At 72.2% G+C, this 57,671-nt stretch carries 50 protein-coding genes and 2 pseudogenes (1 of these 52 running past the window's edge); 29 read left to right on the forward strand and 23 right to left on the reverse strand.

Translation table 11 applies throughout. The features are described from left to right. The 8 genes and pseudogenes from ACFT41_RS12055 to ACFT41_RS12090 all read left to right on the forward strand — a co-directional run. A pseudogene (locus ACFT41_RS12055) lies at positions 1-268 on the forward strand (UDP-glucose 4-epimerase); the annotation flags it as partial. A gap of 120 nt (positions 269-388) precedes the next feature. Then, on the forward strand, positions 389-1,579 hold the full coding sequence (locus ACFT41_RS12060; protein WP_377583521.1) for a glycosyltransferase family 4 protein: 1,191 nt from the start codon (positions 389-391) through the stop codon (positions 1,577-1,579). After that, positions 1,576-2,208, forward strand: coding sequence for an acyltransferase (locus ACFT41_RS12065; protein WP_377583519.1), 633 nt, complete (start codon positions 1,576-1,578; stop codon positions 2,206-2,208). Before ACFT41_RS12060 ends, ACFT41_RS12065 begins: the two co-directional genes overlap by 4 nt. A 34-nt stretch (positions 2,209-2,242) precedes the next feature. After that, positions 2,243-2,482, forward strand: a complete 240-nt coding sequence (locus ACFT41_RS12070) for an acyl carrier protein (protein WP_377583517.1) — start codon at positions 2,243-2,245, stop codon at positions 2,480-2,482. Continuing rightward, positions 2,475-3,230, forward strand: coding sequence for an SDR family NAD(P)-dependent oxidoreductase (locus ACFT41_RS12075; protein WP_377583515.1), 756 nt, complete (start codon positions 2,475-2,477; stop codon positions 3,228-3,230). The genes ACFT41_RS12070 and ACFT41_RS12075 overlap by 8 nt, the downstream gene beginning before the upstream one ends. Beyond that, positions 3,227-4,648, forward strand: coding sequence for an AMP-binding protein (locus ACFT41_RS12080; protein WP_377583513.1), 1,422 nt, complete (start codon positions 3,227-3,229; stop codon positions 4,646-4,648). Before ACFT41_RS12075 ends, ACFT41_RS12080 begins: the two co-directional genes overlap by 4 nt. Next, positions 4,645-5,694, forward strand: coding sequence for an acyl-protein synthetase (locus ACFT41_RS12085; RefSeq protein WP_377583511.1), 1,050 nt, complete (start codon positions 4,645-4,647; stop codon positions 5,692-5,694). Before ACFT41_RS12080 ends, ACFT41_RS12085 begins: the two co-directional genes overlap by 4 nt. Then, positions 5,691-6,929, forward strand: a complete 1,239-nt coding sequence (locus ACFT41_RS12090) for an acyl-CoA reductase (RefSeq protein WP_377583509.1) — start codon at positions 5,691-5,693, stop codon at positions 6,927-6,929. Before ACFT41_RS12085 ends, ACFT41_RS12090 begins: the two co-directional genes overlap by 4 nt. A 32-nt stretch (positions 6,930-6,961) precedes the next feature. Here ACFT41_RS12090 and ACFT41_RS12095 read toward each other — a convergent pair whose 3' ends face one another. Next, complete coding sequence (locus ACFT41_RS12095; RefSeq protein WP_377583507.1) at positions 6,962-8,032, reverse strand: lysylphosphatidylglycerol synthase domain-containing protein; 1,071 nt, start codon at positions 8,030-8,032, stop codon at positions 6,962-6,964. 206 nt (positions 8,033-8,238) lie between these two features. On the opposite strand from ACFT41_RS12095, the gene ACFT41_RS12100 reads away from it, so the two are divergent. From ACFT41_RS12100 to ACFT41_RS12115, 4 genes are all read left to right on the forward strand, one after another. Beyond that, on the forward strand, positions 8,239-9,339 hold the full coding sequence (locus ACFT41_RS12100; protein ID WP_377583505.1) for a DegT/DnrJ/EryC1/StrS family aminotransferase: 1,101 nt from the start codon (positions 8,239-8,241) through the stop codon (positions 9,337-9,339). Further along, positions 9,336-10,298, forward strand: coding sequence for a Gfo/Idh/MocA family protein (locus tag ACFT41_RS12105; RefSeq protein ID WP_377583503.1), 963 nt, complete (start codon positions 9,336-9,338; stop codon positions 10,296-10,298). The genes ACFT41_RS12100 and ACFT41_RS12105 overlap by 4 nt, the downstream gene beginning before the upstream one ends. A 171-nt stretch (positions 10,299-10,469) precedes the next feature. Further along, positions 10,470-12,746 carry a DUF6077 domain-containing protein gene (locus tag ACFT41_RS12110; RefSeq protein WP_377583501.1) on the forward strand — a complete coding sequence of 759 codons (2,277 nt, stop codon included), beginning with the start codon at positions 10,470-10,472 and terminating at the stop codon, positions 12,744-12,746. Positions 12,747-12,978: 232 nt separating this feature from the next. Then, on the forward strand, positions 12,979-14,736 hold the full coding sequence (locus tag ACFT41_RS12115; protein ID WP_377583499.1) for a CDP-glycerol glycerophosphotransferase family protein: 1,758 nt from the start codon (positions 12,979-12,981) through the stop codon (positions 14,734-14,736). Between the two features lie 61 nt (positions 14,737-14,797). Here ACFT41_RS12115 and ACFT41_RS12120 read toward each other — a convergent pair whose 3' ends face one another. Both ACFT41_RS12120 and ACFT41_RS12125 read right to left on the reverse strand, forming a co-directional pair. Continuing rightward, entirely contained in the window at positions 14,798-15,340 is a 543-nt protein-coding gene (locus tag ACFT41_RS12120; protein WP_377583497.1) for an acyltransferase, read from the reverse strand. Between the two features lie 166 nt (positions 15,341-15,506). Further along, entirely contained in the window at positions 15,507-15,845 is a 339-nt protein-coding gene (locus ACFT41_RS12125) for a DUF952 domain-containing protein (RefSeq protein WP_377583495.1), read from the reverse strand. A gap of 161 nt (positions 15,846-16,006) precedes the next feature. On the opposite strand from ACFT41_RS12125, the gene ACFT41_RS12130 reads away from it, so the two are divergent. Together ACFT41_RS12130 and ACFT41_RS12135 are read left to right on the forward strand one after the other, a co-directional pair. Continuing rightward, positions 16,007-16,663: a response regulator transcription factor gene (locus tag ACFT41_RS12130; RefSeq protein WP_377583493.1), complete on the forward strand. Its 657-nt coding sequence runs from the start codon at positions 16,007-16,009 to the stop codon at positions 16,661-16,663. Between the two features lie 10 nt (positions 16,664-16,673). Further along, a complete protein-coding gene (locus tag ACFT41_RS12135) occupies positions 16,674-18,140 on the forward strand; it encodes a sensor histidine kinase (RefSeq protein WP_377583491.1) in 1,467 nt (488 codons plus the stop codon). A gap of 4 nt (positions 18,141-18,144) precedes the next feature. On the opposite strand, the gene ACFT41_RS12140 is transcribed toward ACFT41_RS12135, so the two are convergent. From ACFT41_RS12140 to ACFT41_RS12155, 4 genes are all read right to left on the reverse strand, one after another. After that, a complete protein-coding gene (locus ACFT41_RS12140) occupies positions 18,145-19,062 on the reverse strand; it encodes a TAXI family TRAP transporter solute-binding subunit (RefSeq protein ID WP_377583533.1) in 918 nt (305 codons plus the stop codon). A gap of 150 nt (positions 19,063-19,212) precedes the next feature. Beyond that, positions 19,213-19,905, reverse strand: coding sequence for a hypothetical protein (locus ACFT41_RS12145; protein WP_377583489.1), 693 nt, complete (start codon positions 19,903-19,905; stop codon positions 19,213-19,215). Between the two features lie 106 nt (positions 19,906-20,011). After that, positions 20,012-20,851 (reverse strand): peroxide stress protein YaaA, encoded by an 840-nt coding sequence (yaaA, locus tag ACFT41_RS12150; RefSeq protein WP_377583487.1) that lies wholly within the window; start codon positions 20,849-20,851, stop codon positions 20,012-20,014. Between the two features lie 63 nt (positions 20,852-20,914). Continuing rightward, a complete protein-coding gene (locus ACFT41_RS12155) occupies positions 20,915-22,531 on the reverse strand; it encodes an ArnT family glycosyltransferase (protein WP_377583485.1) in 1,617 nt (538 codons plus the stop codon). 164 nt (positions 22,532-22,695) lie between these two features. Between ACFT41_RS12155 and ACFT41_RS12160 the strand changes: the two genes are divergently transcribed. Beyond that, complete coding sequence (locus ACFT41_RS12160; RefSeq protein ID WP_377583531.1) at positions 22,696-23,736, forward strand: App1 family protein; 1,041 nt, start codon at positions 22,696-22,698, stop codon at positions 23,734-23,736. A gap of 62 nt (positions 23,737-23,798) precedes the next feature. On the opposite strand, the gene ACFT41_RS12165 is transcribed toward ACFT41_RS12160, so the two are convergent. From ACFT41_RS12165 to ACFT41_RS12185, 5 genes are all read right to left on the reverse strand, one after another. Then, on the reverse strand, positions 23,799-25,148 hold the full coding sequence (locus ACFT41_RS12165; protein ID WP_377583483.1) for a hypothetical protein: 1,350 nt from the start codon (positions 25,146-25,148) through the stop codon (positions 23,799-23,801). Positions 25,149-25,252: 104 nt separating this feature from the next. After that, positions 25,253-27,355: a 1,4-alpha-glucan branching protein GlgB gene (gene glgB, locus ACFT41_RS12170; RefSeq protein WP_377583481.1), complete on the reverse strand. Its 2,103-nt coding sequence runs from the start codon at positions 27,353-27,355 to the stop codon at positions 25,253-25,255. Further along, positions 27,343-29,382, reverse strand: coding sequence for a maltotransferase domain-containing protein (locus tag ACFT41_RS12175; RefSeq protein WP_377583479.1), 2,040 nt, complete (start codon positions 29,380-29,382; stop codon positions 27,343-27,345). The genes glgB and ACFT41_RS12175 overlap by 13 nt, the downstream gene beginning before the upstream one ends. 76 nt (positions 29,383-29,458) lie before the next feature. Beyond that, positions 29,459-30,607, reverse strand: coding sequence for a sulfotransferase (locus ACFT41_RS12180; protein WP_377583477.1), 1,149 nt, complete (start codon positions 30,605-30,607; stop codon positions 29,459-29,461). Between the two features lie 445 nt (positions 30,608-31,052). Beyond that, positions 31,053-31,289, reverse strand: a complete 237-nt coding sequence (locus ACFT41_RS12185) for a winged helix-turn-helix domain-containing protein (RefSeq protein WP_377583475.1) — start codon at positions 31,287-31,289, stop codon at positions 31,053-31,055. Between the two features lie 198 nt (positions 31,290-31,487). Between ACFT41_RS12185 and ACFT41_RS12190 the strand changes: the two genes are divergently transcribed. From ACFT41_RS12190 to ACFT41_RS12205, 4 genes are all read left to right on the forward strand, one after another. Further along, positions 31,488-31,688 (forward strand): hypothetical protein, encoded by a 201-nt coding sequence (locus ACFT41_RS12190; protein WP_377583473.1) that lies wholly within the window; start codon positions 31,488-31,490, stop codon positions 31,686-31,688. Between the two features lie 16 nt (positions 31,689-31,704). Beyond that, positions 31,705-32,898 carry a helix-turn-helix domain-containing protein gene (locus ACFT41_RS12195; protein ID WP_377583471.1) on the forward strand — a complete coding sequence of 398 codons (1,194 nt, stop codon included), beginning with the start codon at positions 31,705-31,707 and terminating at the stop codon, positions 32,896-32,898. 82 nt (positions 32,899-32,980) lie between these two features. Beyond that, positions 32,981-33,220 (forward strand): AbrB/MazE/SpoVT family DNA-binding domain-containing protein, encoded by a 240-nt coding sequence (locus ACFT41_RS12200; protein WP_377613812.1) that lies wholly within the window; start codon positions 32,981-32,983, stop codon positions 33,218-33,220. After that, positions 33,210-33,665, forward strand: coding sequence for a type II toxin-antitoxin system VapC family toxin (locus ACFT41_RS12205; RefSeq protein ID WP_377583467.1), 456 nt, complete (start codon positions 33,210-33,212; stop codon positions 33,663-33,665). The genes ACFT41_RS12200 and ACFT41_RS12205 overlap by 11 nt, the downstream gene beginning before the upstream one ends. A 13-nt stretch (positions 33,666-33,678) precedes the next feature. Here ACFT41_RS12205 and glgA read toward each other — a convergent pair whose 3' ends face one another. After that, a complete protein-coding gene (gene glgA, locus ACFT41_RS12210) occupies positions 33,679-34,893 on the reverse strand; it encodes a glycogen synthase (protein WP_377583465.1) in 1,215 nt (404 codons plus the stop codon). A 70-nt stretch (positions 34,894-34,963) separates the two neighbouring features. Here glgA and glgC point away from each other — a divergent pair, with 70 nt between their 5' ends. Then, on the forward strand, positions 34,964-36,196 hold the full coding sequence (glgC, locus tag ACFT41_RS12215) for a glucose-1-phosphate adenylyltransferase (protein WP_377583463.1): 1,233 nt from the start codon (positions 34,964-34,966) through the stop codon (positions 36,194-36,196). An 84-nt stretch (positions 36,197-36,280) separates the two neighbouring features. After that, entirely contained in the window at positions 36,281-37,924 is a 1,644-nt protein-coding gene (gene pgm / locus ACFT41_RS12220) for a phosphoglucomutase (alpha-D-glucose-1,6-bisphosphate-dependent) (protein ID WP_377583461.1), read from the forward strand. On the opposite strand, the gene ACFT41_RS12225 is transcribed toward pgm, so the two are convergent. Next, complete coding sequence (locus ACFT41_RS12225) at positions 37,915-39,270, reverse strand: O-antigen ligase family protein (RefSeq protein ID WP_377583459.1); 1,356 nt, start codon at positions 39,268-39,270, stop codon at positions 37,915-37,917. The genes pgm and ACFT41_RS12225 overlap by 10 nt on opposite strands. 225 nt (positions 39,271-39,495) lie before the next feature. Here ACFT41_RS12225 and ACFT41_RS12230 point away from each other — a divergent pair, with 225 nt between their 5' ends. The 8 genes and pseudogenes from ACFT41_RS12230 (at position 39,496) to ACFT41_RS12265 (ending at position 49,282) form a co-directional block, all read left to right on the forward strand. Continuing rightward, positions 39,496-40,725, forward strand: a complete 1,230-nt coding sequence (locus ACFT41_RS12230; protein ID WP_377583457.1) for a glycosyltransferase family 4 protein — start codon at positions 39,496-39,498, stop codon at positions 40,723-40,725. A 139-nt stretch (positions 40,726-40,864) separates the two neighbouring features. Beyond that, positions 40,865-41,824: an NAD-dependent epimerase/dehydratase family protein gene (locus tag ACFT41_RS12235; RefSeq protein ID WP_377583455.1), complete on the forward strand. Its 960-nt coding sequence runs from the start codon at positions 40,865-40,867 to the stop codon at positions 41,822-41,824. A 125-nt stretch (positions 41,825-41,949) separates the two neighbouring features. Further along, a complete protein-coding gene (locus ACFT41_RS12240) occupies positions 41,950-43,317 on the forward strand; it encodes a lipopolysaccharide biosynthesis protein (protein ID WP_377583453.1) in 1,368 nt (455 codons plus the stop codon). Positions 43,318-43,419: 102 nt separating this feature from the next. Beyond that, positions 43,420-44,457 (forward strand): SDR family NAD(P)-dependent oxidoreductase, encoded by a 1,038-nt coding sequence (locus ACFT41_RS12245; RefSeq protein WP_377583451.1) that lies wholly within the window; start codon positions 43,420-43,422, stop codon positions 44,455-44,457. After that, entirely contained in the window at positions 44,457-45,572 is a 1,116-nt protein-coding gene (locus ACFT41_RS12250) for an NAD-dependent epimerase/dehydratase family protein (protein ID WP_377583449.1), read from the forward strand. The genes ACFT41_RS12245 and ACFT41_RS12250 overlap by 1 nt, the downstream gene beginning before the upstream one ends. Positions 45,573-45,617: 45 nt before the next feature. Next, positions 45,618-46,769: a non-hydrolyzing UDP-N-acetylglucosamine 2-epimerase gene (gene wecB, locus ACFT41_RS12255; protein ID WP_377583447.1), complete on the forward strand. Its 1,152-nt coding sequence runs from the start codon at positions 45,618-45,620 to the stop codon at positions 46,767-46,769. Positions 46,770-46,944: 175 nt separating this feature from the next. Further along, positions 46,945-47,428: pseudogene (locus tag ACFT41_RS12260) on the forward strand (transposase family protein); the annotation flags it as partial. An 843-nt stretch (positions 47,429-48,271) separates the two neighbouring features. Then, positions 48,272-49,282: a polysaccharide biosynthesis protein gene (locus ACFT41_RS12265; protein ID WP_377583445.1), complete on the forward strand. Its 1,011-nt coding sequence runs from the start codon at positions 48,272-48,274 to the stop codon at positions 49,280-49,282. A gap of 75 nt (positions 49,283-49,357) precedes the next feature. Here the strand turns inward: ACFT41_RS12265 and ACFT41_RS12270 are convergent, their stop codons facing one another. The 9 genes from ACFT41_RS12270 to ACFT41_RS12310 form a co-directional block, all read right to left on the reverse strand. Continuing rightward, positions 49,358-50,554 carry a glycosyltransferase gene (locus tag ACFT41_RS12270; RefSeq protein ID WP_377583443.1) on the reverse strand — a complete coding sequence of 399 codons (1,197 nt, stop codon included), beginning with the start codon at positions 50,552-50,554 and terminating at the stop codon, positions 49,358-49,360. Next, entirely contained in the window at positions 50,551-51,213 is a 663-nt protein-coding gene (locus ACFT41_RS12275; protein WP_377583441.1) for a sugar transferase, read from the reverse strand. The genes ACFT41_RS12270 and ACFT41_RS12275 overlap by 4 nt, the downstream gene beginning before the upstream one ends. Next, entirely contained in the window at positions 51,213-52,262 is a 1,050-nt protein-coding gene (locus ACFT41_RS12280; RefSeq protein ID WP_377583439.1) for a GNAT family N-acetyltransferase, read from the reverse strand. Before ACFT41_RS12280 ends, ACFT41_RS12275 begins: the two co-directional genes overlap by 1 nt. After that, entirely contained in the window at positions 52,259-53,449 is a 1,191-nt protein-coding gene (locus ACFT41_RS12285; RefSeq protein WP_377583437.1) for a DegT/DnrJ/EryC1/StrS family aminotransferase, read from the reverse strand. The genes ACFT41_RS12280 and ACFT41_RS12285 overlap by 4 nt, the downstream gene beginning before the upstream one ends. A gap of 174 nt (positions 53,450-53,623) precedes the next feature. Further along, the gene (locus ACFT41_RS12290; RefSeq protein ID WP_377583435.1) at positions 53,624-54,277 is read right to left on the reverse strand and encodes a GNAT family N-acetyltransferase; all 654 of its coding nucleotides are present in this window, start codon (positions 54,275-54,277) and stop codon (positions 53,624-53,626) included. After that, on the reverse strand, positions 54,271-55,392 hold the full coding sequence (locus tag ACFT41_RS12295; protein WP_377583433.1) for a hypothetical protein: 1,122 nt from the start codon (positions 55,390-55,392) through the stop codon (positions 54,271-54,273). Before ACFT41_RS12295 ends, ACFT41_RS12290 begins: the two co-directional genes overlap by 7 nt. A gap of 5 nt (positions 55,393-55,397) precedes the next feature. Then, positions 55,398-56,636, reverse strand: a complete 1,239-nt coding sequence (locus ACFT41_RS12300; RefSeq protein ID WP_377583431.1) for a glycosyltransferase family 4 protein — start codon at positions 56,634-56,636, stop codon at positions 55,398-55,400. Continuing rightward, complete coding sequence (locus ACFT41_RS12305; RefSeq protein ID WP_377613810.1) at positions 56,633-57,307, reverse strand: NeuD/PglB/VioB family sugar acetyltransferase; 675 nt, start codon at positions 57,305-57,307, stop codon at positions 56,633-56,635. Before ACFT41_RS12305 ends, ACFT41_RS12300 begins: the two co-directional genes overlap by 4 nt. Next, positions 57,304-57,671, reverse strand: partial view of a DegT/DnrJ/EryC1/StrS family aminotransferase gene (locus tag ACFT41_RS12310; protein ID WP_377583429.1) — the 3' portion only. It continues 799 nt past the right edge of the window; the window shows 368 of its 1,167 coding nt (coding positions 800-1,167); its start codon lies off the right edge, out of view; it ends in the stop codon at positions 57,304-57,306. The genes ACFT41_RS12305 and ACFT41_RS12310 overlap by 4 nt, the downstream gene beginning before the upstream one ends.

Raw genomic sequence — 57,671 nt, forward strand, 5'->3', positions numbered from 1 at the left:
CGCCCGCTCGGTGGTCGCCGCGCTGGAGGCCGAGCGGGGCAACGTGCCGGTCAACATCGGCACCGGCATCGACACCTCGGTGGCCACGCTCGCCGAGATCCTCATCAAGGCCGTCGGGGTGGACGTGGCGCCGCAGTTCAACCCGCGTGAGGTGCTGGTCAGCCGCCGGGCGGCGGACATCACCCGGGCCCGCGAGGTGCTGGGCTGGGAGCCGACCATCGCGGTCGAGGACGGGATGACCGATCTGATCAAGGTCGAGGTGGCCTGACGCGGCCGGGGCGGGCGTCGCCTCCCGGCGTCCGTCCCCGACCGCCCGTACGCTCCATCGGTGAGCCATCCGGCTCTCACCCCCCCCGCCCCCACACCGACCTCGACAGGAGCCCCCGCTGTGCGGATCGCGGTCGTCAACAACTTCTTCCCGCCCCGTCCCGGCGGAAGCTCCCACCTCTCTGCGGCGCTGGCGGAACGTTACGCCGCCGCCGGTCACGAGGTGCTGGTGTTGACGGCCGCCTACCGGGGCGCGCCGGCCGAGGAGGAGCGGGACGGTTACCGGGTGGTCCGACTGCCCGCGATGCCGATGCCGAAGCTCGGCCTCTCCATCGACTTCGACATGGCCTTCGCCCTGGCCCGGCCCGGCAACCTGCGCCGGGTGTCCCGGCTGCTGACCGAGTTCGCCCCCGACGTCATCCACCAGCACGGCCAGTTCTTCGACCTCAGCTGGATCTCCGGCCAGTACGCGCGCCGCCACCGGACCCCGGTGCTGCTGTCCATCCACACCCGCCTGGAGAGCCCGGACCCGAAGTACGCGGCCCTGTTCCGGCTGCTGGACCGGTTCCTCGTCAGGCCGCTCATCCGCCGGTTCCACCCCCGCTACGTCATCATGGACGAGTTGGCCGCCCGCTACTGCGCGCAGCGTTACGGCGCGACCACGGCCGAGTTCGAGTACATTCCGGTCGCGGTCGAGCCCAGCCGCTTCGACGGCACCCCGGAGCTGGACGTGCGCGCCCGGCACGGCATCGGTGACGCGCCGCTGATCGTCTCGCTGGGGCACGTGATTCCGCTGCGTGACCGGATCGCCCTGGTCGAGGCGCTGCCGACCATCCTGGACAAGCACCCCGGCACCCGGGTGCTGGTCATCGGCCGGGTCTACTACGACGCGTACGCCAAGCGGGCCGCGGAGCTCGGCGTCGCCGACGCCGTGATCAGCACCGGAGTCGTCCCGTCGGCCGAGGTGCCAGCCTACTTCGCCGCCGCCGACGTGGTGGCCCACGACCTGCAGGGCGGCGGGTTCGGCACCGCCAGCCTCGAGGCGATGGCCGCCGGCCGGGCGACGATCGGCACGGTGACCGAGACGAACTTCCCGGCCGTGTACCTGCGTAACTGGGAGAACTTCGTGCTGGCCCGGCCGGACGACCCGGCCGACCTCGCGGATGCCGTGATCCGGCTGATCGACGACCCGGAGGAGCGGGAGTGGATCGCCAAGCGCCAGCGCGAGCTGGTCTACTCCCACTTCACGCTGGACGTGGTCACCCGCCAGCACCTGGCGGCGTTCGACCGGATGGTGAAGGAACGAGCATGAGTGTCTTCTCCGACGACGAGCGCAGCAGCCGGTTGCGCACCGGTATCCTCGACGACTTCGTCGGCGGGCTGCTCAACGACGTCGAGCGGGCCCGCTACCTCGGCCTGCCCGAGACCACCCGGATCCGGGAGCGGACGAAGATCGTCAGCCCGGAGAACCTGGTCATGGGCGAGCACTGCTGGATCGGGGAGAACACCGTCCTGGACGCCAGCGGCGGCCTGGAGATCGGCGACCACACCAGCATCGGGCTGAACTGCCTGGTGTTCACCCACTCCAGCTGGCTGGCGAACATGATGCTGGAGAACCACCCTGGCAGCGACCTGATCGAGCGCAAGCCCGTGAAGATCGGCAAGGGCTGCTTCATCGGCGGCAACAGCGTGATCATGATGGGCGTCGCCATCGGTGATTGTGCCACCGTTAACCCGCTGTCTGTCGTGACGAAAGATGTCCCGGCCTACAGTCTGGTGTCGGGCAACCCCGCGCGGGTCTTCCAGCGCTACGACGAGGAGTACCTCAGGGCCGAGGCCGAGCGGGTTCGCGCCGAAAACGCCGCCCTGCGGGCCGAGGCGCAGGCGCGTGGGGAGGCCCCCGTCTGGGGCTCGCCCGCGCGGCGCCGCGACGGGCAGTGACCACCCCTCAGCAAGCTACGGAGAAAGCACGATCATGAGCCTCACCGACCGCCTGTGCGGCGTCTTCGTCGACGCCCTGGAACTGCCCGAGGGCACCGACGTGGAGAACGTCACCTACCGGGGCATCGAGCAGTGGGACTCCCTCGGCCACATGACCCTCGTCGCCGCGATCGAGGACGAGTTCGACGTCCAGCTCGACACCGAACAGGTCATCGACATGAGCAGCTTCAAGGTCGCCCTCGACATGCTGCGGGGCCTCGGCGTCGATGAGTGAGCTGACCGGCCGGGTCGCCCTGGTCACCGGCGGCACCCGCGGCATCGGCCTCGCCACCGCCCGCGCCCTCGTCGAGGCGGGGGCCACGGTCGTCGTCACCGGCCGCGACGCCGGCCGGGCCGAGGCGGTGGCCAAGGAGTTCGGCGGGCACGGCCTGGGCCTGGACGTCGCGGACTTCGACGCGGTGGGTGCCACGGTGAGGCAGGTCGCCGCCGCGCACGGCGGGCTGGACGTGCTGATCGCCAACGCCGGGATCATGGAGAGCGGCCTGCTGGGCATGCTCCGCGCCGCCGACGTCCGCCGCACCCTGGACGTCAACGTCGCCGGGGCGGTCGCGGCCGTGCAGGCCGCCGGTCGGGCGATGGCCCGCAAGCGCCGGGGCGCCGACGGCACCGAGCGGCGGGGCGGCTCCATCGTGCTGCTGGCCTCGGTCGTCGGGACGTACGGGGCGGCCGGCCAGTCGGTGTACGCGGCGTCCAAGGCCGCCGTCGCCGCGCTGGCCCGTTCCGCCGCGCGGGAACTGGGCGGCCGGGGAATCCGGGTCAACGCCGTCGCGCCCGGGGTCATCCGCACCGATCTCACCGCGTCGCTGCCAGCCCAGGTGCTGGACCGGCAGGCGGCGGCCGCCGCGCTCGGCCGGCTCGGCGAGGCCGACGAGGTGGCCGACGTGATCCGGTTCCTCGCCGGCGACGCGGCCCGTTACGTGACGGGTCAGGTCCTCGGCGTCGACGGAGGGCTCGTCCCGTGAACCTGGTCGCCCCGAGCGCCCGGCTGATCGACGCCGCCACCGGCACCGTCCTCGGCGGCGCGGGCCTCGCCGCCGAGGTGGGCCGGCACGCCGCCGCGTACGCCGGGTTCCCGCCCGGGGCGGTCTTCGCCCGCAGCGGCACCTCGGTGCCGGCGGTGCTGCGTTATGCGGGCGCGCTGCGCGCGCAGCGCCCGGTGGCGCTGCTCGACCCGGCGCTGGACCCGGCGGTGCTGGCGGACTTCGTCCGGCGCTTCGAGCCCGCCGCGGTGGTGGGCCTCGCCGAGGGCGGCGCGGGCGCCGATCCCGGCGAGCGGCCCAAGGACTACCGCGCGATCGACGACGAGGTCATCGGCCCGGTGTGGGTGCGCGAGCGGGCCTGCGCCGACCAGCCGCACCCCGACCTGGCGGTGCTGCTGGCCACCTCCGGCTCGACGGGCGACCCGAAGTTCGTCCGGCTTTCCCGCGCCGCCGTGGAGTCCAATGCGACGGCGATCGCGCGGGCGCTGGCCATCGGCCCGGACGAGGTCGCCCCGACCAGCCTGCCGCTCTACTACAGCTTCGGCATGTCCGTGCTCAACAGCCACCTCGCGGCCGGCGCGACGGTCCTCGTGGTCGACGGCGGCGTGCTGGCCCGCGAGTTCTGGCAGGCCGTGTCGGCGCACGGCGCGACGTCGCTGGCCGGGGTGCCGTACAACTACGAGATGCTGCACCGGATCCGGTGGAGCCCCGCGAAGTATCCGTCGCTGCGCACCCTCACCCAGGCCGGCGGCAAGCTGCGCGACGAGACGATCCTCGCCTTCCACTCCAAGATCGCCGCCGTGGGCGGCCGGTTTTACGTCATGTGGGGCTGCACCGAGGCGGCGCCCCGGATGAGCACCCTGCCGGCCGACGCGCTGCCCGACCGGGTCGGCTCGGTCGGCCCGGCCCTGCCCGGCGGATCGTTCACGGTGCTCGGCCCCGACGGCGCGGAGACCGACCGTCCCGGCGTGGTCGGCGAGCTGGTCTACCGCGGCCCCAACGTGATGATGGGGTACGCGGAGAGCTCCGCCGACCTGGCCCGCGGCGACGAGCAGGGCGGGGTGCTGCGCACCGGTGACCTCGGCCACCTCGACGCCGACGGGTTCGTGTGGCTGCGCGGCCGGCTCAAGCGGTTCGGCAAGATATTCGGCGTCCGGGTCAACCTGCACGACATCGAGGAACTGGTCCGCGACCAGGGGCCGGTCGTCGCCGTCTCCGGGCCGGACCGGGTCGTCGTCTTCGTCGAGGGCATCACCGACGACGGCGCGCGGGCCCTGGCGGGGCGGCTGGCGGAGCGGCTGCGGCTGCACCGGTCCGGCTTCGACGTGCGTACCGTCGAGCGCTTACCGCAGCTGCCCAACGGCAAGATCGATTACCGCTCCCTGGAGGCGCTGGTATGACCCTGTTCGCCCTCGACCAGGCGGCCCGCGAGGCCCGGCTCCTGCCGGAGTTGGTCGAGCTGACCGAGCACCACCGGGCCCGCAGCCCCGAGTACGCCCGCCTGCTCGCCTCCCTCGGCCACCTGCCCGGCCGCCGGTACGACCGCGTCGCCGACCTGCCCTGGCTGCCGGTGCGGCTGTTCAAGCACCACGTCCTCAAGAGCATCGGCGACGACGAGGTCTTCAAGGTCCTCACCTCCTCCGGCACCACCGGCGACGTGAGCCGCATCTTTCTGGACAAGGAGGCGGCGGGCGTGCAGCAGAAGATGCTGTCGGCCACGCTGAGCGCGGTGATCGGCACGAAGCGGCTGCCGATGCTGCTGGTCGACACGAAGGCCCTGTTCAAGAACCGGACGTCGTTCTCCGCCCGGGGCGCCGGGGTGCTCGGCCTGATGAACTTCGGCCGCGACCACACTTTCGTCCTCGACGAGCAGGAGCGGCCCGACCCCGACGCGGTGCGCGCCTTCCTGGAGCGCCACGGCGACCAGCCGTTCCTCATCTTCGGCTTCACGTTCATGACCTGGCTCTACCTCTACGAGCTGGCCCGCGAGCACCGGTTCGACCTGAGCAACGGCATCCTGATCCACAGCGGCGGCTGGAAGAAGCTGGTCGACCGCGCGGTCGACAACGCGGAGTTCCGCCGCCGCTTCACCGCCGACACGGGCCTGCGGCGCATCCACAACTTCTACGGCATGGTCGAGCAGATCGGCACGACGTTCCTGGAGGGGCCGGACGGCGGCGGGCTCTACTGCCCCGAGTTCGCCGACGTCATCGTCCGCGACCCGCACACCTGGGCGGAGGTGCCCGTGGGCACCCCGGGCGTGGTGCAGGTGGTCAGCACGATGCCCCGGTCGTACCCGGGGCACCTGCTGCTCACCGAGGACCGGGGCGTCGTGCACGGCGTCGACGACGGGGCCTGGCCCGGCAAGCGGTTCTCCATCCTGGGCCGGCTGCCCCGCGCCGAGGCGCGCGGGTGCAGCGACACGTTCGCGGAGGCGGCGGCATGAGCGGCAAGGTCGTCGAGCGGTTCCCGGCTGGCGGCGCGACCGCCGTCGACGATCTGGTCGCCGCGCTGCGCGCGGTGCCTGCCGGTGGCCCGCTGACCGTCGGCGACGAGCGGATCGTCGAGTTCCTGGTGGCGTTCGCCCGGCGGCTGCTGCGCCCGGCGGTCGCCCGGCGGCACCCGGAGCTGGCCTCCCTCGGCTTCTTCCTGCGCCGGGGCGAGATCGCCAAGTCCCTCGTCCGGGTCGCGGACGAGCCCGGCCAGCTCCGCTTCCCCCGGGGGCTGGTCTTCCACGTGCCGCCGGCCAACGTGGACACCATCTTCGTCTACTCGTGGGCGCTGTCCGCGCTGGCCGGCAACGCCAACGTGGTGCGGATCTCGTCCCGGTCGGCGGGTGCCGCCGACGCGGTGCTCGACGCGCTCGACGAGACGCTCGCCGACGCCGACGAGGTGGTCCGGCAGACCCAGCGGATGGTCACGTACGGGCGCGACGACGCGGTGACCGCCGCGCTGTCGGCCGCCGCGGACCTGCGGGTGATCTGGGGCGGCGACCGGTCGGTCGGCGAGATCCGCCGGCACCCGCTCGCCCCGCACGCCCGGGACCTGACCTTCCCGGACCGGTCGTCGTTCACGGTGATCGGGGCGGCCGGCTGGCTCGCCGCCGCCGAGGCCGACCGCGACGCCGCCGCCCTCGGCCTCTACAACGACTCGTACTGGTTCGACCAGGCGGCCTGCGCCTCGCCCCGCACCGTCTACTGGGTCGGCGACCCGGCCAGCACGGAGAAAGCCCGCGCGGACCTGCTGGCCCGGCTGCGTACGGTGCTCGACGGCAAGCGGCCCGAGGTGGACGCCGCGATGGCGGTGGAGAAGCGGGTGGCCACCTACGGCCTGGCCATCGAGGGGGCGGCCACGGCCATCCACTTCGACGGCAACGACCTGGCGACGGTGGAGCTGGCCGGGCCGGGCGACATCCCGCGCCGCTGGCTCGGCGTCGGCACGTTCCCGCAGGCCCGCCTCGACAGCCTCGCCGACCTCGCGCCGGTGGTGGTGCGCCGCGACCAGACGGTCACCCACTTCGGCTTCGCCGAAGACGAGCTGGTCGCCTTCGCCCGCGCGCTCGCCGGGCGCGGGGTGGACCGGATCGTCCCGGTCGGCGACGCGCTGAGCTTCGCCGCCACCTGGGACGGCTACGACCTGATGCGCGAGTTCACCCGGATCACCAGCGTCGTCACCCGCTGACCGGCCCGCCCGGGGGCGGCGGAACGCGGGCGCTACTCGGCGGCGGTGGCCGCCTCCGGCGGAGCGCCCCGCCGGAGCTGGCGTACCCCGGACAGGCCGGCGAGGCCGGCGGCGAGCACGTCGGCGATGGTGAAGATGAGCCGGGACGCCAGCGCGATGCCCATCGCCGCGCCGACGCCGCCGTTGCCGGCCAGGAACGGGGCCAGCGCGGCGACCAGCACCGCCTCCCGCACGCCCAGCCCGGAGGGGGAGAGGAAGGCGAACATGCCGACGGTCATCGCGATGGCGAACGAGCCGACACTGCGCAGCAGACCCTCCACCCCGGGGGTGGCCTGGGCGTTGGCCAGCAGCCACAGGTGCACGCCGAACAGGGCGTAGCCCAGCGCGCTCCAGCCCATCACCCGCGACACGCCCGGCCAGGTGAGCCGGTGCTCCAGCGGCGGGCGGCGCAGCACCCGCAGGGCGAGCTGCACCAGCGCGGTGAGCACCCGCGGCACCGCGCAGACCAGCGCGACCGGGAACAGCGCCGCCACGATCCACAGCGCGACCCGCACCGAGTCGGCGTACGTGGAGTCGCCGCCGCCGGCCGCATCGCGCAGCGCCGGTAGGCTCAGCAGGCCGAGGCCGAGCGCGGCCGTCACGCCGAGGCCCACGGAGACCAGGGTGGCCAGGAAGGCGCGGGCCCGGGGCAGGCCGGCCCGCCGGCTCAGTTCCACCTGGAGCACGTACGCCCACACGCTGCCGGGGATGTACTTGCCGAGCTGACCCACCAGGCAGATGCGGAGCGCGGCGGGCACGGACACCCGGTGCTCCAGGTCGAGCACGGCGGCCCGCCAGGCCATCGTGTTGGCCACCATCCCGGCGAGCGCCGCGAGGACGGACAACAGCACCGATTGCCAGGCCAGGCCCAGCCACGTCGACCGGACCTGCGGCCACTGGTCGACGAGGCTCCAGATCATCCCGGCGGCGATGGCGACGGCGACGGCGACGCGGACGCCCAGCGACAACCATCGCTTCAGGGCTCCCGCCGGGGCCCCGGAATCATCGGTCGGAGCCGGTGCACCGGCGGTGACGACGTCCGTCCTGGTGGCGGTCTGAATCATGCGCTACGTGCCTCCGCGTCGCGTTTCGTCCGTAGCGGAAAGTGAGGACGGGCCGAGCAGGGCACTACACTAACCCAGGCCGCGCGCCCCCACTCGCCCGGCGCGCCCGCGCGGAAATCCGGACCGCGACCCCGTCCACCGCCCGTCGTTTCGGCGTCCGCCGCTGTTACCGTGCTCGCTTCCGCCGACCCCCGAGGAGAAACGCTGTGATCCCCATTTCCGTCGTGAAACTCGACGAGAAGGCCGAACAGTTGGCGGTGGAGGTGCTCCGCTCCGGCGTGCTGGCGCAGGGTCCGATGGTGGCCCGGCTGGAACGCGAGTTCGCCGACCTGGTCGGGGCGGAGCACGCGGTCGCGGTCAACAACGGCACGACGGCGCTGGTCGCCGCCCTGGAGGTGCTCGATCTGCGGCCCGGCGACGAGGTCGTCACGAGCCCGTTCACGTTCGTCGCCACCCTCAACGCGATTCTCGAGGCCGGTGCCACCGCGCGGTTCGCCGACATCCGCGAGGACGACTTCTGCCTGGACCCGGCGGCCCTCGCCGCCGCGATCGGCCCGCGCACCAGGGTCGTCATGCCGGTGCACCTGTATGGCCAGCCGGCCGACATGGGTGCGATCGTGCCCCTGGTCGAGCGGCATGGCCTGGGCCTGGTCGAGGACACCGCGCAGTCGCTCGGCGCGACGGTCGACGGGCGGGGGGCCGGCAGCTTCGGCCTCGGCACCTTCTCCCTGTACGCCACCAAGAACCTCACCACCGGCGAGGGCGGCATGATCACCACCGACGACGCCGTCCTCGCCGACCGGCTTCGGGTGCTGCGCAACCAGGGCATGCGCCAGCGCTACCAGTACGAGGTCGCCGGCCACAACTACCGGCTCACCGATCTGCAGGCCGCCCTCGGCATCCCGCAGCTGGCCGGCTACGCCGGCACCGTCGCGCGCCGCAGGGACAACGCGGCCCGGCTGCACGCCGGCCTGGCGGACGTGCCGGGGCTGCGCCTGCCGGCGGAGCTGCCGGGCCGAACCCATGTCTGGCACCAGTACACGGTCCTGGTCACCGACGCCGCGCCGGCCAGCCGGGACGAGGTGGCCGCCCGCCTGGGCGAGCAGGGCGTGGGCTGCGGCATCTACTACCCGAAGGCGGTCTACGACTACGACTGCTATCGGGAGCACCCCCGGGTGGTCGCCGACCCGGCCCCGGTCACCGACCGGGTGACCCGGCAGTGCCTCTCCCTGCCGGTGCACCACCACCTCGCCGACGGCGACGTCGACCGGATCGTCGAGGCCGTACGCAAGGCGGTGGGCGCGTGACCGCCCCGGTGCGCTTCGCCCTCGTCGGCACGGGCGTGATGGGTTCCCTGCACGCCCGGGTCATCGCCCAGTCCGACCGGGCCCGGCTGGTGCGGGTCGTCGAGCCCCGCGAGGCCGCCGGCCGCAAGGTCGCCGACCGGTACGGCGCGCAGTGGGTGCCCGACGGGTCGGACCTGTCCGGCATCGACGCGGTGGTGATCGCCGCACCCACCGAGTTCCACCACGAGCTCGCCGGTGCGGTGCTCGCCGCCGACAAACCGCTGCTGGTCGAGAAGCCGGTCTGTGGCAGCCTCGACGAGACCGAGGACGTCGTGGCCACCGCCGAGAAACGCGGGGTCCCGCTGCTGTGCGGGCTGCTGGAGCGGTTCAACCCGGCGGTGCTCACCGCGCTCGCCCTGGTCGACAACCCGGTGCACCTCACCGTCACCCGGCACTCCCCGTACGCGCCGCGGATCCGCACCGGTGTGGCCTGGGACCTGCTGATCCACGACGTCGACCTGGCGATCGGGGCGTTCGGCGGCCAGGAGCCGACCGACGTACGCGGGGTGCTGGGCCATTTCCACCCGGGCTCGCTGCCCGGCGCGGAGGACGTCGCCGAGGCCCTGCTGACCTTCGGCGACGCGGCGCTGGCCAACGTCTCGGCGAGCCGGATCGGCCAGCGGAAGGTGCGGACGCTGGTCGTCAGCGAGGTGGACCGCCTGATCGAGGCGGACCTGATCCGCCGGGACGTCACCATCTACCGGCACGTGTCGCTGGACGCGGCGACGCCCGACGGCCGCGGCTACCGGCAGCAGAGCATCATGGAGGTGCCGGAGCTGGTCTCCAACCGGGAGCCGTTGGCCGCCCAGCTCGACCACTTCCTGGACATCCTCGCCGGCACCGCCGACGCCGACGCCGAGCGGCGGCGGATCCTTCCGGCGCACCGGGCAGTCGGCCGGATCTTCGCCGACCACGGCTGACCGGCAGGACCCGGGCCGGCGGCGTCGTGTCGCCAGCCCGGCCGCCGGGCGCGTTCGGGTAGGCTTGCCCACCGTGCGCCCGGCCGGCCGTCGCCGCCCGCCGAGGGGCCGCCCGCCGAGGGTGAGCCCCGCAGCCCGCCTTCCGACTCGACAGAGATCAAGGAATCCCCTGTGCCGAACGTCGCAGACGACGCCCTGGCAGTGGAGGACCAGCGCGCGCCGGAGGACCTGCCCCGCGCGCCGGACGACCAGCCCGAGACGCCCCAGGACCCACCCGGCACGCCCGAGACCCAGCCGGAAACCCCCGACGACCGGCCCGTCACACCGCAGCCCGGGACACCGCAGGACGATCCGGGTGCGCGCGACGAGCCCGCCGACCCGGCCGAGGAGCGGCCCGCGTCGGAGAGCGCCACCGCCGCCCCGGCCGCGCCCGTACGGCTCCCCTTCACCCGGCGGTTCGGGGCCGCCTTCGGAGCTCTCCCGCGCCGGATCACCGACGCCGCCGTGTTGGCGTTCGCGCTGTTCACGGTGATCTACCACGCGGCGTTCCCGGCCGAGCTGCGACCGTCGGTGATCTTCCGGAGCTGGCTCTACTGCTGCGCCGCGCTCGCCGTCCTCGCCGGAGTGCTCGGGGTGGTCCGCGCCGTACGGCGTCGCCGCGCCGTGCCGGCACCGCCGGCCGCGCCGGCCGACCCCGGGCCGACCGGGAAGTGGCGCTGGTGGTGGCTCGCCGTCGGCGTGGCCACCGCCGGGCTCGGCGTCGGCGCCGCCGTCACCGCCGGGATGGCGGGGCTCGCGTCGTGGTGGGTGCCGACCGGCCTGGGGCTCGCCGCGTCCGTCGGCGCGGCGCTGCTGGCCCGCCGGGCGTGGCTGGCCCGCACCGATCCGCAGGAGCCGACCGCCACGGGCTGGCAGGCGCTCTTCGTGCTGCTCGTCTCGGCCGGGGTCGCGGTCTCCTCGCTCTACATGGCCCGCAACAGCAAGGACGACGTCTTCTACGTCGGCAAGTCGGTGTGGGTGGCCGAGCGGGACATCGTCCCGGTGCGGGACTTCCTGTTCACCGAGAACGTGGCCACCCCGCTGAGCACCCAGCCGCCGACGGCCTCGATCGAGGTCTTCGCCGGCGCGCTCGCCCGGTTCCTGGGCCTGCACGCAGCCGACGCCACCTGGTTCGTGCTGCTGCCGGCCCTGGCCGTGCTCGCGGTGCTGGCCCTGTGGCGGCTGGTGCACCGCTGGGCACCCCGCCGGCCCGTGCTGGCGTTCGTCGTGGCCCTCGCGTACCTCTACCTGGTGGTCGGCTCGGACGCCTCGCTCGGCACCTTCCACCTGCCCCGGCTCTACGAGGGCAAGGGCATGTTCGTCTCGGCGGTGGTCCCGCTCATGTGGGTCTACCTGACCGACTGGTTCGAGTCCCGGTCGAGGTGGAAACTGTTCCTGATCGCCGCGCTCTCCGTGGTGGCGACCGGGCTGTCCACGACGTCCGCGATCATCCTGCCGATCCTGGTCGGCGCGGCGTGCCTGGCGATGCTGCTGGTGGGCCGCTGGGGGGCCGCGTTGGCGGCGGGCGTCGCCGCGCTGGCCTATCCGGTCGGTGGGGTGCTGGTGTCCCGGCTGGTGCTCGGGCCGGTGGCCAGCGCCGGGGGCGAGACCCAGTTCTTCGACGCCGAGGGCACCTACCGTCGCACGCTGCTGGTGGGCGTGCTCGGCGTCATCGGCGGGCTCGCCCTGTGGGTGGCGCCCCTGCTCGTCCGGGGGCGCGCGCCCCGCCTGCTCGCTGCCGGCGCGGCCCTGACCATGACCCTGCTGTTCGTGCCGGGCGTGCTGGAGGTGCTCGGCGAGGCCAGCGGCGTCTCGGCGGTGCTGTGGCGGGTGCCCTGGATCCTCGCCCTGCCCGGCCTGATCGGCATCCTCTGCACCGTCAGGCTGCCCCGACTGCCGTGGGTGTCCCGGCTGGTCGGCCTCGTCGTCGCCAGCTCGATGATCTTCTGCTTCGCGAGTTTCGGCGTGCCGATGTGGGGCAGGGACAGCTTCGTCGAGGTGGCGCCGCGCCCGCTGTGGAAGCTGCCGCAGCAGCGCCTGGAGATCGTCCAGTGGATCGACGGGCTGCCCCGGGAGCCCGGCCTGCTGCTCGCCCCGTCGACGTTGATGCGGGTCGCGCCCATCGTCAGCAGCCGGCTGCGGGTCGTCATGCCCCGCGACGGCTACCTCGTCGAGTACGACCAGAACTCCGACTTCGTCCGCGACCGGCAGCGGTTGGCCGCGTTCGCCGACGGCACGGTGATCGCCCCCGACGCGGAGGTGAAAGCGTCCATCGAACGGCTGAACGTGACTACCATCTGCGTCTACTGGGTCAACCTTGAGGCCAAGGCCACCCTCAAGCGGCTCGGCTACGAGATGTACGCCCGGCGGTTCGCCCCCGGTGCCGTCCGCTGCTTCCGCCAGCCCTGAACGGCGGGCCACCGACCCGCCAGACGGCGCGGTCGCGGCCCGATCGGGTAGCAACAGGGCGGAAGCCCGTAATACCCGAATATGGCTCGCCGTTAGTCTCGCGTTAAGGTCTGGGGGCGAGTGGGACCAGGACGATGCACGGGGGGTTCCCGCCGCTAGCCGCACTGAACGAGGAGGCCGGTCCCGCACGGGGCCCGGCCCCGTCGCCGATCTCGTTGGGGGAGAGTAACCGTTGTTCGGCAAGTTGATGGGACCGGCGGGCGTGGCCGCTCGTGGGGCCGTGCTGCTGCTCTTCTACCTGATCGCGCTCGCCGCGGGAGCCCTCGGCGCGGCCTGGGTGTTCGCGGTGAGCGGGATCGCCGCGATCGCCGGTGAGTTCGCCCTCGCCCGGTGGTCGGCGCCCACCATGACGCTGTTGGAGAAGGTCGGCCTCGGCCGCGGCTACCGCCAGCTCACCCGCGACCTCTCGGCCGTGCTGCTCGTCGCCGCGGCCATCCGGCCCAGCTCGGTCGAGCTGACCGCGATCCTGCTGCTGCCCGCCGCGACCTGGGTGATCGCGGTCTTCGCCGGGGCGCTGAACCGCATGATCGACCGGCGCAACCCGGTCTCCGCACTGGTGCGCAACATCGACCTCGGCCCGATGCGGTCGGCACCGCGCCCACCCGAGTGGGCGGCCGGGGTCGCCGGTGAGCGGCTCGCCATGGTCAACCTGCTGCTGGTCCCGGCGGCGGTGCTCTCGGCGCTGTGGGACGACGCCGCGCCGGTGCTGGCCGGCGGTGCCGCCGCCGTGCTCGCCGCGGCCGTGGCCGGCGGCATCGTCGCGCTGACCTGGCTGCGGGGCCGGGGCACCGGCAAGAGCCCGGTGCTGCCGGCGGTGCAGAAGTGGCTGGACTCCTACCGGCCCGAGGTCGCCCTCTACTTCGCCGGGCCGGCGAAGGACGTCTACCAGGCCAACATGTGGCTGGCCCCGACCGAGGCCCTCGAACGGCGGGCCGTGGTGCTGATGCGCAGCCGGGAGGCGTTCAACGAACTGGCCGACACCCGGCTGCCGGTGATCTGCGTGCCGGCCGGTGTGGACTTCATGAACCTGGAGCTGGGCAGCGTACGCGCCACCATGTACGCGGCGAACGTCGGCGCGAACATCCACATGCTCCGGGAGCCGGGCATGAAGCACGTTTTCGTCGGGCACGGCGACAGCGACAAGCAGGCCAGCGTCAACCCGTACAGCAAGGTGTACGACGAGGTGTGGGTCGCCGGCCTGGCCGGCCGGGAGCGGTACGCCCGGGCCGGCGTCGGCGTGCTGGACGCCGACATCGTAGAGATCGGACGGCCGCAGCTCGCGGGCGTGCACACGTTCGGCTCGGAGTCGCCCGACCGGCCCTTCACCGTGCTCTACGCGCCGACGTGGGAGGGGTGGCTCGACGACGACCCGTACCACACGTCGCTGGTGCTGATGGGGGAGCGGATCGTCCGGGGCCTGCTCGCCGCCCGTCCGTCGCTGCGGCTGATCTACAAGCCGCACCCGCTGACCGGCACCCGGTCCAAAGAGGCGAAGGCGGTCCACGAGCGGGTGGTGGGGCTGATCGGCGCCGCCGGCGGCGACGTCGACGCCACCTCCCTCGACGGCCCCCGCCACCGGGTCGTCACCGGGCGGGTACCGGCCCTGTTCGACTGCTTCAACCAGACGGACCTGCTGATCAGCGACATCTCCAGCGTCGTCTCCGACTTCGTGCAGAGCCAGCGGTCGTACGTGGTGGCGAACCCGAGCGGGCTGCCCGAGGACGACTTCCGCCGCAACTTCCCCACCTCGCGGGGGGCGTACCTGCTGTCGAAGGACTGCGGGGAGCTGGAGAAGATCGTCGCGCTCACCCGGGCGGGCGACGACCCGATGACCGAGGCGCGCCGGGAGCTGAAGGTCTACCTGCTCGGCCCGGACGAGCCGAACCCGATGGAACGGTTCCGGCAGGAGATCGGCCGCCTCTGCGGCTGATCCGGCAGCGCTGGGCACAAGGGGGGCGGCACCTGCCGCCCCCCTTGTGCCGTACCGCCGGTCAGTCGTGGCGGCGTGGGCTGGTCACGTCGCGGGAGACGACCTCACCCTTCTCGTCCACCCACCCCTTCGGCCGCGCCGGGTTGCCGGCGACCAGTTGGAACGGGGCCACATCCCGGGTGACCACCGAACCGGCGGCGACCATCGCGTACTCGCCGATCTCGACCCCGCAGACAAGGGTGGCGTTCGCCCCGATCGACGCGCCCCGGCGGACCAGCGTCGGGGTGATGGTCCAGTCCGGGTTCTGCGCCCGGGGGCGCAAGTCGTTGGTGAAGACGGCGCACGGGCCGACGAAGACCTCGTCCTCGATGGTCACGCCCTGGTACACCGAGACGTTGTTCTGAATCTTCACGAGGTCACCGACGGTGACCCCGGCGTCGACGTACACGTTGCGACCGATCACGCAGCCGGCACCGACCCGGGCGCTGGACCGGATGTGGGCCAGGTGCCAGACCTTGGTGCCGTCGCCCACGCGGGCGCCCTCCTCCACGTCGGCGCTCGGGTGGACGAAGACCGCGCTGGGCTGTTCGGTGGTGTCAGTCATCCTTCAACTCGCATCGCTCGGGGCGCCGTGCGCCGGCGGTGGACGCGGCGCAACGACGGCGGGTGCTCGCCGCCGCCCGCGCGGGATCGGGGGCTGCCGCGCCCGGCGTGGGCTCGGACGGCCCGGCCGGGGCACCGGCCGGGAGTGAGCATAGCGAGCCGCACAGTCAGCCCAGCAGGTGCGCGACCGCGTCGGCGGGCGGGGTGTCGGCCGGCAGGGCGTGGGCCTCGACCACGGCGGCGACCGGCAGCGTCCCGTACAGGTGGGGGAAGAGTTCGCCGCCCCGGGACGGTTCCCAGCGCAGCCCCGCGCCGACCGCCTGCGGGTCGACGGAGAGCAGGGTCAGCCCGGTGGCGCCGGCGAAGTGCCGCCGGGCGGTCTCGACCAGTTGGCCGGCGGCGGAGAGGTGGATGAACCCGTCCTGGCGGTCCACCGCCGAGCCGGCGAAGTGCCCGGCGGCGCGGGCGGCGTCCCACTCCGTACTCGTCAGCAGTTTGTAGATCACCCCGGCAGCCTACGGCGGCGGCCGGCCCGGCGGACCGGGACCGGCCGGGCCGCCGGGCGCGCCCTGCAACGGGCACGCGGCAACTGACCGGGCGGCCCTCCCGCCCGGCCGGCACGTCTGCGACCATTCCACGGTCGAGAACGAGGAACCGGGGAGGCGGGTTGCGCATCCTGCTGGTCGAGGACGACCGTCGGGTGGCCGCCGCCCTGTCGTCCGCGCTGACCCGTCGCGGCTACGAGGTGGAGCACGCCGCCACCGTCGCGGCGGCGCTGCGCGCCGCGCCCTGCGACCTGGTGCTGCTCGACCTGACCCTGCCCGACGGGGACGGCACCGAGCTCTGCCGCGCCCTGCGCCGGCGCAGCGCCCAGCTCGGCATCATCGCCGTCACCGCCCGCGGCGAGGAACGCGACCGCGTCCTGGGCCTGCGGCTGGGCGCCGACGACTACGTGGTGAAACCCTTCTCCATGGTCGAGCTCCAGGCCCGGATCGAGGCGGTGCTGCGCCGGGCCGCCCACGCCGCCCCGGAGCGGGACGTGATCGAGGCCGGCCCGGTGCGCATCGACGTCGCCGCCCGGACCGTCACGGTCGACGGCCGGGAGGCCACCCTCACCCGCAAGGAGTTCGACATCCTGCTGTCGCTGGCCCGGCAGGTCGGGGTGGCGGTGTCCCGCGACCGGATCCTGCTGGACGTCTGGGGCACCACCTGGGCCGACCGGCACACCGTGGAGGTGCACGTCGGGTCGCTGCGCGGCAAGCTGGGCGACCCCCGGCTCGTGGAGACCGTACGCGGGGTCGGCTACCGGCTGCGCGGGGAGTGAGGGGAGCCCCGTGCGTCGTCGGCTGGTCATCAGCTACCTGCTGCTGATGGTGCTGGTGCTCGTCGCGCTGGAGACCCCGCTCGCGGCGACCCTGGCCACCCGGGAGACCGACCTGGTGCGCGCCGACCGGCTCGCCGACGCCACCCGGTTCGCCTCGCTCGCCGGGCCGGCGCTGCGCGGCGGCGTCCCGGGGCCGATCGGCGGCGAGCTGAGCAGCTACGACGAGCTGTACGGCATCGGCGCGGCGGTGGTCGACCGGGACCGGCGCACGGTGGTGGCGTCGCGCAGTTGGCGGTCCGGGGCCGGCACCGAGTCGGCGCTGGACAACGCGCTGTCCGGGCAGCAGTTCAGCGCCCCGGGCTCCGTGTGGCCGTGGGCGGGCGGGCCCGTCGTGGTGGCGGTGCCGATCAACGACGGGGGCGAGGTGCTCGGAGCCGTCGTCATCACCACCCCGGCCGCCGCGCTGCGGCGCACCGTCACCGCGTGGTGGCTGCTGCTCGCGGCGATCGGCATCGTCGCCGTGCTGGCCTGCGTGCTGACCGCGTTCGGGCTGGCCGGGTGGGTGCTGCGCCCGGTCACCGAGCTGGACGCCGTCACCCACGAGATCGCCGAGGGCGACCGGGGGGCCCGGGTCCAGCACCGGCTGGGCCCGCCGGAGCTGCGCCGCCTGGCGGCGAGCTTCAACAACATGGCCGACGTGGTGTCCGACGTGATGGACCGGCAGCGGGCCTTCGTCGCGCACGCCAGCCACCAGCTGCGCAACCCGCTGACCGCCCTGCGGCTGCGGGTGGAGGAGTTGGGACCGAGCCTGACCGATCCGCAGGGGCGGGCCGAGCACCGGCTCGCGTTGGAGGAGACCGACCGGCTGGCACTGCTGCTCGACGCCCTACTCACCCTGGCCCGCGCCGAGCGCGAGGAGAACCAGCGGGTCACCGTCGACGCGGCGGCCGTGGCCGCGTCCCGGGTCGCCGCCTGGCAGCCGCTGGCCCGGCACCGGTCGGTCACCCTCCGCCTGGCCCCGGCCGACGGCCCGGCGTACGCCCGGACCGTGCCGACCGCGATCGACCAGGCGCTCGACGCCCTGATCGACAACGCGGTGAAGTTCAGCGGTACGGGCGGCGAGGTGACCGTGGGTGTCGGGCGCGCCGACGGCGGGACCGCCCTGGAGGTCCGGGACACCGGCCCGGGCATGACCCTCGACCAGCTTGACCGGGCCACCGAGCGGTTCTGGCGGGCCCCCGAGGTGCAGAACGTCGACGGGGCGGGGCTCGGGCTGACCATCGTGGCGGTCCTCGTCGACGCCTCCGACGGGCGGCTCACCATGCGGCCGGGAAAGCCGCGCGGGCTGGTGGCCGGGCTGTGGTTCCCGGCCCCGGGCCCGGCGGACTCCGCCGGGGCGACGACCCCGGCCGGGCCCGCCCCGGACTCCGCCGGAGCGATGCCCCCGGCCCGGCCGGTCGGGTCGGACGTCGGCTGACGGGTCAGGGCTTGGCCGACCGGTACCAGTCGGCGGCACCCGGGTGCAGCGGCAGCGGGGCGGTGGCGATCGCCGACCGGGGGCTCATCCGGCCGGCCGCCGGGTGGGCCGCCGCCAGTTCCTCCCGGCGCTCCATCAGCAACCGGGTCACCTCCCGCACCAGCGGCTCCGGCAGGTTCGCCCGGACCACCAGGTAGTTCGGGTTCGCCACCGTCGTGACCGGCTCGACCCCGTACACGGAGCGGGGGATGTCCCGGGACACGTAGACCTCGCGGTAGCTGCGCCGCAGCGGCTCGGTCCACTCGCCCAGGTCGACGATCCGCACGGCGTTGCCGGCAGCGAGTTCCTCGACGCCGCGCACCGGGAGCCCGCCGGAGAAGAAGAACGCGTCGATGCGGCCGGCGCGTAGCGCGGCGACCGAGTCGTCGAGGCCGAGCCGTTCCCGGCGTACGGCGGCACCGCCGAGGTGGGCGACCTCCAGCAGCCGGGTGGCGGTGATCTCCGTGCCTGAGCCGGGCGCGCCGACGGAGACCCGCCGGCCCCGCAGGTCGGCCACCGAGCGGACCGGGCTGTCGGCCGTGGTGACCAGGTGCAGCAGGTCGTCGTAGACCCGCGCCACCGCCAGGACGCCCGGGTGTTCCTCCCGGTCGGTGGGCAGCACGTCGGCCTGGGTGAAGCCCAGCTCGGCCTGGCCCGAGCCCACCAGGCGCATGTTCTCCGCCGAGGCCGCGGTGACCACCACGCTCGCCCGCACCCCGGGCAGCTCCCGGTTGAGGATGCCGGCCAACGACCGGCCGAACGCGTGGTAGACAGCGGTGGGGCTGCCGGTGGCGATGCGGATCGGCACCGGTTCGCCCGGCGAGTCCTGGCAACCGGCGAGCCCGGGCGCCGCCGCGACCAGCACCAGCAGCAGCACCACCATGCCGGCGGCGCGCGGGGGCACAGTCCAGCTACGGCTCACCCGGTGCACTCTGCGCGGTGCACCGCCGCTGGCGCAAGCCCGCCGCCGCTGGCGCAAACCCATCGGCCGCGCCCGCCCGCCGTCCACGCGCCCGCCGGGGCGTAAGGCCCGTCAGCAGGCGGCGGCCACCCCCGGCCCGGTCGCCGGGTCCAGGGTGACGCTGTGCAGGATGCGGTCCCGGTCCGGGCCGTCGGCCACACTCACCACGAAGCAGCCCGCGCCGGGCCGCAGCAGGGCGGGCACCTCCAGCAGGGCGGCCCCCCGGACCAGCACGGCGGCCAGCTCCCGGTCGGTCAGCCGGATCCCGAGGATGTGCCGGCGCACGTGCCGGCCGCCGGCCAGCAGCGCCGCCCGCCACGCTGCGGCGGCCAGCCGGGGCCGCCACGTCCGGCGCGGCGCCGACGCCCCCGACGCGGGCCCGCCGAGCAGCTCCCGGCGGCCCTGCCGCCAGCCGGTCTCCACCAGCGCCGCGTACGCCGCCCGGTGCTCGCGCGGCACCTGGAGGCGGTGCAGCTCGTAGCGGCGGCGCAGGCCACCGGTGGTCATCTCGTGCCGCACCGGGATCTCCAGCCGGGCGAGGAGCTGGCGCATCCGGTGCGCCGCGTCCTCCCGGTTGAACTCGGCGGCGGGGCCACCGAGGACGGGAACCGGGGGGCGCTGACCGGCCCGGTTCGGCGCGGCCGGCGCGGCCACGCAACGCAGCAGGCAGGCGACCTCGAACGCGTCGGCGAGGGTCAGCCGATCCAGCGGGGCCGGGGCCGCGGGAAGACGGGGCCGGTCGAGCAGCGTGGGTTCGAGGGGCACCACAGTCTCCTTGTCGGCGTCGGGTTCCCCTTACCGTGGCCCGCCGGGCGGCCCGGTGGTACCCGTGGCCGCCAGGCTTGAGGAAATCTTGCGACAGTTCGGTGCGTCACAACTGCGTCACCACGACGTCGACCGCCCGGGGTCGGCCGGCCGCCACCGGCTGCTCCAGCACCGGGTACTTCAGGTCCCGCAGGGCGGCCACCAGCCCGTCGGCGGTGCGCGGGCGGGCACCGGCGGTGAGCAGGTCGCGGACCAGCCGCCCCTTCGTCGCCTTGTTGAAGTGGCTCACCACGGTGCGGACCGGCCCGGTCGGGGTGTCCCGCTCGTGCAGCACCCGCACGGTCACCGTCCGCCCGGCCAGCTCGCCGCGCGGGGTCCACGTCGCCGCGTACGCGCCCGAGCGCAGGTCCAGCACCGGGCCGCGACCGGCCGCCGCTTCCAGCGCCCGGCCCAGCTCCCGCCGCCAGTACGCCGACAGCGCCCCCACGCCGGGCAGCCGCGCCCCGATCGGGCACCGGTACGGCGGGATGCGGTCGGTGAGCCGCACCGCGCCCCACAGCCCGGAGCTGATCAGCACCGACCGGCGGGCCGCCCGCTGCGCCGACGCCGGCAGCGAGGCCAGGTCGAGGGACTCGTAGAGCACGCCCGTGTAGAGCCGGCCCGCCTCGGCGGTGGCCGCCCGCTCCAGCCGGGCGTTGCGGCGCAGCTCGCCGGCCAGCCCCGGGGTCAGCCCCAGCGCCTCCAAGGCCGCCGCTTCGTCTGGAACGGTGGCCGCCGCCCCACCCTGGGCCGCCGCCCCACCCGGGCAGGCGCAGAGCGCCACCAGCGCCGTCAGCACCCGCGCGCGGGCGTCGGTCAGCTCGGGCAGGGACAGCCGGGCCAGGTCCAGCCGCCGGCCGGTCCCGGCGTCGGCCTTGCCCTCCGAGGGCGGCAGCAGGATGAGCATCGCCTCACGACTCCTCGCGCACCCGGCGACGTGCGCGCCGGCCGGGCCAGCGTACGCACCCGTTCAGCGCCACGGCCGCACGGCCGTCTCCGGGTGGTACACGCGATAGCGGCCGACCTCGGCGAGCAACGCCGGCCCGGCGCGCGGGCCGAGCAGCTCCCGCAGCCGCCGATCGGCCGGGCCGCCGGCCACCAGCACGTACCCGGGCCGGTCGACCAGGGCCACCTCCCGCCAGTACGGCCGGTACCGGTTCTGCCCCGGGGCCAGCCGTCCGTCGAGCACCCCGCAGACCACCTCCTCCGCCGTGTGGAAGACCAGCCGGTTGCAGGTCCAGTACTCGCCGTACACCGCGCGCAGCCCCGCCCGGCGGACGATGTCGGCCAGTTCCCGGGCCTGCCGCTCCTCGGCGCGCAGCGGCCCGAGGCCCGCCACGAACAGGCCGGTGGCGGCCAGCGCGGTGGCGGTCAGCCCGGCCAGCGCGGCCGTGGCCGACGCCCCGGCGAGCCGTCCGGCCGCGCCCGCCGTGCCCCGCCACGCGTGCCGCGCCGCCACCCACAGCGGCCACAGCACCACCGGCAGCGACAGCTGGAGCACCGACAGGTAGCGGGCGTTGTTCAGCGGGTCGGTGGCGGCCAGCGGGCTGCGTACGTACACCGCGAGGGTCAACCCGGCGCCCGCGACCAGGGCGAGCTGCGCGGCCGGCCCGACCCGGTCGCCGGCCGGCCAGGCGGCGGCCCGCCGGTACGCGACCAGCGCGAGCACCGCGGCGGCGGCCAGCAGCGCGGGGTAGAGCAGCCCGAACCACTGCTGCCAGCGGGCGCACCCGCCGGCCGGGCACAGCCCGGTGGCCAGCGGCACCCCCTCCAGCAGCCCGCCGCGCAGCCGGTCGGCCAGCGGGGGTGCCACCCCGCCCACCCGGCTGATCCCCCGCAGCACCGACAGCGAGTCCTGCCCGGGCGGCGCGCGCAGGTTGTCGACGATCAGCGGCGCGGCTCCGACGGCGAACCCGGCCGCCAGCGCCGCCCCGCACCAGCCGAGCAGCTCCCGGCGCAGCTCCCAGGCCAGCAGCAGGCCGGCCGCCGTCAGGTACGGCACGATCAGCCAATCCGACCAGACGGCCAACCCGGCCAGCAACCCCGCCGTCCCCGCCGCCAGCGGCCGGGACCGCACCCGCCCATCGGCCAGCCCCACCGCCACCAGCAGGATCAGCAGCACCGCCGGCTTCGCCTCCGGCCGCCCGCCGACCGCCTGCAACTGGTCGCGCAGCACCCGCTCCGGGCCCAGCGCGAGCAGGCCGACGACCAGCACGGCGAACCACGGCGCGCAGATCCGGCGGGTCAGCCGGTACGCCAACCACACGAACAGTGCCCACAGCACCAGCACCGGCAGCCGCAGCACCGGCCAGCTCGGCCCGGCGACGGCGACCAGCGGGGCCGCCAGGTACGCCTCCGCCATGCCCATGTAGCGCTGCCCGTACAGGAAGACGGGGTGCTCCCGGCCGGCGGCGATGTGCAGCGCGGCCAGGCCGAAGGTCGCCTCGTCGCTGTTCGACACGGGCACGGTGAGCAGCGTGAGGACCAGCCGGTAGCCGAACCCGGCCAGCCCGAGCAGCAGCGCCGCCAGCGCCGGCCGGTCGAGCGCCGGACGCCACCGCCCACGGTCCCGCACAGCTGTCGACACGACCAACGCCCCCGTCGTCGCCCCGACCGGAGTGTGTCACGCGCGCGGTACGGGCCGGGCCGGATCGCCGCAGACCGGCGGCGGGTGGTGGTCGGCGGCGCGATGGTCCCGGGGAGCCGGCGGCTCGCGTGGCCGACGTCGACGGGGTGTGGCAGGGTTGCAGCGTGCCACCGACACCCGCCGGCGAACTGGCCGTACCGAACCTGCACCGGGCCGCGCGGTTCGAGGACGCCGTGCACAACCTGGTCGAGCGCCGGCTGCGGCGCACCGGGTGGCAGACCAACATCATCGCGTACGCCGGCTACGGCGCCCCCGGTTGGGCGCGGGTGCTGTGCCGGGTGCTGCTCGGCCGCCCCGACACCCGGTCCCGGCAGCGCCTGGAGAAGGTGCGCGGCTGGCGCAGCTTCGCCACCCTGCCCGCCAAGCACGTGACGGTCACCATCGAGGCCGGCGGGGTGACGCACGAGGCGAAGGCCGATCGCAGCGGCTTCGTCGACACCGTCGTCGAGGCCGGCCTGACCCCGGGCTGGTCATCGGTGCGGCTCAGCGTCGCCGACGCCGAGCCGGTGGAGGCGCTGATCCGCGTCCTCGACCCGAACGTCCGGTTCGGCATCCTCTCCGACATCGACGACACGGTCATGGTGACCACCCTGCCGCGTCCGCTGCTGGCCGCGTGGAACACCTTCGTCCTCGACGAGCACGCCCGCGCCGCCGTGCCCGGCATGGCGGTGCTCTACGAGCGGCTGGCCACCGCCCACCCCGGCGCCCCGGTGTTCTACCTGTCCACCGGCGCGTGGAACGTCGCGCCGACGCTGACCCGGTTCCTGTCCCGGCACCTCTACCCGGCCGGGCCGCTGCTGCTCACCGACTGGGGGCCGACGGCCGACCGGTGGTTCCGCAGCGGCCGGGAACACAAGCGGGCCACCCTGGCCCGGCTGTCCCGCGAGTTCCCCGACGTGCGCTGGCTGCTCATCGGCGACGACGGCCAGCACGACCCGGAGATCTACCGGGAGTTCGCCGCCGGCCATCCGGACAACGTGGCCGGGGTGGCGATCCGCCGACTGTCGCCCACCCAGTCGGTGCTCGCCGGCAGCCTGCCCGCCCCGTCGGGCAGTTCTTCGTCGGGGCCGGTGGGGCAGAAGTGGCTCTCCGCGCCGGACGGCGCGGGCCTGTGGAAGCTGCTGCGCGACGCGGGACTCGTCTGAGCCCTGCCCTGGGGGGCCACCACCGACGCGTGTCGGTGATGGCCCCTGAGACTGCCCGGTTGTCAGGAGCTGGTGGGGGTGACCAGCGGCCGGGCCGGGTCGGCGGTGAGGGTGCCGGTGCCCGGGGTGCCGGCGGTGAGGCCGCTGACGCGCCAACGGACGGTCTCGCCGTCGGCGCCGACGGTCCACAGGTCCGCATCGCCGTCGGCGTCGACGTCGGCGGCGTGCAGGGTGACGTCCTCGCCGGTGTTCCAGGACGTGGACAGCGCGTAGGCGGTGTGGCTGAGCACGCCGGTGTCGGGGTCGACCGTGAGGTCGGTCCACAGGTGCAGGGCACCGCTGGCGCGGTGCCACAGGAACATGGCGGTGCCGCCGGCGAGCTGGGCGGTGGCGACCGTCCAGTCGCTCCAGTCGGTGCCGGCGACGGGGGCGGCGGCGGTGGTGTGGAACGCGCCGAAGTAGCCCCCGGGCGCCCCGAGGTTGGGGTAGTAGGTCAGGTGGTGGCCCGTGCCGGCGCTGCCGCTGATGCCGATGAGGTCGGGGATGGGGGCGGCGACGCGGCGGGTGTCGCCGGCGTTGGCGAGCTGGAGGGGCTGCGCGCCGTCGGGGTCGAGGAGCTGGCTGGGGTCGACGCTGAACTGGTTGCCGCTGAGCTGAGGCTGGAGCACCGAGCCGTCGCCGTTGCCGCGCAGCACGCTGGCGCCGCCGGGGTTGACGCCGGTCGGGTGGTAGACGAGGACGTCCTGGACGACGTTGCCGGTGAACCGCCCGGTGATCACCTGCGCCCCGTCGAAGGCGGCGGGGGTGTCGTCGCCGGTGCCGTTGCCCAGGGCACCGATGTTGGTGGCGGGCAGGGCCGAGCCGGGAGTGTCGCCGGCGGCGAGCCAGAGCCCGGACGGCAGGCCGTGCACCCCGCCCACGGTCAACAGGTCGGCGACGCCGTCACCGGTCAGGTCGCTGTCGACGGCCGGGGCGCCGGGGTTCGAGTTGAACGTGAGGTTCGCCGACTCGCCGAAGGCCCCGGCGGCCGTGACACCGGTCACGGTCAGGGTGTTGGTGAACCGGGTGGGGGTGAGCACGATGGTGGCGTTGCCGTTGACGTCCGCCGCGACGTCGGCCGGCGGGCCGGCGTTGAGCTGGTAGACGTACCTGGCCGGCGCCCCGCCCGTGCTGCCCTTGGAGACGGTGAAGGTCGCCGGCACGTACATCGTCGTGTCCCCGGGGTCGGAGACGACGGGCGTTCCCGGGGGGCAGGCGGCCGGGCGGCCGGGAACGCGCGGGCCCGGTGCCGCCGCGACTGCGGCGTCGGCGGGCAGCGCGGCGGCACCGCCGGCCGTGAGGAGGGCGACGCTGACGCCGGCCGCGAGGACCCGGATCCTGGATGTCCTCGCCGCAGGGATGGTTGCAGGCACGAAGGTTCCCTCCCATGGGGGTGTTCGGGTGACGCACCCACCTGATCGGTGGTCACCACAGTGAACCACCCGTCCGCCGCCCGGTCCGTCCCCTGAGGACGGGATCAGTCGCGGCGCAGCCAGAGCACGCCCAGCGGCGGCACCCGCAGCGCCACCGACGCGGGCAGCCCGTTCCACGGGACCCCCTGCGCGTGTACCTCGCCGAGGTTGCCCACCCCGGAGCCGCCGTAGTGGTGGGCGTCGGTGTTGAGCACCTCCGTCCACGTCCCGGCGGCGGGCAGCCCGACCCGGTAGTCCTCCAGCGGCAGGGCCGAGAAGTTCGCCACGCACACCAGCGTCGCGCCGTCGGGGGCGATCCGCACGAACGACACCGTGTTGTGGGCGACGTCGTCGCCGGCGATCCAGCGGAACCCGGCCGGCGTGGTGTCCTGCGCCCACAGCGCCGGGGTGTCCCGGTAGACGCGGTTCAGGTCGCCGACGAGGCGCTGCACCCCGGCGCGCGCGGGGTCGTGCAGCAGGTACCAGTCGAGGCCGCGCTCCTCGCTCCACTCCCGGTCGTCGGCCAGCTCGCAGCCCATGAACAGCAGTTGCTTGCCCGGGTGCGCCCACATGTACGCCAGCAGCGCCCGCGCGTTGGCCAGCCGCTGCCAGGTGTCCCCGGGCATCTTCGCCACCAGGGAGCCCTTGCCGTGCACCACCTCGTCGTGGCTGATCGGCAGCACGAAGTTCTCGCTCCACGCGTACGCCAGGGAGAAGGTGAGCTGATGGTGGTGGTGCTGCCGGTAGATCGGGTCCTTCGACGTGTAGAGCAGGGTGTCGTGCATCCAGCCCATGTTCCACTTGAACCCGAAGCCCAGCCCGCCGTCGGCGGTGGGCCGGGTCACCCCGGGCCAGGCCGTCGACTCCTCGGCGATCATCACCACCCCGGCGTGGTGCTTGTAGACGGTGGCGTTGACCTCCTGCATGAAGGCGATCGCCTCCAGGTTCTCCCGGCCGCCGTGCACGTTGGGCACCCACTGGCCGGACGGCCGGGAGTAGTCCAGGTAGAGCATCGACGCCACGGCGTCGACCCGCAGCCCGTCGACGTGGAACTCGTCGCACCAGTACAGCGCGTTGGCGACCAGGAAGTTGCGCACCTCGCGGCGGCCGAAGTCGAAGACGTACGTGCCCCAGTCGGGGTGCTCGCCGCGGCGCGGGTCGGGGTGCTCGTAGAGCGGGGTGCCGTCGAAGCGGGCGAGGGCCCACTCGTCCTTGGGGAAGTGCGCGGGCACCCAGTCCAGGATCACCCCGACGCCGGCGTTGTGCAGCGTGTCGACGAGGTGCCGGAATTCGTCGGGGTTCCCGAACCGGGACGTCGGCGCGTAGTAGCCGGTGACCTGGTAGCCCCAGGAGCCGCCGAACGGGTGCTCCATCACCGGCATGAACTCCACGTGGGTGAAGCCCAGCTCCGTCACGTACGCGGTGAGCTGCTCGGCCAGTTCCCGGTAGCCGAGGCCGGGCCGCCACGAGCCGAGGTGCACCTCGTACACGCTCATCGGTTCCTGGTGCGGCTGCCGGCGCGCGCGGCGGGCGAGCCAGTCGGCGTCGGTCCACTCGTACGCCGAGCGGTGCACCACCGACGCGGTGGCCGGCGGCACCTCCGCGTACGCCGCCAAGGGGTCGGCCTTGTCCCGCCACCGCCCGTCGGCACCGAGCACCCGGTACTTGTACTTCGCCCCGGCCGGCACGTCGGGCACGAGGATCTCCCACACGCCGCTGGAGCCCAGCGACCGCATCGGCCAGCCGTCGTCGGGGTTCCAGCCGGTGAAGTCGCCGACGACCCGCACGCCGCGCGCGTTGGGCGCCCACACCGCGAACGCGACGCCCGCGTCGAGCACCCGCGCGCCGAGGGCCTCCCACAGCCGCTCGTGCCGGCCCTCGCCGATGAGGTGCAGGTCCAGCTCGCCGAGGGTGGGCAGGTGCCGGTACGGGTCGTCGCGCAGCGCGCCGTCGACGTCGACCCGGTAGTCGAGCACGGTGCCCGGCAGGACGACCTCGAACACGCCCGCCTCGTGGACCCGGGTCATCGGGTACCGCTGCCCGCCGACGACGGCGCTGACCCGCCGGGCGCCCCGGCGCAGGGTGCGGATGGTGGTGCGCCCGTCGGCGGGGTGCGCGCCGAGCACGGCGTGCGGGTCGTGCGCGGTGCCGGCGATCAGCTCGTCCATCGTGGCTCGTCCTTGTCAGCAGCAGCAACGGCGTCGGTGGTGGGGGCGATGGTGCCTGCGGGGGCGGGCCGGCGCACGGTGAACACGTGCGCGGGCTGGAGGTACGGGTCGAGCCGCACGGCGTTGCGCTGCCCCCACTCGTAGACCGCGCCGGTCAGCTCGTCGTGCACCGTGAACCGGTCGGGCCAGTCCAGGCCCAGTGCCGGCATGTCCAGGGTGGTATTGCCCCACTGCACGGTCTGCGAGTCGAACGAGCAGACCACGAGCACCGTGTTACCGGTGTCCGGGTCGCGCTTCGACCAGCACAGCAGCGCCGGGTTGTCGGTGTCGTGGAAGACGAGGTTGCGCAGCCGGTGCAGGGCCGGGTTGTCGCGCCGGACCCGGTTGAGGGTGGCGACGAACGGGGCCAGTGACCGCCCCTGCGCCTGCGCGCCGGCCCAGTCGCGGGGGCGCAGCTCGTACTTCTCGTTGTCGAGGTATTCCTCCGCGCCGGGGCGGGCGACGTGCTCGAACAGCTCGTAGCCGGCGTACATGCCCCAGGAGGGGGACAGCAGCGCCGCCAGCACCGCCCGGATCTTGAACATCGGCGGGCCGCCGTGCTGCAACGACTCGTGCAGGATGTCGGGCGTGTTGGGCCAGAAGTTGGGCCGCATGTGGTCGGCGGAGGCGACCAGCTCCGCGCAGTATTCCCGCATCTGCGCCGCCGTCGTGCGCCAGGTGAAATAGGTGTACGACTGCGTGAAGCCGATCCTGCCGAGCCCGTTCATGATCGCCGGCCGGGTGAACGCCTCGGCCAGGAACAGCACGTCCGGGTCGACCTTCTTCACCTCGGCGATCAGCCAGTGCCAGAAGTCGAACGGCTTGGTGTGCGGGTTGTCCACCCGGAAGATGCGGATGCCCTCGCCGACCCAGTGCAGCACCACCCGCAGCACCTCCGCGCGGATGCCCTCCGGGTCGTTGTCGAAGTTCAGCGGGTAGATGTCCTGGTACTTCTTCGGCGGGTTCTCCGCGTACGCGATGCTGCCGTCGGCGCGGGTGGTGAACCACTCCGGGTGCTCGGTCACCCACGGGTGGTCCGGCGCGCACTGCAACGCCAGGTCCAGCGCCACCTCCAACCCCTGCTCGGCGGCGGCGGCGACGAAGTCGCGGAAGTCCTCCGGCGTACCCAGGTCGGGGTGGATGGCGTCGTGGCCGCCCTCGGCCGCGCCGATCGCCCACGGCGAGCCCACGTCGTCGGGGCCGGCGGTGAGCGCGTTGTTGCGGCCCTTGCGGTTGACCCGGCCGATCGGGTGGATCGGCGGAAGGTAGAGCACGTCGAAGCCCATCGCCGCGACCCCGGGCAGCCGGTCCATCGCGGTGGCGAACGTCCCGGAGCGGGCCGGCGCGTCGACGGTGGCCGGGATCGCCCCCTCGGAGCGGGGGAAGAACTCGTACCAGGCGGAGAAGAGCGCCCGGGGGCGGTCCACCCACAGCCGGTGCTCGTCGCCGGTGGTGACCAGCTCGCGCACCGGGTGCGCCCAGAGCAGGTCGGCCAGGTCGAGGGCCGGGGCGACCCGGGCGGGCAGCTCCCGGCCGTCGTCGTCGAGCGCGGCCACCGCCGCCTTGACCCGCGCGACGTCGCCCGCCGGCGCCAGGCCCAGGGCGGCGGTCAGCACGCGTACGCCTTCGGCCAGGTCGTTGGCCAGCTCCGCCGCCCCCTGCCCGGCGGCGATCTTCTTGGTCACCGCGTTCTGCCAGGTCAGGTACGGGTCCTGGAACGCCTCGACGGTGAAGGTCCACTCGCCGACGGCGTCGGGGCGGATGGTGGCGTGCCACCGGTCGTGGCCGGGCTCGCCGGGGCGCATCCGGGTGAACGGCCTCGCCCGCCCGTCGGGGCCGAGCCAGACCACGTTGCAGCCCAGCGCGTCGTGCCCCTCCCGGTAGGCGCGGGCCGACACCGACACCGCCTCGCCGACCACCGCCTTGGCCGGGTAGCGACCGCAGGAGACGGCGGGGGAGACGTCTTCGATCGGGAACCGTCCAGTCACCCTGTCAACCTACCTGTGCGAGATCGTCTCGCGCGCGGCCAAGCTGTCTCCGGCCCCTGCTACGGCTCGATCCCTGCTACGGCCCGATCAGCCCGCGCACGAGCGGATCGCCGGGGTCGACGACCGGATACTCCGCCAGCACCGCCCGCGCCTGCGCGAAGTCCTCCGCGCCCAGCGCCGCCGCCGGGTTGCGGCGGCGGCTCGCCCGGGACAGCCGGGTGCCCTCCTGGGAGTCCGCCGCGAAGGTCCCGTACGCCGCGTCCACGCGGTCGATAGGCAGGCCGCAGTGTGCCAGCAGGTCCGCGAGCGTGGCCTTCGGGTCCGCGCCGAGCGCCTCGTAGGCCACCGGCAGCAGCAGCACCCCGGCGCGGCGCAGCGTCAGGTACCGGTCCAGCACCGAGAGCCAGGTCAACAGGTACGCCTCGGTCGGCGTCGGTTGCCGCTGGTGCCGGGCGACGAAGGGCATGATCAGCGGGGCCTGGGCCAGCACGTACCTCAGGAACGCCAGTTGCGCGGCCGGGTCGGGCAGGTGCGGGGTGAAGCCCTGGTGCATCGACTCCAGCCACGGGTGCGCGTCGCGGTGCAGGAACAGGCCCCGGGCGTCGGGGAAGACCTGGTGGAACAGGTCGCCGAGCTGGATGCCGCTGGCCCGGAACTTGACCGCCAGCGTGGGTGTGCCCCCGTCTCGGCCCCCGGTGTTGCTCCCGGTGTTGCCGAGGACGCGGACGCAGCTGCGGATCAGCCGCGCGTACTCCGCGTCGCGGCTCGGGTCCTCGTGCCGCAGCAGCGCGATCTCGGTGAAGACGTCGGGCTCGGAGTAGCTGCGCACCCCGGCCACCTCGCCCAGCGCCCTGCTGAGCAGCGTCGACCCGCAGCGCCCGACGGAGTAGACCAGGATCAGGCGGGCCGGGTCCGGCAGGTCGTCGGCGAGCCGGTGCAGGGTCTCGTAGGGCACCGTGATCAGCCGCTGCGCCGCCCGGTACTGGTCGAGGTAGAGGAACGCCCCGCCGGCCAGGTCGACCCCCGGCAAGGTCTGCACGAAGTACGCGAGGCGGTGCTCGTCGTCGAGGCAGTGCAGGCTGACGTCGGGGTCGCCGAGCAGGCTCTCCGCCGGCACCGATCCGCCCGGTCGTACGACGAAGTTGTGCGGGCTGGCCGGCACGAACTCGGCCGCCGCCACCTTGTCGAGGATGTCCAGCACCTGCGCTGACCCGTTCGTATCCATCGACGCCTGACGTTACGCGGGATCGCCGAGCGCGATCAAGCCCTCGCGAGGTGTCGCTGTCCGCCCTCTGCGGGCTGCTCACGCTCCGTGATGCCCCTGCGTTGACACCCGGATGGCGCGGCCACTCTTGCTGTGGGTGAACCTTGCCCGACCACGCCACACCTCTCGCACTCCCTTTGCTCTGCACCCATCGGCGCAACACTCAAGCCGAGCAGGGACTATTTAAGGTAATGGATGTTGAGGTGGGGCGAGGGGCTGTTGCGCTGCGTGAGTGTTGCGTATGTGGGTGCAGAGCAAAGGGGATGCCTGCGTGTGGTGCTTGCTGGGCGATTGTTGCTTTGGGTGACGGGTCGGTGGCGAGCTAAAGCGACGGGGCCTCCGAGTGCCCCGAACGCGTAGATCTTGGTACCAAACGGCCCCTCTGGGGGCCGAAACTCACCAAGATCTACCCAGCCCCCGCCGGGGGACGCGGTGCCACGAACGACCCCTTGCCCTGGTGCACCTCAATCCAGCCCCGTTCATCGAGGATCCGCAGGGCCAGTCGGATCGGCGTCGCACTGGCGCGGTACTGCTCGCACAACTCCGTGATGGACGGGAGCTTGTCGCCGGGCTTGAGCGTGCCGCTTCGGATCGACGCGGTGACGTCGTCAATGACCTGCTCGTATACGGGTTGTCTGGGCATGGCGGGGCCACCTCTCGTCAGCCCTCCGAGCATGCCACCCGACACAGCATTCTGTGCATGTTGGGTTGACTCTGTACTCACTGCACTCTAGGTTGCGGATGAGGGCCTCTCGTCAGCAAACGGAGTGCCTCTCACCCGGGCGGGGCGATCCCCGTGCGCCCCGCCCCCTGACAGCCCCGAACCCCGAAGGAGGCGCAGATGCGTGAGCGCCCGCACGACGGGCCGCTGCCGACGGCGTACCCGATGCCGGACGGCCGGCCACCGCAACCCGACGGCGACCGGGTGCCGTGTCCGTCCCGCCCCGACGCCCGCGCGCCGATCAACCGGCGGCAGTACGCCTACGGCATCGCGATCGCGGTGGTCGTACTCGTGCTGTTGGTCCTCGGGATCCTCGGGTGAGCGGGACGGCCCGGCGGTGAACGAGCTGCCGGTCGGTCGCCGGGTCGCCCACTGGCGGGTGCGGCGCAACATGACGCAGCAGCAGTTCGCCGACCGCCTCGGCAAGTCGAAGAGCTGGGTGGACAAGGTCGAGCGCGGGGTGCGTCGGCTGGAGCGGGTGTCCAACCTGCGGGAGATCGCCGAGGCGCTCCGGATCGACCTGGAGATGCTGCTGGCAGACCGGCCAGGCCCGCCGGACCCGGCTGCGGCGGGCCTGGAGGGGATCCGGGCCGCCCTGGCCCGGTACCACGTGGCGGTTCCGGCCCGGCCGCCCGACGTGGCGCAGGTGCGGGCCCGGCTGGACCACGCGGGGCAGAGCTACCGGCACGCCCGGTACCGGGAGCTGCTCGCCCTGCTGCCCGGCCTGCTCGACGCCGCCCGCGAGGCGCGCGCCACCCACCCGGGCCGGCCGGCCGATGGTCTGCTGGCATCCGGGTACGGGCTCGTCGCGCTGGTGCTGGTGAAGCTCGGCCACGGGGAGTTGGCGTGGCTGGCCGCCGACCGGGGGCTGGCGGTCGCCACGGCCACCGCCGACCCGTGGCTGGCCGCCGCCGCGACCGTACCGCTGTGTCAGGCCCTGCGGGCGAGCGGCCGGCTGCGGTCGGCGGTGGAGGCGGCGGTCGTGGCCGCCCACCGCGTCGGGCCGGCCCGGTCCGGTGCCGCACCCGCCGACGGGCCGGCCGTGCGCGGGACGCTGCTGCTCCAGGCCGCCCTCGCCGCCGCTGGCCGGGGCGACGAGCGGGCCGCCGATGAGCTGCTCGGCCGGGCCGGCGACGCCGCCCGGGTCGCCGAGCCCGGCGGCACCGACGGCGGCGGCTTCGGTGGCGAGGGCTTCGGGCCGGCGGCGGTCGAGGCGGCCCGGGTGGTCGCCGGGTCCGCGCTCGGCCAGGTCACGGCGGCGACGGTACGCCACGAGAAGCTGATCGCCGGCGACGGGTGGCGATGGCTGCCGCCCGAGCACCGGGCCGCGTACCTGCTCGACGTGGCCCGCCTGTACGCCTCGGCCGGCGACGGGCTGCGCGCCGGCCGGGCGGTGCTGGACGCGGAGCGCACGGCCCGGGGCGAGGTGCACGACCGCCCGGCGGCGCGGGACCTCGTCGGCGTCGTGGCGCGGTCGGCGGCGGCCCCGGCCGCCCTGACCCGGCTCGCCGCCACCCTCGGTGTCACCTGACCCGCCGCCGACTCGCCGCCTGATCCGGCTGCCCAGCTGCGTTGCGACACGTATCATGCGTATTACGTATCAGGGGGCCGATATGAAGTTGAACAGCAAAGGGCAGGTGACCATCCCGGCCGAGCTGCGTGCCCGGCACAACCTGCACGAGGGCGACGAGGTCGATGTGATCGAAGAAGGCGGCGCACTGCGCATCGTGCGCGTCAGTGCCGCCGAGACCCGAGGACGGCGGCTGGTCAGGCACATGCGTGGACGGGGCAGCGCCCGAGAGGTGGAGAGCATGTCGACGGACGACCTGATGGACCTGCTCCGTGGCGAGTGAACGAATCCGGGCCGTCGCTGGCCGGGTGGCTGACACCGTCGCCACATTGGTGGACACCAACGTGCTGCTGGACATCTTCACCGAGGACCCGAAGTGGGCCGACTGGTCGGGTGAGGCGTTGGCTGTCGCCCGCGACGCCGGCCTGTTGGTGATCAACCCGCTCGTGTACGCCGAGGTGTCCGTGCGGTTCGCGCGGGTGGAGGAACTCGACGACGCGCTGCCCGCCACGGACTTCCTCCGCGAGGAGCTGCCCTACCCCGCGGGATTCCTGGCCGGCAAGGCGTACGCCCGGTACCGCGCGCAGGGCGGCAACAAGCGCTCACCGATCGCCGACTTCTACATCGGCGCACACGCCGCAGTCTGCCGCTACCGCCTGCTCACCCGCGACAGCAGCCGCTACCGCACCTACTTCCCCAGGTTGACCCTGATCGCGCCCGAGGCGTAGCCACGGCTCAGCCTCACGCGCCGACCGAGCGGTAGACCTCGACGGTGCGGGCGGCGATCGCGTCCCAGGAGAAGTGTTCGACCGCTCGCACCCGCCCGGCCCTGCCGAGTTCACCGGCCTTCGCCGGGTCGGCCAGCACCCGGTTGATCGCCGCCGCCAGGTCGGCCACGAACCGCTGCGGGTCCAGCGGCGTGCCGGAGCCGTCGGCGGCCTGCTCGATGGGGACCAGCAGTCCCGTCCCGCCGTCGGCGACGACCTCGGGGATCCCGCCGGTGGCGGTGGCCACCACGGCCGTCTCGCAGGCCATCGCCTCCAGGTTGACGATGCCCATCGGCTCGTAGACCGACGGGCAGACGAAGACCGTGGCGTGGGTGAGCACCTGGATCACCTCGTGCTTGGGCAGCATCTCCGCCACCCAGACCACCCCGGAGCGGGTGGCCCGCAGCTCGGCCACGAGGCCCTCCACCTCGGCGGCGATCTCCGCCGTGTCGGGGGCCCCGGCGAGCAGCACGAGCTGCGTGTCGTCCGGTAGTTCCCGGGCGGCCCGCAGCAGGTACGGCAGGCCCTTCTGCTTCGTGATCCGCCCGACGTAGACGACGCTGGGGCGGGCCGGGTCGATGCCGAGCCGGTCCACCACGTCGGTGCCGGTGTCCGGGGCGTACTGGGTGGTGTCGATGCCGTTGTAGACCACCCGCACCCGGTCGGGGTCCACCGCCGGGTACGCCGCCAGCACGTCGGCGCGCATGCCCGCGCTCACCGCGATGATCGCGTCCGCCGCCTCGTACGCCGTGCGCTCGCACCAGGAGGAGAGCGCGTAGCCGCCGCCGAGCTGCTCGGCCTTCCACGGCCGCAGCGGCTCCAGGCTGTGCGCGGTGACCACGTGCGGCACCCCGTGCAGCAGCTTTGCGGTGTGCCCGGCCAGGTTGGCGTACCAGGTGTGGCTGTGCACCACGTCGGTGCCGGCGCACGCGGCGGCCATCTCCAGGTCGACGCCCATGGTGCGCAGCGCGGCGTTCGCGCCGGCCAGGGCGGCCGGCTCGGCGTACGCGGTGACGCCCGGCTCGGTGCGCGGCGCGCCGAAGCAGTGCACCCGCACGTCGGCGAGCCGGCGCAGCTCGCGGGCCAGGTACTCGACGTGCACGCCGGCCCCGCCGTACACCTCCGGCGGGTACTCGCGGGTGAGCAGGTCGACGCGGAGTGCTCCGGTGGCCGGGGTCGAGGCGGTCATGCCCGCACCCTAGTGCAGAAGTCCGTCCGTACGAGTGGTGAAGTGGCACGCGGATGGTTAGCGTCTGGGCATGGCTGACAAGGTGCTCGCGATCGTCCTGGCCGGTGGAGAGGGCAAGCGCCTGATGCCGCTCACCGCGGACCGGGCGAAGCCCGCCGTCCCGTTCGGCGGGATGTACCGCATGGTCGACTTCGTGCTGTCCAACCTCGCCAACGCCGGTTTCATCAAGATCGTCGTGTTGACCCAGTACAAGTCCCACTCACTGGACCGGCACATCACCATGACGTGGCGGATGTCGACGCTGCTCGGCAACTACGTCACACCGGTGCCGGCGCAGCAGCGCCGGGGCCCCTGGTGGTTCGCCGGCTCGGCCGACGCGATCTACCAGAGCTTCAACCTGATCCACGACGAGCAGCCCGACTACGTGATCGTCTTCGGCGCCGACCACATCTACCGGATGGACCCCCGGCAGATGGTGGACGACCACATCGCCTCCGGCGCCGGGGTGACCGTCGCCGGCATCCGCCAGCCGCTGTCGATGGCCGACCAGTTCGGCGTGATCGAGGTCGGCCCCGACGGCCGGCGGATCCGGGCGTTCCGCGAGAAGCCCACCGACGCCGCCGGCCTGCCCGACGCACCCGACCAGATCTACGCCTCGATGGGCAACTACGTGTTCACCACGAAGGCGCTCCTGGAGGCCGTCGAGCAGGACGCGGAGGACAAGACCAGCAAGCACGACATGGGCGGCAGCATCATCCCGATGCTGGTCGAGCGCGGCGAGGCCAACGTCTACGACTTCCGCGACAACGAGGTGCCGGGCAGCACCGACCGCGACCGCGGCTACTGGCGCGACGTGGGAACGCTCGACTCGTTCTACGACGCCCACATGGACCTGATCAACGTGCACCCGGTGTTCAACCTCTACAACTTCGACTGGCCCATCTACACCGAGCAGCCGCCGTACCCGCCGGCGAAGTTCGTCCACCAGTGGGGCGAGCGGGTCGGGCGGGCCGTCGGCTCGATGGTGTCGCCCGGCGCAGTGATCTCCGGCAGTCTGGTGGAGAACTCGATCATCTCGCCGAAGGTCAAGGTGCACTCGTGGGCGCACGTCGACGGCTCGGTGTTGATGGAGGGCGTCGACATCGGCCGGCACGCCGTGGTCCGCCGGGCCATCCTCGACAAGCACGTGATCGTCCCCGAGGGGGCCGAGATCGGCGTCGACCTGGAGAAGGACCGGCAGCGCTACACCGTCTCCGACAACGGCATCGTGGTGATCGGCAAGGGGCAGCGGGTCGAGCCCTGAACCACCCACACTTGTCCTGTCGCGGGTGAGCCCGGCCCGCGCCGGGAAGACCCCTCGTCCGTAGCGTCCCTGGAGGTTGCAGCAGTGGCCCACCCCCGCGCCGGTCAGCCCGCCGAGCCCACCGACCTGGTCGACGTGCCCCGGCTGGTCACCGCCTACTACGCCGAGCATCCCGACCCGGAGGACCCGGCGCAGCAGGTCTCCTTCGGCACCTCCGGGCACCGTGGGTCGAGCCTGCGCAACGCGTTCAACTCCGACCACATCCTCGCCGTCACCCAGGCGCTGTGCGACTACCGCCGCCAGCAGGGCCTCGACGGGCCGCTGTTCCTCGGCCGGGACACCCACGCGCTGTCGGCACCGGCGGCCGTCGACGCGCTGGAGGTGCTCGCCGCCAACGGGGTCACCGTGCTGCTCGACAGCCGCGACGGCTACACCCCCACCCCGGCGGTGTCGCACGCGATCCTCACCCACAACCGGGGCCGCACCTCCGGGCTCGCCGACGGCATCGTGATCACCCCGTCGCACAACCCGCCCGACGACGGCGGGTTCAAGTACAACCCGACCCACGGCGGCCCCGCCGACTCCGACGTCACCAGGTGGATCCAGGACCGCGCGAACGCGATCCTCGCCGCCGGGCTCAAGGAGGTCGACCGCATCCCGTACGCGCGGGCCCGCGCCGCCGACACCACCGGCGCGTACGACTTCCTCGCCCACTATGTCGACGACCTGCCCGCCGCGCTCGACCTCGACGCCGTGCGGACCGCCGGGGTGCGCATCGGCGCGGACCCGCTCGGCGGGGCCAGCGTCGCGTACTGGGGGGAGATCGCGCAGCGGCACCGGCTCGACCTCACGGTGATCAACCCGACGGTCGACCCGACCTGGCGGTTCATGACCCTCGACGGCGACGGCAAGATCCGGATGGACTGCTCCTCGCCGAACGCGATGGCGTCGCTGATCGCTGCCCGCGCCGACTACCAGGTCTCCACCGGCAACGACGCCGACGCCGACCGGCACGGCATCGTCACGCCCGACGGGGGCCTGCTCAACCCCAACCACTATCTCGCGGTGGCCATCGGGCACCTGTTCCGCACCCGCCCGGCCTGGGGCCCGGGCGCGGCGGTCGGCAAGACCCTCGTGTCGTCCTCGATGATCGACCGGGTCGCCGCCGATCTGGGCCGGCCGCTGCTGGAGGTGCCGGTGGGGTTCAAGTGGTTCGTCCCGGGCCTGCTCGACGGCGCGGTCGGCTTCGGCGGCGAGGAGAGCGCCGGGGCGTCGTTCCTGCGCCGCGACGGCAGCACGTGGACCACCGACAAGGACGGCATCCTGCTCTGCCTGCTCGCCGCCGAGATCATTGCGACCACCGGCAGGACGCCCAGCGAGCACTGGGCGGAGCTGGCCGAGCGCTTCGGCGCCCCCGTGTACGCCCGCATCGACGCCCCGGCCGACCGGCGGCAGAAGGCGGTGCTGGCCAAGCTGTCCCCGGAGCAGGTGACGGCGACGGAGCTGGCCGGCGAGCCGATCACCGCGACGCTGACCACCGCGCCGGGCAACGGGGCGGCGATCGGCGGGCTGAAGGTGACGACCGAGTCGGGCTGGTTCGCCGCCCGCCCGTCGGGCACGGAGGACGTCTACAAGATCTACGCGGAGTCGTTCCAGGGGCCGGAGCACCTGGCCCGGATCCAGGAGGAGGCCAAGGAACTGGTGACGGGGGTGCTGAATCAGGCGTAGACCCGCTCGGGGGCCGGGTCAGCCCGGGCGGCGCTTCCGGCGAGGCCCGCGCCCTGCGGTCCTTGGCGCGCCCGCCGGCGGGGCGTTACCCGGGCGCGGTGGGCCGCAGCGGTGGCGGGCACCGTCGCGGCGGAGGAGAGCAGCCCGAGTACCAGCCAGGTGCTCGGGGACGTCTCCCATTCGCCGGAGAGCCAGATCGGCAGCAACGCGACGAGGAACACGCCGGCGAGGCGGTGCAGCATCATCGAACGACGGGCGACGCGTGTCAGCGTGACCGCGACTGTGGCCAGGAAGAGCAGCACGCCCACCAGGCCCAGGTCGTTGCCGAGGTTGAGCAGGATGTTGTGCGTGCCGATGCCGTACGGGTTGGTGGCCTGGTAGGTGCCTGCCCCGTTGCCCAGCCACGGGGAGTCCATCCAGGTCGACAGTGCATAAGGCCAGATCTGAAGGCGGCCGGAGAGGTCTCCCGTCGCCTTTCCGAGTAGACCGTCCAGCCAGCCGAGAAGCGAGTACGGAATCAGCCCGAGCGACACCGTCACCACGGCGGTCGGGGCCAGCACGCCGAGCCCTCGCCACACCGCGTGGCGGGCGACAGCGCTGAGTCCGAGGTAGGCCAGAACGAGGGCCAAAGCGATGGTGGCGCCGCGACTGCTAGTGAGGATGACCGCGACGACGAACAGCGGGACACAGGCGAGCAGGGCGATCCGGGGCAGCCTTGCGAACGGTAAGGTTCGGATCATGATTAGCGCCAGCACCACCCCGATCACCATCGAGTAGGCGATGTAGTTGGTGCTTGCGCCGGGCAGGCTGTACCGCACGGAGAAGTCCAGCAGGTCCGCGCGCGTCGCCTGGGTGCCCGACGTCGCCTCCTGAACCAGTTGGTAGGCGAGCACGACACATCCGACGAGATATCCCACGCCGATGACCGCCAGCTGGCGCCGAGTTCGGACCACTTGCCGGACCGCCACGAACAGCAAAGCGGCGGCGGCGTACAGGTACGCCTTCGGGAGGACCTTGTCGAGGTCGGCCGTCCAGATGACCTTGTCCGGGATGGTTGCCCACGTCTGGGTGATGTAGGCCCAGACGGCAATGCCGAACGCGAGTAGGTCTGGGGCTCGTAGGCGGAGAGGTAAGCCGCCGACGAGCAGCGCCACCACGGCGGCGAGGCCGCCGACGCGGTATCCGGCCCCCGGCATAGTGGGGACGAGGTACGCGACGGCGGTGAGCAGCCCGATCCCCGTGGCGCTGCCGGGCCTGATCCGTTTCCCGCGCGACTGGTCCGTCAGCTGCTTCCGGTCGATCAGTGCGTCCGGTGCTGCTGTGTTCAGTCGTGCCGCCTTGTCCATTACACCTCGCTCGCCATCCGCCCGACGACTCCTCAACTGGCGACAGGGCCAATGGTTATGACCCGAGCGGGTGATGGTGGTGGTGGGACAGGTTGTGCATGCCTGGAACTGCGCGCAGCGCAACGGGCAACCTCGCCAGCCCACGGTCGTTGTCCATTGGTCCGATGTCCGCGTAATGCCGCCGGCTCTTCCGGCTGCACGTCTCTGCTGGTGGAGTGAGCCTGGATGACGACCCATGGTCCATGGATCGCGTACGTTGTCCCCTTCCCCTTTCCGTGGGGCAGCGCGGCGGCACGGAGGGTGTTCGGTATCTGCGCATCTCTGGCGGCGGCGGGTCACCACGTCGTGGTCCTGGGCAGCCAGTCCAGAGGGTCGGCGCTCATCCCGGTGGAGGTGCCGGACGGGCCGGGATCGGTCTCTAGTATCGGCTTCGGCGGGCTGGTGCCCGGGCCCTCCGGCATGCTGCGCCGGGCCGCACGGTCGCTGGCCTCGGATCGTGCTCTTTTGCAGTGGATCACGGCCCAACCGGCGTTGCCCTCCCACGTGCTTCTGTACGGCGTCGGTGCCGACAGGACGGCGCGGGTGCGGAGGTGGTGCCGGGATAACCGCATCTCGCTGATCGCGGACGTCGTCGAGTGGTACGACCCCTGGCACCTCCCGGGTGGTCCGCTTGGTCCGTCGCGCGTCAGCAACGAAATGGTCATGCGGTATCACCATCCTCGGTGTGACGGTGTCATCGCCATCAGCTCATATCTGGAGGACTACTACCGTCGGCGTACGTCGGTGCTCCGGCTCCCGCCCACCCTCGATGTGGCCGCGCTGGACGTCGCCGATCGAGCCGGTGACGGCGGTCGAGCCGGCCTGCGCCTGGTCTACTTCGGCAGCCCGGGAAGGAAGGACCGGCTTGCCATCGTGATCGAGGGCGTGGACCGGGCGCACCGGGACGGCGTCGATGTCACCTTGACCGTCTGTGGGCCCTCGGTGGACGAGGTGCAAGGGCTTCTCGGTCGCCGTGCCGTCCCGTCGAGCGTCCTGCTGCGGGGCAGCCTGCCGCAGCAGGACGTCCCCGCGATCATCCGGCAGGCCGACTTCAGCGTCATCCTCCGGCGCGACGCGCGGTACGCGCACGCCGGTTTCCCTACCAAGTTCTGCGAGAGCCTCGCCAACGGCACCCCGGTGATCACAAATCTGACCAGCGATCTTGGTTCGTATCTTCAGGATGGGCGGGAGGGCCTCGTCTGCCCGGACGACTCGGCGGAAAGCCTGCGGCGCGTCCTGGCGAGGGCCGCACAGCTGGACCCTGTCCGACAGGACGCCATGCGCGAGGCTGCCCGGCGTCAGGCGCTGGCTTCTTTCGACTATCGCAACTTCAGCCGCCCGCTTGCCGAGTTCCTCGACGCGGTGCGGCTGCCGACCTCCCCGGCGGGACGGGAACGGGTGCTTGGCCGGCGGTGACCGGGCCGGGTGATCTGGGAGGCTGCGGGGTTTGGTATTTCAAGTAACTTCGCCCGATTTGCCCCGTTAGCTTAAGGGCGGGCCGCCCGGGTAAGAGGCATCCGGCCTTCCCGAATTGCCCCTGCCGAAGGAGTTGACGTTGTACCGCAGGATCGAGAAGGTCGTGGTGACTGGCGGGGCCGGGTTCATCGGCTCGAACCTCGTCCACGAGTTGGTTGACGGCGCCGAGGTCGGCGAGATCGTGGTGGTCGACGATCTGTCCACCGGTTCCCTGGACAACCTTGCTGAGTTGCCCGTTCGGCTGCTGGTCGGCTCCGTCCTGGATCCCGACCTACTTGATGAGGCGATGCCCGGCGCGACCGCCGTGGTTCACCTCGGCGCACTCGGCTCGGTCCCACGCTCCATCGCGGACCCGCTGCGCAGTCACCATGCCAATGCCACCGGAACGCTCACGGTGTTGGAGGCGGCTCGGCGGCACGGCGTGGCCCAGACCATCCTGGCGTCTTCGTCGTCTGTATACGGTGCCAACCCGATCCTGCCCCGGCGGGAGACCCTCCGTCCGATGCCGATGAGCCCGTACGCGGTCTCCAAACTGGCGACCGAGGCCTATGCCAACGCGTACGCTGCCTGCTACGGGATGGCGGTTCTGCCGTTCCGGTTCTTCAATGTCTTCGGGCCCCGGCAGGCTGCAGACCATGCATACGCGGCCGTGGTGCCGAGGCTCGTCTCGGCGGCGCTCGATGGCCGTCCGCTGGAGATTTTCGGTGACGGCCGGCAGACCCGCGACTTCACCTACGTCTGTAGCGTCACCTCGGTGATCGTGGATGCGATCCTCCGCGGGGTCTGCACGCCGGACACGGTGAACCTCGCGTTCGGTGAGCGGATCTCGCTACTCGAACTTGTCGCGGAACTCGAAGTCGTGCTCGGACGAAGGCTGGAAAGGGTGCACCGTCCGCCGCGCGCGGGGGATGTGCGCGACTCGCAGGCGGACTGCTCGCGGTTGCGGGAACTGTTTCCCGCCGTGCGTCGGTATCAGTTGCGGGCGGGGCTGGAGGCGACCGTCGACTGGATGGTCGGTCGCGTGCTCGCTGACCGCTGACCGTGGCGGCGTCGCAAGCGGCACCCGGCACCGTTGCGCCCGTACCGCACACCGACACGCGGCCCGCAGCTCCGGTCGATCCGGGGGTCAGTGCGGCCCGTAGCCGTCGCCTCGTCTCGGGCATCGTGACCGCCGGGCTTGCCAAGGGCGGCGGCCTGCTGGCACCGGTGCTGATGATCCCGGTCTGCCTGTCCCGTCTGGGCGCGGAGCGCTATGGGCTGTGGATGGCGGTCCTCTCGCTCACCGGCATGGCCACCTTCGCCGATCTCGGCCTCGGCACCAGTCTGATGACCAAGCTTGCGCCCTGCTACGCCAGCGGCGACTGGGCGCGGGCGCGCGGGTACGTCTCCACCGCCTACGCGGTTCTGACCACCGTGACCGTGGTGCTGTGCGGGCTGCTGTGGTCGCTGGCCGGGCTGGCGCCCTGGACATCGGTCTTCAACGTGGCTGGGGTCGTGGAGCCGGCAGAGGCCAGGGCGGTGGTGCTGACCTGCCTGACCGCGTTCCTGCTGAACATCCCGTTGGCCCTGGTGGTCCGGGTGCAGTACGCCTACCAACAGGTCGGGGAGAGCAACCTGTGGCAGGGGGCCGGCGTCCTGGTGACGATTCCCCTCGTGCTGCTCGCGGCCCGCGGCGACCTGCCGGCCATCGCGGTCGTTGCCGCATTCGCGGCCGGACCGTTGCTGGTCAATGCGGCGAACAGCGTCTGGGTCTACGGCTGGCGGATGCCCGAACTGCGGCCGCGGCTCGGCACGGTCGACCGCACGCTGGGGCTCGGTCTGCTGCGTCTCAGTGGGGCGTTCTTCCTGGTTACCATCCTGACCGGGCTGTCCAGCAACATGGACAACCTGATCATCGCCCATACCCTTGGTCCGCAGAGCGTTACCGCCTATGCCGTGCCGGCGCGGCTGGCGACCCTGCTCGGCATGCTCGTCACGGTGCTCAACCTGCCCCTCTGGTCGGCCAATGGCGATGCCTTGGCCCGGGGAGACCTCGACTGGATCCGCAGGACGGTCCGTCGGATGGTCGTCCTCTCCCTGCTCGTCACCGTGGTGCCGTCGGTCTGTCTGGTGGTGGCGGGCGACTGGATCTTCGCCCTCTGGCTGCCGGTGCCGTTGGACGGGAACAGGTGGCTACTCGCCGGTCTTGCGCTCTGGTTCCTGCTGCTCGGCGCGTTCTCGGCGCTGATGATGGTCCAGAACGCCGCTGGGGTCATCCGCCCACAGGTGATCGGGCTGGTCGTGTACCTGGTGGTCGCTGGGGTGGCGAAGTGGCATGCCGCCGAGGCCTACGGTCTTGCCGCGATTCCCTTCGTCAGCACCGTCGTCTACGCACTGACGGTGCTGCCGGCTGGACTGTACGGCTACCGGCGGACACTCGTCCGGTACGGGGACCGGGGCCGTCCTGTGTCCGACCGCGGTGGTGGCGGACAACGGATCCGACGGCGTGGCCAAGCCGGTCGGCATCGGGCGAACTCAGGGAGGGCGAAATGAAAGACGCGTTATGTCCTAATACGCGCGTCTTTCTGAAGTGGTGAATCGTTGGCCAGGATGTCGCATCGAACGGCCGGGCATCGGGGAGATGAGGAATCGCCAATGACCTTCACGACAGCGGGACGCCGAGTGCTGATCACCGGTGGGACGGGTTCCTTCGGGCGGATCATGACGCGCCGGCTGCTGGAGCATGGCGTGGACGAGGTACGCGTGTTCAGCAGGGACGAGGCCAAGCAGGACGCGATGCGCCGGGGCCTCGGTGACGAACGGGTGCGCTACTACGTCGGCGACGTGCGTGACTACGACAGCGTGGCGCACGCCGCCCGCGAGGTCGACTTCGTTTTCCACGCGGCCGCGCTCAAGCAGGTACCATCATGTGAGTTCTTTCCGCTGGAGGCCGTCCGCACCAACGTTCTCGGCAGCACCAACGTCATCGAGGCCGCCACCCGCAACGGTGTCGGCTCAGTGGTGGTGCTCAGCACCGACAAGGCCGTCCACCCGATCAACGCCATGGGCATGAGCAAGGCGCTCATGGAGAAGGTCGCGCAGGCGCATGCCCGCAACAACCCGCGCGGCGACACCGTTGTCTCCTGCGTGCGGTACGGCAACGTCATGTACTCCCGAGGCTCGGTGATCCCGCTGTTCATCGAACAAATCAAGGCCGGCGCGGTGCCGACCGTGACCGATCCCGGGATGACCCGATTCCTGATGTCCCTGGACGACTCGGTGGGACTGGTGGAGCATGCCTTCCAGCATGCCCGTGCCGGTGACGTCTTCATCCGCAAGGCTGCGGCATGCACCATCGGCGATCTGCTCACCGCCCTGTGTCAGCTGTTCGACGCGCCGGCCAAGTTCGACGTGATCGGGGTGCGGCACGGGGAGAAACAGGACGAGACACTCGCCAGCCGCGAGGAGTTGGCGCGAGCGGACGACTTCGGCGACTTCTACCGGGTGCCGGTGGACGCCCGGGACCTCAACTACGCCTTGTACGTCACGGAGGGGAGTTTCGGCGGGCGACCGAGCGAGGATTTCACCTCCGCCAACGCACGGCGGCTGGCCGTACCGGAGATCGTGGCGCTGCTGCAGGCGTTGCCGGAGGTCCGCGCGGAGTTGGCGTTGCGCGAGCCGGTGCTGACCTGATGAGAGTGGCACTCACCGGGGCCACCGGCTTCCTCGGCTGGCACACCCGGGTGCTCATCCGCGCGCTCGGCTGGCCTGAGCCCGTCTTGCTCGACCGGGCCACCCTGGCCGACCCTGCCGCCCTGGCAGCCCGGCTGGCGGGAGCCGACCGGATGTTGCACCTGGCCGGCGTCAACCGGGGGGATCCGGCCGAGGTCGCGGCCGGCAATGTCGCCATGGCCGAGGCGCTCGCCCGCGGCCTGCGCCGCTGCGCGCAGCCGCCGAAGACCCTGGTGTACGCGAACTCCGTGCAGGCGGGCAACGGCACCCCCTACGGCGATTCGAAGGCGATGGCATCGGCGATCTTGAGCGACGCTGCAGCTGGCTGCCAGCTCGTCGACCACCGTCTGCCGCACCTCTACGGCGAACACGGGCAGCCCTTCTACAACTCGGTCACCGCGACGTTCTGTCGCGTGCTCGCCGACGGTGGGCAGCCCGAGGTGCGCGACGACCGGGAGCTGCAGCTTGTCCACGCCACCGACGCCGCCGCCGCGTTGCTTGACGCCCCGCACATCGGACCCTGGGACGCCTCGATGCCGGCGCTACGAATCGGAGTGCGGGCCCTCGCTGATCGATTGACCTCGTTCGCAGCCACCTACCATGGTGCCGAGGTCCCGCCGCTGCCGGACCGGCACGATGTGCGGCTGTTCAACAGCTACCGGTCGCACCTGTTTCCGGCGCGCTATCCGATGCCGCTCGTCCGCCGTGGCGACCACCGGGGCGAACTAGTCGAAACCGTTAAGGCCCACGGTGGGGGGCAGACATTCTGCTCCACCACCCGTCCAGGCGTCACCCGCGGCGAACACTTCCATCTGGCCAAGGTGGAACGATTCGTGGTGTTGCGTGGCCGCGCAGAGATCGGGCTCCGGCGGGTCGGCCACCAACGGGTGGTCCGTTTCCCCGTCGATGGTGCCGAGCCGGTCGTGGTGGACATGCCGACGATGTGGGTGCATGAGATCACCAATACAGGCCCGGGCGAGCTGCTCACCCTCTTTTGGACGAACACCTTGTTCGACCCGGCCCGACCGGACACCTACCCGGAGCCCGTCGCCGACATGACGCCAGCGCCGGCGTGACGGCCAGATGCCTTTTCGTGCTGGCTCACAACGGAGGTGGCCCTGATGACCAGGGTGATGACGGTGGTCGGGACCCGCCCGGAGATCATCCGGCTGTCCAGGGTGCTGGACCGGCTGGACCGGACGGTAGACCACGTGCTGGTGCACACCGGGCAGAACTGGGACCCCGCCCTGTCGGACGTGTTCTTCACCGACCTGCGGCTGCGTACGCCGGACCGGTTCCTGCACGTGGACACCACGTCGCTGGGACGGGTGCTCGGTGGGGTGCTGGCCGGTGTGGAGGCCGCGATCACGGAGCTGCGGCCCGACGCGCTGCTGGTGCTAGGGGACACGAACAGCTGCATCGCCGCCCTTATGGCCCGGCGGATGCGGGTACCGGTCTACCACATGGAGGCCGGCAATCGCTGCTTCGACCTCAACGTGCCGGAGGAGACCAACCGGCGGCTGGTGGACCACGTCGCCGACTTCAACCTCGTCTACACCGAGCACGCCCGGCGCAACCTGCTCGCCGAAGGGCTGCATCCCCGGCGGATCCTGCACACCGGCTCGCCGATGTGCGAGGTGCTGGAGCACCATCGTGTGGACATCGCCCGGTCGACGGTGCTGGAGCGGCTCGACCTCGATCCGGGCGGCTACTTCGTGGTCAGCGCGCACCGGGAGGAAAACGTCGATGCCCCCGCGCGCCTGCGGCGTCTGCTGGATTGCCTGCGGGCCGTACGCGACACGTGGGGGCTGCCGGTGCTGGTCTCCACGCATCCCCGTACCCGCAAGCGGCTGGAGGCGGTCACCAGCGACGGGACCGTCCTGGACGGGATCGCGTTCCACGAGCCGTTCGGCTTCTTCGACTACGTGCGCCTGCAACGCGAGGCTCGGTGCACGCTCTCCGACAGCGGCACGGTCAGCGAGGAGGCGGCGATTCTCGGCTTTCCCGCCGTGACCCTGCGCGAGTCGATCGAGCGTCCGGAGGCGCTGGACGCGGGCGGCATCATCATGACCGGCCTCGACCCGGACGGCGTGGTGGAAGCGGTGCGCGTCACCGTGGACCAGGTGGCCGCGCACGGCGTGCCCTGCCCGGCGGACTACCAGGTCCAGGACACCTCGCGCCGCGTCGTCGACTTCATTCTCTCCACGGTGCGCCGGCACCACGACTGGGCCGGCATTCGGATGCAGACGGTCCGCCAGGTCGTGAGTTGGTGATTGTGGCGGTTTGGTGGATCGGGTGCGTTGCTGCCAGAGCTAGCTAAGACTGAGCCTCTTCCAAGCTGATCTTGTAGCTCGGGACGGGTGTGGCAGGCCCGGTGATCGATGGGTGCGAGGCTTCAGGTAGGACGGCTGTCGACCAAGACTCGAAGCCCCGATCGGGAGCCTCGCCATGCTGTCCTACCCTGTCACGATTCCGTTGTCCAGCCGGACCCTGAATCACCTCGCTGACCGCATTCGCGGCCACCGTATGCAGCGCCGATCCCGGGGGCCTCGAACCCGGTCGGCAGGCGCTGCTCGCTCTCGCCCATCTGCGTAACGGCGACACCTACACCCGACTCGCGGCCGGCTTCGAGGTCGGCGTCGCCACCGCCTGGCGCTACGTGCAGGAAGCGATAGCTCTGCTAAGGTCGGCAGCAGGTGATCTGGACGCCGCGATGCGACGCATCCGGCTGCTGGTGTACGCGACTCTGGACGGCATGCTGATCCCCATCGACCGGGTCGCCGGGCAGAAGCCCTACTACTGTGGCAAGCACAAACGCCACGGCGTGAACGTGCAGGCCATCGCGGACGCCGCCGGCCGGCTCGTGTGGGCGTCACCGGCTCTGCCCGGTTCGGCACACGATCTGACCGCCGCACGCAGTCGGGAGTTGCTCTTGTCCGGGACTGTAAAACGAACTTCTCTGTCTCACATTTGACAGACCCGCCGGAAAAATCGGTGGCGTCCATCAACGCCTGCGGGTGGTAGCCGAGGTGGACCACATCGGAGCCGCGTCGTGGGTCAGTCCGTGCCGCAAATGGACCAGCGTGGCCAGCAGCCGATCCACGAAACCGAACCGGTGCTTGGCTCTTGCTCCGATCCGGCGACGGCGTGTTCACGAGGTGGGCCGGTCACGGTGCCGTGCCTGCCACTGCGGCCTCAACTCGCTGACCAGGCGCTCAATCACCGAGCGGGAAAGGCCCGTCAAACGCCGGTTGGTCATGATCGCAGCACCACCATGACGCAAACAGCGATCATCGATGCTCAAGGACTCGCTACCGTGCACGAGGTCGTTAGGTGGAGAGAGGGTAGCATCTCCTTGCTTGCGCTTTGCCGAATTTGCCATCTTCCGCCAAAGTGACTTCTGGGTCTGATTGGGTGCATGGGAAGAGTCGCGTGTGGCCCAGCCCTCGACGCATTCCGGACGCCTGTCGATGAGTCTGCTTCGGAAAATGTTCCGGCGATCCGAAGTTGTCTACCGGTCGGCGCCCGCGAGGGTGAATGCGCCTGGCGGCGAGATGCCGGCTGTGAACAGCCCGGCGACACCTATGGCGGGTAGACAAAAGGGCGGTATGTCCATTTGGTGCGTTTCTTGTCGCGTGGCCCTTCGTTGCACCAGGTGCCGCGCGCAACTCGTGCGGCCCTGACTGCCCGGCCTGCTGCTGCGCGGGGTGAGAAGGCTGGGGCTACACCAAGAAGTGGGAGAACTTGGATGACTTGCTCGACTGTTGGTCGCCGGGTGCTGATCACCGGTGGGACCGGGTCCTTCGGTCAGACGATGGTGCGACGGCTGCTGGAACGCGACGTGGCGGAGGTGCGCGTACTCAGCCGGGACGAGGCCAAGCAGGACGCGATGCGGCGGGTCGTCGGGGACGACCGGGTCCGCTACCACGTTGGTGACGTGCGGGACCTCGCGAGCGTCCTGCATGCCGCCCGTGGAGTCGACTTCGTCTTCCACGCGGCTGCGCTCAAGCAGGTCCCCTCCTGCGAGTTCTTTCCGCTGGAGGCCTTCCGCACCAACGTGTTGGGCAGTGCGAACGTGATCGATGCTGCCGAGCGTAACGGGGTCGGATCCGTGGTGATGCTCAGCACCGACAAGGCCGTGCATCCCGTCAGCGCAATGGGCATGAGCAAGGGGATGATGGAGAAGCTCACGCAGGCCCATGCCAGGAGCGGCTCAAGCGGTACGGTCGTCTCCTGTGTCCGGTACGGCAACGTGATGTACTCCCGGGGCTCGGTGATCCCGATCTTCATCCAGCAGATCAAGTCGGGGGCGGCGCCGACCGTCACCGATCCCGACATGACGCGGTTCATCATGTCCCTGGCCGACTCCGTCGAACTGGTCGAGCACGCGTTCCAGCATGCCAGGACAGGCGACATCTTTGTCCGCAAGGCCGCCGCGTGCACCGTAGGGGATCTCGCCGTCGCCCTGTGCCAGCTCTTCGACGTGCCCGCAAAGTACGAGGTGGTCGGCGTGCGGCACGGCGAGAAGCAGTTCGAGGTCATGGCCAGCCGTGAGGAGCTGGCACAGGCCGAGGACTTCGGCGACTTCTACCGACTCCCGGTCGATGCCAGGACGCTCAACTATGCGACCTACGTCAGCGCGGGACGGGACGGGGTACGGCAGCTGTCCGATCTCAGCTCTGCCACCGCCCGACGGCTTGACGTGTCCGAGCTCAAGGAACTGCTGCTCACCCTTCCTGAGGTCCGCTCCGAGCTGGCGATTTCCGATCCGGCTCTGACCTCCTGACGCCGGCACCTGACTGGTCTGCCGGTCCGCTGACCGGCAGACCAGCCGCCGATTGCGCCCCCGAGGCCGCGGTGCCTATGCCGGCACGGACCTGCGGGCGGTCGCTTCCCGAACCGCCTGGTAGAAGGCGTCTCTCCGCAAGGCGAGCAGCTCGCGGGAGAAGGATCGGGCGCGGGCCAGATTCCTTGCCGAGGCGGTGGCCATCCGCCCTGGATCGGCGAGCAGCCGCCGGATGGCGATCGCGAGGGCGGCCGGATCGTCCGGCGGCACAAGGTCGTCAGGTGCCAGCAGCTCGGGAATGCCGCCCACCGCGGTTCCCAGGGCAGGCAGGCCACGTGCCATGCCCTCGATCAAGGCCCGCGGCAGTCCTTCGGTGCGGGACGGCATGACGAACAGGTCCGCCCCGTCGAGCCGCCCGCGAAGCGCGGCACCCGCCGGCACCCAGCCGGCGAAGGTGACCCGGTCGGCTACGCCGAGCCTCGCGGCCAAGGTCTCGAGGTCCGCCCGGAAACGCCCGGTGCCGAGGTGCACCAGGTGCACGTCGTGGCCGGTGCCGGCCAGCAGTGCGACCGCCCGGATCAGGGTGTCGAACCCCTTGTAGAGCTGGTCGAGCGTGCCGACGGTAACGATGGTGGCGGGCTTGACCGCGCAACGTTCCACCGACCGGGGCGTCGCGGCGACCGCCTCCGAAGGAAGGTCGATGCTCGACACCGCCGCAGCCGGACTGCCCGGCGCGGTGGGGTAACGGGACTGCAGGTACGACTCCGTCACGTAGGACGCGGCGACCGCAGCACGGCACTCGTGGCGCAGTCGCGCGGCGAACCGCCGGCGCAGCAGCGGCCGAAGTGGGTGGCGTATCACCCCGGGCGCGAACACGTCGTACGGGTCGCCCACCACCTCCAACGCGTACGGGAGGCCCTGCCGGATGCGTACGCTCGCCAGCAGCGAGCCGAGCGCCGAGGGCACCCGTAGGATCACGGCGTCCTCCACGCCGGCGACCCCGGCGAGCACTCGGCCGATGCGGGCCCGCTGACGGAGGTACCCATTTGGGCCGACGTAGTACGGCAGTGCGGTCACCTCGACGCCGTCACCCTCGACGGCCAGCGCGTCTGTCGGCACGTTGGGTTGTTCGGCTACCCTGGCCACCACCTGTACCCGCTCGAAGGCGTTCAGGTAGCGCCTCCAGAACTGGTAATCGGGGATGGACCGCGTCCACACCCGCCGGTCCGGGGTGCGGACGTAGCGGGACTCGGTGGTGACGACCACCCTCATCGCCGGGGGCCCTGCCGTTCGTTGCCGTTCGCGCCGATCGGGCTCAGCGACGAGTACATCAGTTCCACATCGTCGCGATCGGAGAGCTGCAGGCCGGGGATGTAGCCCCGACGGAAGGGGATCGCCAACGTACGCAGCAGGATGATCACGTCCAGCCGCAGGGACCAGTTGTCGACGTAGCGGACATCCAGATCGAGGAACTCGCCCATGGACAGCGCCGAGCGGCCGTTGACCTGCGCCAGGCCGGTGATCCCTGGTCGCATCTCGTGCCGTCGGGCGTGCCGCGCACTGTAGCGGGGCAGGTACTCCATCAGCAGCGGGCGGGGCCCGACCAGGCTCATCGTCCCGGTCACCACGTGCAGCAACTGGGGCAGCTCATCGAGGCTGGTGCGGCGCAGCAGCCGACCGAAGGCGGTGAGCCGCAGTTCGTCGGTAGTCCAGTACTGCTCGTGAGACCCGGCAGGGCGCATGGTGCGGAACTTGTACATCGTGAACGGCTCGCCGTTCAGCCCTGGCCGTACGTGCCGGAACAGGACCGGCCGCCCGGTGGTCATCAGCGTGCCGAGCGCTGCGAACGCCATCACTGGCGCCAAAACGACCAGCAGCGTACAGGCGGCCACCACGTCCATCGCCCGCTTGGCCGACAATTGCCACCCCATCACAGCTCCTGCAGTCGATAGGCCGGAAAGAAGCCGGTGTCCAGAAGGTCGTCCACCTGTCGTCGCATGCTCTGAGCCCGAGCGGCGACCAGGGCCCCGTACCGGTCGGGGTCGAGCACTATCGAGGCAGTGAAACGTCGTGTGCGCAGGCCGCCGAAGGATCGCTTGAAGGCGAACAGCGGGTCGTCGGGCCGGAGCCCGCCGCCGAGGTGAACCAGCGAGCAGTTCATGCCGGCTGCCCAGGCGAGGATGGTCCAGACCAGAAGGTTGTTGGCGCCCTGACGGGCGGCGTCGCGTTCTGAACCAGACAGGTGGTAGTGGACCCGGTCGCCGTGCCGGAGCACCAGCGAGGCGGCCACGGTCGCACCGTCGCGGCCGGTGACCTCGACGACGAAGAGGCTTTTGCCCACTCCGGCCAACAGTTGCTGGTAGTAGCGGTCGGGGAAGACGTAGTCGGGCCTGCTGCACACGCGGCGCATCGTGCTCTCGTACAGGTTGCGAAATGGTGCACCCGGTGCCACGTCGTTCTCGCCGGCGGGCCGGATACCCGCCTCCAGGCCCGCGTTGCGCGCCTTGCGCACCGCCGTCCGGGCTCTTCCCTGCATGGTGTTCCAGACTGCTGCCGCACCGCCGCTGACCGGAACGGTCACGGTGTCGCCGATGTCGTTCAGGACGAACGCCCCGAGAGCGCGGGCCGCCTCGACCGAGGACTCGTCCAGCGGGGAGAAGCGCAGAAAGAGCGTGACCATTCCCTCGGCGCGCCAGTGTCGTACGGCCTGGGACCAGAACTCAGTGACTTCGGTGGGAGGGCAGCCGGACGCGACGTGGATGCCCGAGTAGCCGTAGGGAGTGGCGGCATCCGTCGTCACGGCATCCACAGGTCGCACCAGGTACGGCAGCAGGATCCGATCGCCGAAGCGGGCGAGGCGCCAGCTCGCATTCTCGGCCGTCGCCGTGGCGAGCCCGTAGCCCGCGGTGAAGTAGATGTCGGGGACCGCCAGGTCCTGCGGCATGCTGGCAGCGGTCTCGATCTGCAGCTCGGCTGTCATCGCTGGCTCACGAACTCGTCGATGGCATCCATCACTCGGTCGATCTGGTCGTCGGTCAGCGCGGAACCGCTGGGCAGCGAGACGCTTGTGCTGAACAGCCGGTCGGCGACGCCCGTCACCACGGCGCGACAGTGGGCGTAGACCGGCTGCCGGTGCATCGGCTTCCACATCGGGCGGGTCTCGATGCCGCGTTCGTGCAGGTGCGCGGCGAGTTGGGTGGCATCCCAGCCGGCAACGTCCGGGTCGACCACGACCGAGGTGAGCCAGCAGTTGGCACCGGAGTCGCCGTCGCCGAGGATGCGGGTGCCGTCGACCGACGCAAACAGCTTCGCGTACCGCTCGCGCAGCGCCCGGCGGCGCTCGACCAGGCTGTCCAGCCGACCGAGCTGCGCACGCCCCAGGGCGCCGGCGAGGTTCGTGAGCCGGTAGTTGTAGCCCACGTCCCGGTGCTCGTAGTGCCGGACCGCCTCGCGCGCCTGGCTCGCCAGGTGCCGGCACCGAGTGATCAGGGCCTCCTCGTCGGAGACCACCATGCCGCCCGACGAGGTGGTGATGATCTTGTTCCAGCTGAAGGAGAAGGTGCCGAGTCGGCCGAAGGAGCCCGCCGGTCTGCCCCGGTGCGTCGAGCCGAGCGCCTGTGCGGCGTCCTCGACCAGCGGGACGCCTGCCGCGTCGCAGATCGGCGTCAGCCGGTCGTAGTCGGCACAGGTGCCGTTGATGTCCACGGACATGACAGCGGCGACACGGGCGTCGGTCATCGCCGGGGAGGCGAGCATTTCGGCCACCAGATCAACGTCGATGTTGCCGGTGGCCGGATCGGAGTCGACGAACACCGGCCGGGCCCCCGTGTAGCTGACCGCGTTGGCGGTGGCGGCGAAGGTGAAGGTGGGAACCAGGACCACGTCGCCAGGGCCGATGCCGAGTGCCAACAAGGACAGGTGCAGGGCGGCGGTGCCGGAGCTGACCGCCGCCGCGTGGGCGGTGCCGGCCCGGATGGCGAGCTCGGCTTCGAAGGCATCGATCTCCGGACCGGAGGGGCCCGGCCAGCCCGACCGGAAGGCGCGGACGAGGTGTGCCTCTTCGGCTGGTCCGAGGTCGGGCGTCGAGAGCCCGATTCGCCCGGCCACCGTGCCCGGTTCCGGCCGGGACGTGGCGCGGGCCGGCGGGGTAACTGGGGGTGGGCTCATGGAAGGTCTCCCGTCCCGAATCTGGATCCGGACATTAACTATGCATCATCGCTAAATGGTTAGAAGCGGTATCTACTGAAAAATCGTGCTAATGCCGCGAGGTGTCGGACGGGTGCCCCGGTGTGAGGTGGGCCCGGTGAAGCCGGCGGGCCGCGCCCTACGTGGGGTGGCGCCTCACGCCCCTGGGTTCGCGGCTGTCCAGGGTTCCCCGCTCGGCAGCCCGGACCGGCTGTCGCGTTGAGCGGGTGTGGGCACCGGGGCCGGCCCGCACACCCTCTCCACGTACTCGGCGGCATCCGGCAGGACAGCGAAGTCGGGACGGAGCGCGGCGACGTGGAAGAGGTCGCACCACCGACCCCCGCGGAACACCGACTCCCGTTCCCGGCCCTCCACCCGCCACCCGCACTTGCGGACGTACACCCCGAGGCTGGCGGCGTTGAAGTCCAGGATGGTGGTGTGCAGCCGGCGCAGGCCGACCTCGTGGAACGCCCAGGCCATCACCAGCATCAACGCGTCGGTACCGGCCCCACGCGGGGTCCTTCCGGGCATCAACTTGATGGCGCTGAGCGCCGATCGGTTGTGCCAGTCGACGCTCCAGAGCCCCGTCAGCCCCACCGGTTCCCTTGATGCCGGATCCACGACGGTGAGTCGTCGCGTGTGCTGATCCGCCGCCGCGCGCTGAAACCACTCCCGCTGCGCATCGGGCACGACCGGCCAGTGCCAGTCCACCACGTGGGTGCGGACCACGGTGTGATTGGACAGTTCCGCCAGGAACGGAAGATCGCCAGCCTCCATCGGCCGCAGTTCGACGAGTCGTCCCGTCAGCATGCCGACCCCCTTGTCGTGGCAGGCCTGGCGGCATGGGTGACGACCTCCGGGCCCGTGGGGGCGCACGCCGTCGAACCGAGGCGTTCCGCCAGGTCCCGGACTGAAACCGCCACTCGGTCCATGTCGGCGGGCCGGTAGCGGAAGTCGGTCACCAGGTGCAGCATCCGCTGGGAGTACGCGCGTTGCCGGGCGGGCGCGTTCTCGGGAAGGTCCCACAGCACCGCCGGATAGATGTCCCGGGCGACCAGTCCCTGGCGGACGGCTTCCCTGACTGCTGGTGCGTCGAACTCGCAGATCACGCCGAACGGCGTGACGCGCACGGCCAGCCCGGGCACCTCGGGCAAGCCGTGGGCCAGTCGGGCGGCGTTGTCCAGGCGGCGGCGCCGGAACTCGTCGAGAGGCAGCGCGTCCAGGGCGAGTCGGGTGTACCGCGAGGGGCCACTGACCCCGGCGGCGCCGATGTCCTGCTCGCTGGTCCGGTACAGCGCCAGGTAGGACTCCTTCGCAAGTGCGCCCCCGGCCAGGTAGGCAGCCTTGATGCACATGGCCGTGAGCGCCCGCGCGGCCGTCGCCGCGTGCCGCGCGTCGGTCGGCGCCTCCCCGGGCAGCGCATGTCCGGCCGGCGAGAAGAGCATTCCTCCATCCGGCAGGGGCAGCGTCTTGCGCAGCGAGGCGACCACGTACTCGGTGGGCAGGTCGACCAGCCACGGGGCGACCGGGTCGTGGGTGGCGTCAACGATCAGCGCGGCGCCCCGGTTGCCGGGCGGTGTCGGGGGGATCCCGAAATAGGAGACGGCCAGCACCACCTCGGTCGGTCGCACGGAGTCGGGGCTGGTGCCTTCCGCCGGGCCGGCGTCGTACGACAGGACCGGCAGCACCCCGGCCATCGCGTGGGCGACGGGCGGGCAGTAGTACGCGGGGACGTGCACCGCCGTCCAGCCGTACTCCCGGATACCGAACTGCAGCAGGGCCATCAGGGCCTGCCGTCCGGAGCCGTACAGCCGAGCGGGCTGGGGAATCCGCGATCCGCCCGATCCGGTCGGCAGCACCAGCGGGAACGCCGAACCGACCTCCCACGGCCTCTGCACGCCGGCGGGGGTCTGCGGGCGCGTCATGCTCCTCACCGCGCTGACGCCCCGGCGGCAACCTGTTCCAACAGGTCCGCCACGTGCTCCGCCGCCCGGCGGTTGTCGAACAGGTCGACCATCCGGCTGCGGGCGGCTGCCCCCCGGGCGGCCAGCACCCCCTCCTCGGACTCCCGATAGGCCTGCGCGAGCGCCGACACGAGCGCCGTCTGGTGGTCCCGGGGCGCCACCCAGCCGGACCGCTCGTCGACGGTCTCGGGCAGTCCCCCGGCGTCGCTCACGATGCTCGGTACTCCCATCGCGCCCGCCTGTACCGCCGCCCCGTGGCTCTCACCCAGCGAGGGGCTGACGCTGACGTCGGCTGCGTGATAACACGGCCGTACGTCCGCCACCGTGTCGAGCCAGGTGATCGTGGGATCGGCTTCCACGCGGAACTGGTCGATCAGTCGGCGGCGGTAGCGTTCGCCGGCCGGCCCGGTGCTCCCGCCGACGATCAGCAGATGGGCGCGTGGATGTGTGGCGGTGAAGACCTGCCAGGCCCGAAGGAGTGTGTCGTGGCCCTTGACTCCTCGTCCGCGGTGCACGAGGCGCTTCGGCGGGTAGACGTAGGCGACCATCACCGCGAGGAAGGCGTCCTGCGGGATGCCGAGCTCGGCCCGTGCCTTCGCCCGGTCGTCGCCGTCCCAGGCGCGGGGGGCGAAGTCGTCGGTGTTCACCCCGTATGTCGCGACGGCGCGTCGTGGCGACGGGCAGCCGAGGTCGCCGTAGCGGCGCGAGGCGTAGTGGCAGCCGCAGATGATCCGGTCGTCGAGCCGCCACAGCAGTCTTTCGGCGGTCCGGATCGGTGGCGAGTCGAGGTACGCCGGTCCGGCGACCATGTGGACACGGCGCAGCGGCAGGCCGAGAGTGGCGATCCGGGCCACGTAGGCCGACGAGATCAGGTGGTACTGCAGAACGTCGGGGCGCAGGCGGCGGATCAGCCCGCGCAACCTGAGCAGCCCGGCGAGCATTGATGGCCGCAGCGTGAAGTCGACGGGCGACTCGTAAACGATGACGCCACGCCGACGTAGCTCGGTGGTGAGGGCACCGGTGCCGGGCGGCAGGATGGCCGACACCTCGTGCCTGCGGGCCCGCAACTCGTCCACCTGCGGCAGGATGAACAGCCCACCCTGGTTGGTCTTGACCAGGACGACGATCCGTAGCGGCCCGACGCCCTCCGCGTTGTCCTGCGGGTCTCCCGGCGCTGCCTGGGTGTCTTCGCCGGAGCGCCTCACCGCGCCGGTACCCCCTTGACCACGGTGCCCGCCGGGACGTCCCGTACGACGCAGGCCCCCGCGCCGACGGTCGCCTCCGCGCCGATCCGCAGCCCCTGAAGCACGACCGCCCCGGCTCCGACCAGCACCCCCTCGTCGAGGTGGCAGTCCCCCGACACTGCAGCCAGTGGATTCACCGATACGTGATCACGCACTACGCAGTCATGCCCTATCGTCACGTTCTGGTTCAACTGGACATGGTGCCCAAAAGTGACGTTGGTGGTCACTCTGGCGCCGGCGAAGAGGACCAGCCCCTCGCCGTGCTCGGCGTCCGTGCCGAGCGTTGCGTCCGGGTGCACCAGCGTGGCCGCCGGGAGTCGGTGCGACGCCACTCGCCGCGCCACTCGCCGGCGGCTGCGCGGGTCACCGATGCCCACCGCGACGTGGGTGCCGGTCGGCAGGTCCCCCAGCGTGACCAGGGAGCCGAGGTACGGCACGTCGAGGCGTTGGAGGCGTTTGAGGTTCACTTCCGTCGGGGTGTCGTCGACGAAGCCCCGCACCCGCCAGGCAGTGCCCGCCGCGGCCTCGTTGATCGCGTGGACGATGTCGAGCAACTCCCGGCCGTGCCCCGCGCAACCAACGATCACCAGCTCCAGGCCAGCCGCGCCGCCGTCTCCTGCCGCACCGGTCACCGACGCTGCTCCAGGAACTGCTCCGCGGCCCCGAACACACGGTCCGCGTCGGCGCCGACGAGGGTGGACCCGCTCGGCAGCGAGATGCCGGTGGCGAAAAGCCGGTCCGCCGCGCCAGTCACCACCGCATGACGGCTGAGGTGAACCGGCTGCCGGTGCATCGGCTTGTACACCGGCCGGGACTCGATGTCGTGGCCGGCCAGGTGCTCGCCCAGCTCGTCGGCCCGCCAACCGGCGGTCGCCGGATCCACCACGAGGGTCGTCAGCCAGCAGTTCGCGCCGGGGTCGCCGTCGCCGAGGATGCGAACGCCCGGCACGCAGGCGAAGAGCTTGGCGTAGCGTTCCCGTACGGTCCGCCGTCGCT

It is taken from the genome of Micromonospora sp. NPDC057141 (assembly GCF_042670805.1).
GTDB lineage: Bacteria > Actinomycetota > Actinomycetes > Mycobacteriales > Micromonosporaceae > Micromonospora.

Bases quoted from the DNA above. Each gene is read 5' to 3' on its own strand.
- ACFT41_RS12065 (WP_377583519.1), top strand. From the start codon at position 1,576: ATGAGTGTCTTCTCCGACGACGAGCGCAGCAGCCGGTTGCGCACCGGT.
- ACFT41_RS12070 (WP_377583517.1), top strand. From the start codon at position 2,243: ATGAGCCTCACCGACCGCCTGTGCGGCGTCTTCGTCGACGCCCTGGAA.
- ACFT41_RS12075 (WP_377583515.1), top strand. From the start codon at position 2,475: ATGAGTGAGCTGACCGGCCGGGTCGCCCTGGTCACCGGCGGCACCCGC.
- ACFT41_RS12085 (WP_377583511.1), top strand. From the start codon at position 4,645: ATGACCCTGTTCGCCCTCGACCAGGCGGCCCGCGAGGCCCGGCTCCTG.
- ACFT41_RS12090 (WP_377583509.1), top strand. From the start codon at position 5,691: ATGAGCGGCAAGGTCGTCGAGCGGTTCCCGGCTGGCGGCGCGACCGCC.
- ACFT41_RS12095 (WP_377583507.1), bottom strand. From the start codon at position 8,032: ATGATTCAGACCGCCACCAGGACGGACGTCGTCACCGCCGGTGCACCG.
- ACFT41_RS12120 (WP_377583497.1), bottom strand. From the start codon at position 15,340: ATGACTGACACCACCGAACAGCCCAGCGCGGTCTTCGTCCACCCGAGC.
- ACFT41_RS12140 (WP_377583533.1), bottom strand. From the start codon at position 19,062: ATGGTGGTGCTGCTGCTGGTGCTGGTCGCGGCGGCGCCCGGGCTCGCC.
- yaaA (WP_377583487.1), bottom strand. From the start codon at position 20,851: ATGCTCATCCTGCTGCCGCCCTCGGAGGGCAAGGCCGACGCCGGGACC.
- glgB (WP_377583481.1), bottom strand. From the start codon at position 27,355: ATGGACGAGCTGATCGCCGGCACCGCGCACGACCCGCACGCCGTGCTC.
- ACFT41_RS12180 (WP_377583477.1), bottom strand. From the start codon at position 30,607: ATGGATACGAACGGGTCAGCGCAGGTGCTGGACATCCTCGACAAGGTG.
- ACFT41_RS12185 (WP_377583475.1), bottom strand. From the start codon at position 31,289: ATGCCCAGACAACCCGTATACGAGCAGGTCATTGACGACGTCACCGCG.
- ACFT41_RS12190 (WP_377583473.1), top strand. From the start codon at position 31,488: ATGCGTGAGCGCCCGCACGACGGGCCGCTGCCGACGGCGTACCCGATG.
- ACFT41_RS12200 (WP_377613812.1), top strand. From the start codon at position 32,981: ATGAAGTTGAACAGCAAAGGGCAGGTGACCATCCCGGCCGAGCTGCGT.
- glgA (WP_377583465.1), bottom strand. From the start codon at position 34,893: ATGACCGCCTCGACCCCGGCCACCGGAGCACTCCGCGTCGACCTGCTC.
- glgC (WP_377583463.1), top strand. From the start codon at position 34,964: ATGGCTGACAAGGTGCTCGCGATCGTCCTGGCCGGTGGAGAGGGCAAG.
- ACFT41_RS12225 (WP_377583459.1), bottom strand. From the start codon at position 39,270: ATGGACAAGGCGGCACGACTGAACACAGCAGCACCGGACGCACTGATC.
- ACFT41_RS12230 (WP_377583457.1), top strand. From the start codon at position 39,496: ATGACGACCCATGGTCCATGGATCGCGTACGTTGTCCCCTTCCCCTTT.
- ACFT41_RS12245 (WP_377583451.1), top strand. From the start codon at position 43,420: ATGACCTTCACGACAGCGGGACGCCGAGTGCTGATCACCGGTGGGACG.
- ACFT41_RS12250 (WP_377583449.1), top strand. From the start codon at position 44,457: ATGAGAGTGGCACTCACCGGGGCCACCGGCTTCCTCGGCTGGCACACC.
- wecB (WP_377583447.1), top strand. From the start codon at position 45,618: ATGACCAGGGTGATGACGGTGGTCGGGACCCGCCCGGAGATCATCCGG.
- ACFT41_RS12270 (WP_377583443.1), bottom strand. From the start codon at position 50,554: ATGAGGGTGGTCGTCACCACCGAGTCCCGCTACGTCCGCACCCCGGAC.
- ACFT41_RS12275 (WP_377583441.1), bottom strand. From the start codon at position 51,213: ATGGGGTGGCAATTGTCGGCCAAGCGGGCGATGGACGTGGTGGCCGCC.
- ACFT41_RS12280 (WP_377583439.1), bottom strand. From the start codon at position 52,262: ATGACAGCCGAGCTGCAGATCGAGACCGCTGCCAGCATGCCGCAGGAC.
- ACFT41_RS12285 (WP_377583437.1), bottom strand. From the start codon at position 53,449: ATGAGCCCACCCCCAGTTACCCCGCCGGCCCGCGCCACGTCCCGGCCG.
- ACFT41_RS12290 (WP_377583435.1), bottom strand. From the start codon at position 54,277: ATGCTGACGGGACGACTCGTCGAACTGCGGCCGATGGAGGCTGGCGAT.
- ACFT41_RS12295 (WP_377583433.1), bottom strand. From the start codon at position 55,392: ATGACGCGCCCGCAGACCCCCGCCGGCGTGCAGAGGCCGTGGGAGGTC.